Below are 57,671 nucleotides of genomic sequence, written 5' to 3' on the forward strand. Positions count from 1 at the left end.
ACTGAATCCCGTATTTTGCATTTACACAAAATATTTTATAGTGCCTTGATTTAAGGTTAAAAAGAGAAGGGGCGGACCGTGATGGTTCGCCCCTTCTGCTTTCTTCTTTATAAGCCCCGCCTTCCGGCAAATAACTCATCACTTATTACTTATAACTTTCTTATATCCATACACCGCATTGCTTCCCAGTTCTTCTTCGATGCGAAGCAGTTGGTTGTACTTTGCCATACGGTCTGAGCGGCTCAGCGAACCAGTCTTGATTTGTCCGCTGTTGGTAGCTACGGCTATGTCTGCGATAGTCGCATCTTCCGTTTCACCGGAACGATGGGAAGTTACGGTAGTATATCCGTGGCGGTGTGCCATTTCGATGGCATTCAGTGTTTCGGTCAGCGAACCTATCTGGTTTACTTTAATCAATATGGAGTTGGCACAGCCTTTTTCGATGCCCATTGCAAGGAAGTCCACATTGGTGACGAACAAATCGTCTCCTACCAACTGGCAACGGTTGCCGATACGGTCGGTCAGTTTTTTCCAGCCGTCCCAGTCGTTCTCGCTCATGCCGTCTTCGATAGAGTCGATGGGATACTTGTTGATTAACTCTTCCAGATAGTCAATCTGTTCGTCGGCAGTACGTTTCTTGCCTTTTTCACCTTCGAATTTGGTATAATCGTAGATGCCATCATGGTAGAACTCGGAAGAAGCGCAGTCCATGGCAATCATTACATCTTTGCCCGGTTCGTATCCGGCAGCCTTGATGGCGGCAATGATGGAGTTCAAGGCATCTTCTGTACCCTCCAGATTAGGAGCAAAACCTCCTTCATCGCCTACTGCTGTGCTGAGGCCACGGTCTTTCAGGACTTTCTTCAGTGCGTGGAACACTTCGGCACCCATACGCAAACCTTCGCGGAAGGAAGTGGCACCTACGGGGCGTATCATGAATTCCTGGAAAGCAATGGGAGCGTCACTATGCGAACCGCCGTTGATGATGTTCATCATCGGTACAGGCATCACATAGGTATTTGTACCACCGATATATCGGTAGAGTGGGATGTCAAGGTAAGCGGCGGCAGCCTTGGCTACAGCAAGAGATACGCCGAGGATGGCATTGGCACCCAGATTGGCTTTCGTTTTGGTTCCGTCCAGTGCAAGCATGGCATGGTCGATACCCATCTGGTTGAGGGCGGACATACCGATGAGCTTGGGAGCAATGATATTATTGATATTGTCCACGGCTTTCAGGACACCTTTGCCTCCGTAACGTTTTTTGTCACCGTCACGCAGTTCCAATGCTTCGTGTTCTCCCGTGGATGCTCCTGACGGGACAGATGCACGGCCTATGAAGCCGGATTCCAAGGTTACGTCTACTTCTACAGTTGGGTTACCTCTTGAATCGAGGATTTCACGTCCGATAATCTTCTCTATTTTCATATTCAGTCAATTTTAATTATAAACTATCTTACTAACAAATGAAAACAAGGAATTGTTTTTCGTTTTTAATCCTTTATTGTAATGCCTAAAAGAGCAGTCAGCTCCATGGCTTGGGAAGTATTGACGATGGCTCCCCGTATGTCGGGCAGGTTGAGGCGTATACCTCCTATGTGCGAGTCGCTCAAGTCGATTCCTCTTAGAGGGGTGTGTGAAAACTCGGATTCTACCAGCTCACAGTTTTCAAAGGCGATGGAGGCAAGTTTGCAGTTGTTGACGTCGCTGTTGCGCAAGTCACAAGAGGTGAAGCGGGCTTGATTGATTTTACTCATGGAAAGATTGAGGTATCTGGCATTGCAGTCCTTCATTGCCAGATGGTTCAATATTGTTTCCGGCAGATTGGTTCCCACCAGTTTGCAGGATATGAATTCCACTCTGAACAGAGAACTTTCGGCAAATGAGATGTTGGAAAGGTCGCAATGTTCAAAACGTACATCAGTGAAATGGCAGGATTTCAGTTTGCAGGCGCTGAATTGGATATGACTGAAAGTACAGTTGGTGATGCTTTTGTAGAAATACTCCATGTGTTCCTCTGTCCGCTTACCGAAGTGAAGGTCTCTGACAGTTTCTTCCGTATTCAGCCATTCTCCCAATGATTTGGAACTTTCACTTTGTCCCTCTAAGGTAGGAGGGATGATGCGTACGGGAGGCATGACAAAAGGCTTGCTGGGTTTCATAGGGGTGTTTGGGTTATATACAGCGTCCGAAGGCACCGCCGGCGAAGGCTGCCAGGACTCCTAATGTGATACTTAATAAGGTATATAAAGCAAACATTCCGTAGAATTCTTGCTTTATCAGAATCAGTCCGTCATTGCTGAAAGTGGAGAAGGTGGTGAATCCTCCGCACAGGCCGGTAGTCAGCAACAGCCGTACCTCAGTAGAAAGGTTGAAACGGGCGGATAAGGTATAGAATAGCCCGATGAGGAAACTTCCGAGGATATTGACTGTGAATGTAGCCCATGGGAAAGAGTAGGGGACTATGCGCTCGTGGAGCATCATCTGCACGCAGTAGCGCAGTACGCTGCCGGTACCGCCGCCAAGGAATATAGCTATCAGTAGTCTAGTCATAGGTTGTCTGGGGTTGGTTTTGGCTGCAAAGGTAGTGAAGACAAAGGAATTTCAGTAAATCATAGCCCGAAATTTCATAAAGCGATTCTGTACTGGAGGAAGTAGTTATTGGCGGGATGTATATAATTTTGATATTTGATATGAGTGATTGCCAATCTTGGTTCCGGATAGTTCGTGATGGGGCAGAAGCGATTTACTAAATCTTGGAGGAAGATTTAGTAAATCGTTGCCGGAGATTTAGTAAAATGTCCGGGAGATTTTAGTAAACGAGTAGAAGGGGCTTTGGAAGGATGACTGGTTTGTCTGTATTTTTGGATACGGTAATAACTTGTGAAACTTGAGCCACTCTTGAAATTGAGGTCTTAACTGTTCAAATGCCATATTGTAGAGACCTCTCTAGAACCTTGTCTTGATAATCAGCGATTTATTTTCATTGGCTGTAGAGATTGTACCCATTCCTTCTCATTCTCTTCCTGCCTTTCTTTCTTCACTTGTAGAGAAGGGTTGTTTTTAATTTGTTGTTTTTTAGAGTTTTAACGAAATTGGTTGTAGATGTCATTTCCTTGTATTCCCGTCATTCACACCCTAACTTTGCAACATCGAATTCAAGAGAATGAAAGTTTATCGTTGAGGCCTCACGATGGATCTCCACTTCTTGAAAGAGAGGAAAAGGCTTCGGCCTATTTATTACATTATTATATTAACTTTCTAAAACATTAAAAATTATGGGACTTCAGTATGTAGTGGCAAAGAGAATCTTTGGTTTTGACAAGGACAAAAATGTAAAGTATGTAGCTAAATCCGTAGGAGCGGGTGAATTGGATTTTGATAAGTTATGTGCCAAAGTGAGCCGTATTCTTGGTATTCACAGAAAGACGGTGGACTTAGTGGCTGCAGGACTGGTGGACATCATGTCGGAAGAAATAGACGATGGAAAGACTGTTCGTTTAGGTGATTTCGGATTGTTCCGCCCTTCTTTTGTAGGGAAGAGTGCTGATACGGAGGCTGGCGTTTCGGCCAGTAACATTGTCCGTAAACGTATTCTGTTTTTTCCGGGGAAAGCTTTTAGTCAAATGTTGGGCAATATGAGCGTCACCAAGATGGTGGTTCCCGATACGGACTATACGGATGGAAGTAGCAATGGTGGAGGGGATAACTCCAATCCTTCGGGAGGCAATGACGGGGACCAAGGTGAAAATCCTTTGGGATAATTCCAGTGCACGATTAAAGTTGTAAAAATATGGAGGGCGAAGTTTTCGTAGCGATACTTCTCCTTCTATTTTGTTTGTAGGCAGGATATTGTTCAAGGGAAGTTGGTTTTCATGCAAACGTTTGCCGACAAATCATCTATCATTTTAGTTTAATTGCGTCAGAGTGTATTTCTTTCCTGCCTATATTTGCATCTGGAACATAATTTTATAAATATAGCATGAGAAACATGAAAGCAATCTGTACAAAATTAGCCTGCTTCCTGCTCGTTTTGTTGGTGAGCGGCGTAGCAATGGCAGAGAGTATTACCTCTCCCAACGGACAACTTCAATTGAATTTTTCGGTAAATGCGCAAGGCGAACCCGTTTACGAACTTTCTTACAAAGGAAAGCCGGTGATTAACCCTTCCAAATTAGGACTCGAACTGAAGAACGACCCCGGTCTGATGAATGGCTTCACGATGGCGGATGCAAAGACTTCCACTTTCGACGAGACTTGGGAACCGGTATGGGGTGAAGTAAAGCAAATCCGTAACCACTACAATGAGCTGGCTGTGACGCTCAACCAAAAGGCGCAGGATAGGAACATCATTATCCGCTTCCGTTTGTTCGACGATGGTATGGGCTTCCGTTATGAGTTCCCTTTGCAGAAGAACTTGAACTATTTCGTGATTAAGGAGGAGCGTACTCAGTTTGCCATGACTGGCGACCATACAGCCTTCTGGATTCCGGGCGACTACGATACGCAGGAATATGATTACACAGAATCCAAACTTTCTGAAATCCGCGGGCTGATGAAAGGGGCCATTACGCCTAACTCTTCGCAAACCCCGTTTTCGCCCACCGGTGTTCAGACTTCTTTGCAGATGAAGACTGCTGATGGTTTGTACATCAACTTGCACGAAGCTGCTTTGGTGGATTACTCTTGCATGCACTTGAATCTGGATGATAAGAATTTTGTTTTTGAATCTTGGCTTACTCCCGATGCAGTAGGCGATAAAGGTTATCTGCAAGCTCCCTGCACGTCACCGTGGCGTACGGTTATCGTAAGCGACGATGCTCGTGACATCCTTGCCTCTAAAATCACGCTGAACTTGAACGAACCTTGTGCTTACGAGGACGTTTCCTGGATTAAGCCCGTGAAATACGTAGGTGTATGGTGGGAAATGATTGCAGGTAAGAGCACCTGGGCATATACAGACGACCTTCCCTCCATCAAACTGGGTGAAGTGGACTACTCCAAAATGAAGCCCAACGGCCGTCACGGTGCCACTAACGAAAATGTAAAAAAGTACATCGACTTCGCAGCTGAGCACGGTCTGGACCAAGTATTGGTAGAAGGCTGGAATGAAGGCTGGGAAGACTGGTTTGGCAAATCCAAGGATTATGTATTCGATTTTGTGACCCCTTATCCCGATTTCGACGTGAAGATGCTGAATGAATATGCCAAGAGCAAAGGCGTGAAGCTGATGATGCATCATGAGACATCCGGTTCGGTGCGCAACTACGAACGTCACATGGACAAGGCCTATCAGTTTATGGTGGATAATGGCTACAATGCCGTGAAGAGCGGATATGTAGGTAATATGATTCCCCGTGGTGAACATCATTATGGGCAATGGCTGAACAACCACTACCTCTATGCCGTGAAGAAGGCAGCCGACTACAAAATTTGTGTAAATGCGCACGAAGCTGTACGCCCTACCGGTTTGTGCCGTACTTATCCTAACTTGATTGGCAACGAATCTGCACGAGGAACTGAATATGAGGCATTCGGCGGTAGTAAACCGTTCCATACCACATTGCTTCCATTCAACCGCTTGATTGGCGGTCCGATGGATTATACACCGGGTGTCTTCGATACCAAACTTGACTTTATGGGCGATTTGCCCCACGGACAAGTGCAGACTACACTTGCTAAGCAACTCGCTCTGTATGTAACTTTATACAGCCCGTTGCAGATGGCTGCCGACTTGGTTGAGAACTACGAAAAGCACATGGATGCTTTCCAATTCATCAAGGATGTGGCAGTAGACTGGGACGACAGCAAGTACATTGAAGCAGAACCGGGTGATTACATTACCGTGGCCCGTAAGGCAAAAGGAACCGGCAACTGGTTTGTTGGAGGTATTACAGACGAGAATGCACGTACAGCCAACTTTACGCTCGACTTCCTTGAACCGGGCAAGCAATACGTAGCCACTCTCTATGCCGACGGTAAAGATGCTGATTACAAGGAGAACCCTACTTCTTATCAGATAAAGAAGGGTATCGTAACCAGCAAGACCAAAATGTCCGTGAAGGAAGCGCGTAGCGGTGGTTTTGCATTGAGCTTGATTGAAGCGACTCCGGCTGACAAGAAAGCTGTGAAGAAGTGGAGATAATTTAGGGTAGAAAGAGTTTTTATTAGGCATTAGTGAGGCCCCGCAGAAGTCCAATCTTTGCGGGGCTTTTTTTTGTGTTAGGGTAAGCTCATTCTTATACCGTAAAAATAGCATCAAGACCCGAGTTTTTGGTAAGTCCGTTCTTTGGGGAAACCTTTATTTTTGCACTCAGATAACAGATTGCATAATCATTAAAAATCAGAGATATGAATACGGATAAGAAAATCAGTCGTCGGGAGGCTTTAAAGCGTATGGGATTTGCCGTGATGAGCAGTGCTATCGCATCTTCCGGCCTACTCTCGTTGGCATCCTGCGAAACAAAAAGGAGTAAGCGTATCATCTTTTATTTTACCGGAACGGGTAACAGTCTTTACATCGCCCGTCAGTTGGCTGGAGAGAACGCAGAATTGTTGAGTATCCCTCAGATGGTGAAACGGGGGAAGTATGAATTTGAGGCAGATGAAATCGGCATCGTTTATCCCATCTACGGTCATATGCCTCCCTATATGGTACGGCAGTTCATTCGGAAAGCAAAACTGAAGGCAGAATACAAGTTTGCTGTCCTCACCTATGGTGCAAGGAAGTGCGATGCGGTAGAGATTTGGGACCGTATATCCCGTAAAGCCGACAATGCGTTTGACTATATCAACACTATCATCATGGTGGATAACTGGCTACCCAACTTCGACATGAACGAGCAACTCAAGATAGACAAGCACATCCCCGAGAACTTGCAGAAGATAACGGCAGATATCAACAGTCGGCAGCATTGGCACGAACCGGTGACGGAGGAGGAACGGCAACAGCACCAAGGTTTTATGCAGCGGAGTGGACTCGACCCCGAGGTGGGCTTCCTGATGAAAAGCGAGAAGTTCTTTACCGTGACCGATGTTTGTATTGACTGTGGCATTTGTACCTACGTTTGTCCGCGCGGCAACTATGAGCTGACGTCGAGAGGAGTGAAGACGTCCGGTGACTGCGAGTTCTGTTTTGCCTGCATACAGAATTGTCCGCAGAAGGCTATTCAGTTCATAAAGCAGGAAGATGGCTCTTTTCCTGACGGAACGGAGAAGAACCCCAATGCCCGCTATCGTAATGAGCATATTTCGCTAATAGATCTGAAACGGGCAAACAATCAAAAACTATAATCATTAACCTCTGTATTTTGTCGGATTTACACCCAGATGTTGTTGTACGTAACGGCTAAAATAAGCAGGAGAGGAAAAACCGAACATATCGGAAATACGGACGAACGTTAGTGATTTGTCGCGCAGCAAACGCGAGATGTCGAGTGTGGTATAACGGTTTATCCAGTAGTTTGCTGTATAACCGCTTACTTTCTTGGAAACTTCCGAAAGATATTTGGAGGTGACACATAGGCAGTCGGCATAATAGGTCACTTCACGATGCTCGCGGAAAGTTCCGTTCTCCAGCATGTTGAGGAAACGGCTCATGATGGAAGCATTTTGTACAGAGATATTGTCCTCGCCATATAGATGGGAGTGGAAATCGAAGAAGTCGAGTATCAACATCTGTGTGGAGGCGATAAGCATATCGCGATGGAAATGATGGTCTGTATTCCGGAGTCTGTATTCCACTTGTTCAAAATCCCGGAGACATAGCTCTTGCTGTTCGGTAGTCAGGGACATGATAGGATTGAGAAATAGGGAAAGTTGCCCTTTCATGCCGTAGTTGTTCTGTGGTGTACTCAGCACCACAAAGCCCGATGCGATATAGATGACCTTTACGCGAAAATCTTCTGAAGGTTGAATTTTCTCTACCAGTTTTCCTTTGCGGACAATCATCAGGTCGCCGGCACGTAGCTCGCGCTCCTCTCCATTGTACTTCAATCGGCAGATTCCTGACAGACAGAGGGCGTGTGCAAGATAGCCACTGTATGCGTCCGTCCCCAGACCTTGAAGAGTATCGGCTATTATAATATTTGCGGTTTCTCCCATTATACAGTTGTTTGGTTTCGATCACAAAAGTATATGTTTCCAATAATATAACTTCTATTGTGGGCAAGAAATATATTGCCTTTTTTATTCATTTCAAATCTGCCCGAATTTCGCAAATTCTTCATACCTTTGCATCCGTTAATTTTAGAAACCAATAACAAAACAGAACTTATGGGAGGTTTTTTCGGAACAGTCGCCAAGGCAACAAGCTGTGTGGCGGATTTGTTTTACGGCACAGATTATAATTCACATTTAGGGACAAAACGTGGTGGGTTGGCTACATACGATGCAGAAACGGAGCAGTTTACCCGTTCCATTCACAATCTGGAAAGCACTTATTTCCGCACGAAGTTTGAGGATGAACTGGATAAGTTCAAAGGAAATTCCGGAATAGGAATCATCAGTGACACAGACCCTCAACCCCTTATCCTTAACTCCCACCTCGGTCGCTTTGCCATTGTAACGGTAGCCAAAATAGTAAATCTGCAAGAACTGGAAACAAAACTGTTGGCCCAAAACATGCACTTCGCCGAACTCAGTTCGGGCAAAACCAATCAGACGGAACTTATCGCCCTCCTTATTATACAAGGAAAGACATTTGTCGAAGGAATTGAAAATGTGTATAAGCATATCAAAGGTTCCTGCTCCATGCTGTTATTGACGGAAGACGGCATCATTGCCGCTCGCGACCGCTGGGGACGTACTCCGATTGTGATTGGCAAGAAAGACGGAGCGTATGCCGCCACAAGTGAGTCGAGCAGCTTTCCGAATCTTGGTTATGAGATAGACCGTTATTTGGGACCCGGAGAGATTGTTCGCCTGCGTGCCGATGGTGTGGAACAGATGCGCAAGCCTGATGAGGGAATGCAGATTTGTTCCTTCCTATGGGTATATTACGGTTTTCCCACTTCCTGCTACGAAGGTAAGAATGTGGAGGAAGTGCGTTTTGCCTCCGGTTTCAAGATGGCACAGACAGATAAGTCAGAGGTGGATTGTGCCTGCGGCATTCCTGATTCGGGTGTAGGTATGGCGCTTGGGTATGCCGAAGGTAAAGGAGTTCCTTATCATCGTGCCATTTCCAAATATACTCCGACTTGGCCTCGTAGTTTTACTCCCAGCAAGCAAGAATTGCGTTCGCTGGTGGCAAAGATGAAGCTGATTCCCAATCGTGCCATGCTCGAGGGTAAGCGTCTGCTGTTCTGTGATGACTCTATTGTCCGGGGGACTCAGTTGCACGACAATGTGAAGGTGCTGTATGAGTATGGTGCCAAGGAGGTGCATATCCGGATTGCTTGTCCTCCATTGATATATAGCTGCCCGTTTGTAGGATTCACGGCTTCCAAAAGCGACATGGAGCTGATTACCCGTCGTGTCATCAAGGAGCTGGAGGGTGACGAGAATAAGAATCTCGATAAGTATGCCACTACTGGCTCACCCGAATACGAAAAGATGGTGGACGTTATCCGCGAGCGTTTCGGACTTTCATCCTTGAAGTTCAATACGTTGGAAACTCTGGTTGAAGCTATCGGATTGCCTAAGTGTAAGATATGTACGCATTGTTTTGATGGTAGCAGCCATTTTTGATTGACATTTTGTCCTTAAGAAATAAAAAAGGGGCGTGAATTGCTTGGCAGTTCACGCCCCTTTTTTTATCTTTACAGCACAAAATAGTGGTTAATGATTAGTGATTAATGATTAATGCCATTCGGATAATGCTTTTCGCCAATTACTAATCACTGACCATTAATCACTAACCATTAATCACTAATCATTATTCATCATGACTTTAGTAGAACGTTTTTTAAAGTACGTAAGTTTCGATACTCAGTCCAGTGAAGAGACTGAGATTACTCCGAGTACTCCGGGGCAAATGGTGTTTGCCCGGTATCTGAAAGAAGAATTGGAATCTTTGGGTCTGGAAGAAATCACGTTGGACGAAAATGGTTATCTGTTCGCCACTCTTCCTGCCAATACAGACAAGCCGTTGCCCGTCATCGGCTTTATTGCCCACATGGATACAAGCCCCGATATGAGTGGCAAGAATGTTTCTCCGCGTATCGTGCAGAATTATGACGGTAAGGACATTGTTCTTTGCGCCGAAGAGAATGTGGTTCTTTCTCCTGCCCAGTTCCCCGAACTGCTCGACCATCAAGGGGAAGATTTGATTGTGACCGACGGCAAGACCTTGCTTGGTGCCGATGATAAAGCCGGTATTGCCGAAATTGTATCGGCGGTGGTATATCTGAAGGAGCACCCCGAAATCAAGCACGGTAAAATCCGTATCGGCTTTAATCCGGATGAGGAAATCGGTCTGGGTGCCCATAAGTTCAATGTAGCGCAGTTCGGCTGCGAATGGGCCTATACCATGGATGGCGGAGAAGTGGGTGAACTTGAATTCGAGAACTTCAATGCGGCCTCTGCCAAGATAAGCTTCAAGGGACGGAATGTGCATCCGGGCTATGCCAAGAATAAGATGATTAACTCTATCCGCGTTGCCAACCGTTTCATGTCCATGCTTCCGGCTGACGAGGCTCCGGAGCATACCGAAGGTTACGAAGGTTTCTATCATCTGATAGGTATTACCGGCGAGGTGGAGCAGACAACAGTCTCTTACATTATCCGTGACCACGACCGCACCCGCTTCGAAGAGCGCAAGAAGGAGATGGAACGTCTTGTGGCAAAAATCAATGAAGAATACGGTCCGGGTACCGCTACTCTGGAACTTCGCGACCAATACTATAATATGCGCGAGCAGATTGAACCGGTGATGCATATCATCGACACCGCTTTTGCCGCCATGAAGGCGGTAGGTGTAGAGCCTCGTGTAAAAGCCATTCGCGGAGGTACGGACGGCGCCCAGCTCTCTTTCAAGGGCCTGCCTTGTCCCAATATCTTTGCCGGTGGCTTGAACTTCCACGGCCGCTATGAGTTCGTGCCTATCCAGAACATGGAGAAAGCCATGAACGTCATCGTCAAGATTGCCGAGCTCGTAGCAAGCAAATAGATAATTCATAACTCATAACTCTAATAGTTCCATGAAAACCACTCCGTTTACCGAAAAACACATCTCGCTGGGTGCCAAGATGCACGAGTTTGCGGGATATAATATGCCTATCGAGTATTCCGGCATCATTGACGAGCATCTTACAGTATGTCAGGGTGTCGGTGTATTCGACGTCTCACACATGGGAGAATTTTGGGTGAAAGGTCCCCATGCTTTGGACTTTCTGCAGAAAGTGACTTCCAATAACATAGCTGCCCTCACACCGGGGAAAGTACAGTATACCTGCTTCCCAAATGAAAATGGAGGCATTGTGGACGACCTTCTGGTCTATCATTATGAGCCGGAGAAATACCTGCTTGTCGTGAATGCGTCGAACATTGAGAAAGACTGGAACTGGTGTGTGTCTCATAACACGGAAGGCGCTGAATTGGAAAATGCTTCCGAGCACATGGCACAGCTTGCTGTGCAAGGACCGAAGGCTATTCAGGCTTTGCAGAAGCTGACTTCCATTAATCTTTCCGACCTTCCTTACTATACTTTTACCCACGGTGAGTTTGCCGGAGAAAAGGATGTCATTATCTCCAATACCGGATATACCGGCGCGGGTGGTTTTGAACTTTACTTCTATCCGGAGGCTGCCATGAAGATTTGGGATGCCGTGTTCGAGGCAGGCGCGGAGTTCGGCATTAAGCCAGTTGGTCTGGGTGCGCGCGATACGCTTCGTCTGGAAATGGGATTCTGTTTGTATGGCAATGATTTGGATGACACCACTTCGCCCATTGAAGCGGGTTTAGGATGGATTACCAAGTTTGTGGAGGGAAAGAACTTCACCAATCGCCCGATGCTGGAAAAACAGAAAGCGGAAGGCACTACCCGTAAGTTGGTGGGATTTGAGATGATAGACCGCGGTATCCCCCGTCATGGTTACGAGCTGTATAGTACAGACGGTATTGCCATCGGTGTGGTTACCTCCGGAACTATGTCGCCTACCCGTAAGATTGGTATCGGAATGGGGTATATCAGACCCGAATACAGCAAGGTCGGTACGGAAATCTGCATTGACATGCGGGGACGTAAGCTGAAAGCTGTGGTTGTGAAGCCGCCGTTCCGCAAACAGTAGTTTGAATAAATGACTGAGAATGAAGAATTTGGCTGCGCAATGATGCCGCATGACAAATTCTTCATTCTTTATTCTTAGTTATTCCTTTCTCTATATTCTGCTTATCCTGTCCAGCATTTGGTTTGCCCAACCTATCTCTTTATTGGTCCATTCCTTTTCGGTTCCTTCTATGCCCTGGCCTTCGTAGGCCGAAAGCAAGGTGATATATTCTTTCAGTATATCAGCGGCTTGGGCTTGTTTGTTCATGCGCATCAATAATAGTATTTTTTGTTTATATATGTCCAGATTGGGGCTTGTTCCTGCCATCTCCTGGGCTTTATCAAGCATGGCGAGGCAGCGGTTGTTCACTTCTTCCGTATTAGACAGTGCCATTTCCGCTTTTACCAGGATGATGTAGTCATTGTCCGTGGCTAGTCTGTTGTCAATGTTCTTGCGTATCAGCCGGGCAGTTTCCTTATAGCGCTTGTTGGCGTAGTTCATACTTGCGTTGAAAGAAACGACATCGCTGGTAGTCCGTAGGTAGGGGCGGGCACTCAAGCTATGGGATTCACCGGCCTTTTCTATACGCTTTTGCAGGTCGCCGATGCTGCCGTAGCGAGGAATATCCTTGTTGCGCTGGTGCAGGTTGTAATACCCTATAATTTTACTGAGGGCCGATGCGATTCCGTCGGGATTATAGCCCTTGAATGCCAGAAGTTGGCGCGCAAGGCGGTCTGAAGAGATTTCCTGGGAAGTTTTGTATTTCATCCCCAACCGGTCCGTTGCCGGAATGCTCAAAAGGGAAGCGATGGCTCCGATATCTGCCACCAGACTGACGGCATAAGCATCTTCATTATCGTCCCAGTAGGCCACATCGAGGGCTGCACTGGCGGTAGTGGCAAAGACATCTGCCCAAAAAGCTGCACGCTTGGCACGCCGCTCGGCACGGTAAATGTTGTTTACCTGATGGTCGAGGACGAAATGTCCCAGCTCACATGCGATGACGGCGGCCAGTTCGTCTTCGGAATCAAGAGTGCAGAGGAGGCCCGTACTGATAACCATGGAGCCGTTGGGAAGCATGAAGGCATCTGGTTCGGGCGACTGGATGATACGTATGTTCAGGCTTTCTCCACGATTGCTGTTAATGGTGGTGGCATTCAGTTTGGAGAATATTCCTTGCACGTACGAGGTTATGTAGTCGTCCTGATAGGCTATCTCGTTCAGTTTATCGAGATAGTCCAGGCATTCTTCGTCGATTTCCTGGCGCAGTTTGTGCTTGTAACCGCGGTCGTTGAAATATTCGTAAAGATGATTCTTCAGGTATATTTGCTGCCAGAATTCCCGGTCCGTTTCCGGAGCGGATATGGCAATGATACCCATCTCATCCGAAGGAATGGTTTCTTGTATGCCATTCACTTCGACGGCATAGTAAATGTTGTCGCTGTTTTCGCCGGGATTGTTCATTTTGACAACCCGTCGGATAATGACCGGGGTACCGGCGGGAGATTGCTGGTACTCTTTTGTCAATTCTCCTTTGATGGCGATGTTTCCGCTTAAGTCCTTGTGCTTGGGTTTGGCAAACCCTGCCGTTGTGACAAGGATTGTTAGGATGAATAGGGTGGCGAGTCGTTTCATGATTATGGTATGTTTTCGGTTTCGATGATACAAAAATAGGAAAGTGTTTTTCCCCTTTCTTGTTTTTTCCCCTATTCTGTGATAGGAGATTCCCTATTTATCGCTTAGCGGGAGGCGGAAACAAAAAAGGGAACCTTTCAGTAAAAGACTCCCTTTTTTCAGTTTGCTTGAAACTGATTATTTCTTACGGTTACCGTAACGGCTCATGAACTTATCAACACGACCGGCAGTGTCAACCAGCTTAGACTTACCTGTGTAGAACGGGTGAGAGGTGCTGGAGATTTCCAGCTTTACCAGCGGATAAGTTTCACCTTCGAATTCGATAGTCTCTTTCGTGTTGCAAGTGGAACGAGACAAGAATACATCACCATTTGACATATCTTTAAATACTACCGGACGGTAATTTTCAGGATGAATACCTTTTTTCATTTTGATATTTTCTTTTAAAAATTTATATTCTGTTACTATTTTGGTAATAAATAGTGTAATGGTCTTCTTTTCAGAGCGCAAAGATAGTGCAAGTTGGAGACTCTACAAAATAAATTCAGATTTATTTTTATTTAGTAGGTTTATCGCATTTTATTTCTGATTTTTGCAGGACTTAATCTTGTGAATTTATGAGGAAACTACTTGTCTTATGCTCTTTCTGGCTGTGCGTGGCAACGCTGGGGGCACAAAATGCGGAACGGAAACTGTATAGTGTTGCGTTCTACAATCTTGAGAACTTGTTTGATACGATTCATGATGCAGGTAAGAATGACTATGAGTTCCTGCCCGACGGCAGTTACCAATGGACGGCAAAGAAGTATGAGTCCAAGCTGCAGAACCTTTCCAAAGTGTTGGGTTCCCTTTCGCGTGATTTAGTGCCGGAAGGTCCGGCATTCATCGGTGTGGCAGAGGCGGAGAACAGCCGGGTGCTGGAAGACCTCGTGAAGCAGCCGGCCATTTCCAATTATGAGTTCGTGCATTATGAAGGACCGGACAGACGGGGCATCGACTGTGCCTTGCTGTACGACCCGAAGCAGTTCAGCGTTACCCACTCAAAGTTGGTGCTTTCTACTCCTTTTGAGGGGGATACGGTGCACTTGACGCGCGGCTTCCTGATTGTGGACGGACAACTGGCGGGAGAGCGTGTCTGCGTGATAGTGAACCACTGGCCCTCCCGTGGGGCAAAGTCACCGGTGCGTGTGCATGCAGCCAGGCAGGTAAAGGCCTTGAAGGACTCTCTGATGCGTAGCGACAAGAAGCTGAAACTCATCGTGATGGGGGATATGAATGACGACCCGATGGATGAAAGCATGGAGGTGCTGGGTGCACGCAAATATCCGAAGCAGGTGAAGAAAGGCGAATTCTACAATCCCTGGTGGGAGACACTGGAAGACAAGGGAGTGGGGACATTGCTCTATCGGGGCAAGTGGAACTTGTTTGACCAGATTGTCATTTCGAAACCGTTGCTGAAGGCTAAGAAAGGGTTGCGCTATGATCACAATGAAGTTTTCATCCGCGATTATCTGATTCAGCAGGATGGCAAATACAAAGGTTCCCCCTTGCGTACGCATGGGGGCAGGACTTGGCTGAACGGTTACAGTGACCATTTGCCGACCATCATCTATCTGAAAAATTAGTATTACATAATAATGTGTAAACAGATGCCGGAGAGCAAACATGTTCTCCGGCTTTTTTGTTGATAGAAGTATAGATGGCAAAAGTATGGTTGGCAGAGATAAATGCAAAGAGTTTGTAATATAGAGATTACAATAATCTGTTAAATGAAGCCAATAGCTTTAAAATAGAATGGATTTGGTAGGATGAGCCGGATATTTTATTCCTCTCAAGTTCTTTACTTTAAAGGATAATGATTACTTTTGCGTAGAATTTTAATTCACTAACAATAAAATTTAAACAAAATGGTTAATTACAAAGATTTAGGACTGGTAAACACAAGAGAGATGTTTGCTAAGGCTATCAAAGGTGGATATGCTATTCCGGCATTCAACTTCAACAATATGGAACAGATGCAGGCTATCATCAAGGCTGCAGTTGAAACAAAGTCTCCGGTTATTCTTCAGGTATCTAAGGGTGCCCGTCAGTATGCCAACGCTACGCTGTTGCGTTACATGGCTCAGGGTGCTGTTGAGTACGCTAAGGAATTGGGTTGCAAACATCCTGAAATTGTTCTTCACCTTGACCACGGAGATACATTCGAAACTTGCAAGAGCTGTATCGACTCCGGTTTCTCTTCAGTAATGATTGACGGTTCACACCTTCCGTACGAAGAAAACGTTGCACTGACTAAGAAGGTAGTTGACTATGCCCATCAGTTCGACGTAACTGTAGAAGGCGAACTCGGTGTATTGGCCGGTGTAGAAGATGAAGTTTCTGCAGAACACCATACATATACTAATCCTGAAGAAGTTATTGACTTCGCTACCCGTACAGGTTGCGATTCACTGGCTATCTCAATCGGTACTTCTCACGGTGCATACAAGTTCAAACCCGAACAATGCCACGTTGACCCTGCTACCGGTCGTCTGGTTCCTCCTCCTTTGGAATTTGCCGTTCTGGATGCTGTAATGGAGAAACTTCCGGGATTCCCCATCGTTCTTCACGGTTCTTCTTCAGTTCCTCAGGAAGAAGTTGATACTATCAACAAGTATGGTGGTAAGCTGGAAGCTGCTATCGGTATCCCCGAAGAGCAGTTGCGTAAGGCTGCCAAGTCTGCTGTTTGCAAAATCAACATCGACTCTGACTCACGTCTGGCTATGACAGCTGCTATCCGCAAGACATTTGCTGAAAAACCGGCAGAATTCGACCCGCGTAAGTATCTGGGTCCGGCTCGTGACAATATGGAAAAACTGTACAAGCATAAAATCATCAACGTGCTTGGTTCAGAGAACAAATTGGCTCAACTGGACTAATCGAAAGATAATCCGAATATAGCGTCAGCCCTTGCAACATCAATATTGCAAGGGCTGACTTGTTGTATATAGGCCGGTGTTGTGGGATGGTTAAGTTCGCCGCTTATTTCAGAAGCGGATGTTTCAACGTGTACAACAGTCTGTTTCCTTTAACAAAACAGTCTGTTTCCCTTAACTGAACAGTTTGTTTCAATAAAGAGAACACTTCGTTCCAATATGCAAAAACACTTCGTTCCAATACGTAAGAACACTTTGTTTCTACATATCCGAACACTTTGTTTCTCTATACTGGAACAAAGTGTTCACCGTTATGAACTAACAGATTAGCTATATTTGAGACCGGTGAAAAGCATATCCCCGTGACACCTATTCCATACTAAAAATCCCTTGCAGATGGCTGGCAGGAGAAGTGTCTGCCAGCTATCTGCAAGGGAGATTTGCAAGAATGAGCTCTCTGTGTGGAGTACGCGTTATAATTCTATCACTAATGATTCTCTGGGGCCCATCTTCAGCTCTTCACCGAAGGTGATGGCCTTGCCGCTAAGAATATCTTTTCCCTGCTTGCTGTTTTTCAGGATTTCCTTGTAGAATTTCAAAGGAACGGTGGTCTCTGCATCTGTACCGTTCAGCATCACGAATATCGTCTTGCCTTCGTACTGGCGTGCGTAGGCATAAACACCATTCTGTACCATGAACTGCACCATGCTGCCTTTGGCAATCACATCGTTTCCTTTGCGCCAGTTCAGGATGGTCTTGTAGAAGTCGTAGCACTCGTTCTGTATTTTGGTACGTCCGGCTGGGGTCAGTGCGTTTGTTGCGTCACCGGTCCATCCACCGGGGAAGTCCTTGCGGACATAGCCGTCGCTCTTGCTCTTCACGCCATTCATCATAACTTCCGTTCCGTAGTAGAGTTGCGGAATGCGGCGGGTGGTAAGCAGCAGGGTAGAGGCTTGCTTCAGCATCGGAAGGTTGTCGCCTTCGCCCAGGAAGCGGTCGGTGTCGTGGTTTTCGATGAATGCCAGTACGGAAGCGGGGTTGGGGTAGAGGAAGTCGTATACGAAGTTATTGTATATGCGGTCCAGTCCCTTGAACCAAGTTTCGGTCTGTTCATTCTTGGCGGTATTTATCTTGTCGAAGAAGCTGAAGTCCATAACGGTCTTGAGGTTACTGTTCTTGGGGGCTGATAGCTTGGAATCCTTCTGCCACCAGGCGGTGTAGGCGGGTTCGGTAACCCAGGTCTCGCCCACGGTGTTGTAGTTGGGATATTCTTCGTTGAGCTCTTTCATCCAGTTGCTCATGGCATCATAGTCGGCATACGGGTAAGTGTCCATGCGGATGCCGTCGATGTTGGCGAATTCAATCCACCAGAAACTGTTCTGTACCAGGTAGCGGTAAACGTGAGGGTTCTTCTGGTTGAGGTCGGGCATGGAAGGTACGAACCAGCCGTTGTTCATCTGGTCGGCATCGTACTGGGAAGTATAAGGGTCTACGTGCGGGGTCAGTTTGAAGGAAGTCTGCACGAAGTTGTTTTCGTGGTCGGGGTTGTTGAACCAGTCTTTGGAGGGCATGTCCTTAATCCATACATGCTCTACACCGCAGTGGTTGAAAATCATGTCCATTACGATTTTGATGCCGCGTGCATGGGCTTTTTCAATCAGCTGCTTGTATTCTTCGTTGGTACCGAAGCGCGGGTCCACCTTGTAGTAGTCTGTGGTGGCATAGCCGTGATAGGAACCACCGGTCATGTTGTTTTCCAGGACTGGAGTAAACCAGAGGGCTGTGACGCCGAGGTCGGAGAAGTAGTCCAGATGTTGTTCGATGCCGGCAAGGTCACCGCCGTGGCGTGCATTGGGGTCATTGCGGTCTACCTTGTAATCGGCCATGCCCGCAATCTGGTCATTGTCCGGGTTGCCATTGGCAAAGCGGTCGGGCATCAGCAGGTACAGTGCGTCGGAGGCGTCGAAACCTTTATGTTCGCAACCTTTCTTGTTGCGTGCCTTCAGTTCATATTCCTTTACGAGTTTCTTTTTTCCTTCAGTGAAGGTGAGGTTGAATTTGCCGGGTTTTACATCCTTGTCCAGTTTCAGATAGACCAGGAGGTAGTTGTTGCTTTCCAGCTTGACGGTGCTGCTCAATGAGACGCCAGGATAATTGACGGATACTGCCGCGTTGCCGATGCCTTCGCCATAGACCATCAGCTGGAGTTCCGGGTTCTGCATGCCGGTGTACCAAAACGGAGGGTCGATTTTGTTCACATTCATAGCTGCATACGTACTGAGGGAGAGTAAGAGTGTTCCCAAGATTAAGAATACTTTTTTCATGATAGTAACTTTACGGTTAATTTTTGCGCTAATTTAAAACAAATAACGGAGAAAGTTAATCTTTCTCCGTTACTGTACCTTATTATATTATGCAAACGTTTTCATTGGGCTATTTGATGGGGGTTACGCTGGCGGTATCGACCTTTCCCTTGAAGAAGTCCTCTTTCTTGCGCTTTTCCCTGATGTCCTTCAGCCAGTTTTCGGCGGCATTGTATCGGTTGTCTTCTCCGATGATGGGAACTCCGTCCGCATCTACTTCCTGCACTTTGTCCTTGCTGTTTTTCGGACGGGTTTTCAGGTATGCCGTCAGATATCTCTCTGCTTTGGACACATCTTTCAGATAGTAATAATAGATAAAGGCTGCGTCGTAGAGCAGTTTGTGTTTCTGCCGGTCGTATTTTTCGTATTGCGTCAGAAGGGTATTCGCCTGGTCGGTGTATTGAAATGCCATCTTGTAGCAGTCCGCAAGCCCCACATATAGGCGGGACATGACACTGTCGCTGGGCATGGCGAGGCTTACGGCAGTTTCCAGATAAGTCACTCCATCCTCTTTCCATGATGTCTTGGAGCAGGCGCGTCCCAGATAATAGAGAACGTTGATGTTGGTATTGTCATCTTTAAGAGCCCTTTCCAGCAGGTCGTGTGCTGGGTAGAAGTCTTCGAGGGCATAATAGCTGATTCCGGCGTAGAAGCAGGTTTGGAAAGAACTGTCTTTTTCCTGTAACAGTTGTTCATATCTTTCTATTGCTTTGGGGTAATCTTTGTTCAGGCAATAGGCTTGGGCATTGATGCGGTTCACAAGGACGTTGGTGGAGTCTATGGAACGGTATTTCTCCGTTATGCTTATGGCGTCTTCATACTGGTGGCCTGCTACATAGATGTTGCCGAGTTTGGCAGCAGACAGGTAATCATTGGGATATCTTTTCTGTATGTCCAGATAGGCATCTATCACATGCATGATTTCTGTGTTGTCATAGACTTGCCCCATACTTTCGGCTCTAAGGTGTAGTACATAGGCGGAACTGTCCCTTTCTGCCAGCAGGTTACTTTCCTTTAGAGACTCACGGTATCTCTTCATGTTCATCAGCAGACTGATATACTGGATGCGTGCGTATTTATTGTCCGGATTTATGTGGAGCGCATTTTGGTAGTAATCCAGTGCCTCGCTATATTTGGCAAGTGATTTGCAGCATTCGGCAGCTTCAATGTATGCCCGGGGATTGAGAGAATCCCGAGCTACGACTTCCTGAAATACGCTCAGAGCTTCAAGGTTATTGCCCAGCCCTTTCAGCGCTTTCCCTTTTTGGTAGAGTAGGGGGACGGTCGGGGTTTCTTGATCGATCAGCATCAAGGCTGTTTCATAATCGTAGTTGGCCATCGCCTCTTGAATGGGATTTGTGGTCTGTGCCGCCAGAAGCGAACAGCATGCACTGAAACATAAGGAGATAAAAAGCTTTCGCATACAGTATATCATTTATATGAGGTTAAACTGACTGCAAGTTACTAAAAAGAATGTATTTACGAAATAATCGTAATCTGTTTTAGATAGATTAACGAAAAAGCCCCTCCAAAAATGAAGGGGCTCTAAAATAGTTCAGAATTCAAGCCGGATAACGGAATGAATAAATGTATTACATTAAGAATCCCAGCAGGATACCTGCTGCTACAGCGGAACCGATTACACCGGCAACGTTCGGGCCCATGGCATGCATCAGCAGATAGTTGGTAGGATCGTATTCCAGACCTACTACTTGGGAGATACGTGCAGAGTCGGGTACGGCAGATACACCGGCATTACCGATCAACGGATTAATCTTGTTGCCTTTCTTCAGGAAGAGGTTGAAAATCTTCACGAAGATGACACCGGATGCTGTGGCAATGACAAATGATAAGGCGCCCAGACCGAATATCTTGATTGAATCAAGGGTTAAGAACTCGGATGCTTGCGTAGAAGCACCTACTGTCAAACCAAGCAGAATAGTAATGGTATCAATCAGCGGACCACTGGCTGTGTTTGCCAGACGACGTGTGACTCCACTTTCTTTCAGTAAATTACCGAAGAACAGCATACCCAGCAAAGGCAGACCGGATGGTACAAGGAATGTGGTCAGTAACAAACCGATAATCGGGAACATTACTTTTTCCGTATGTGAAACCACACGGGGAGGTTTCATACGGATAAGACGTTCATTTTTACTGGTCAGCCAACGCATAATAGGCGGCTGTATCACCGGTACTAATGCCATATATGAATAGGCTGATACCGCAATGGCACCCATTAAGTTAGGAGCCAGTTTAGAAGAGAGGAAGATGGCAGTCGGACCATCGGCACCACCAATGATACCGATTGCACCAGCCTGCATCGGGTCAAATCCTATGGCAAGGGCAATCATATAAGCACCGAATATACCGAATTGGGCTGCTGCACCAACCAACATTAATTTGGGGTTCGATATCAAAGCAGAGAAATCCGTCATGGCACCGATACCCAGGAATATGAGTGGCGGGTACCAACCGGAGGTTACTCCCTGGTACAGAATATTAAGTACGGAACCTTCTTCATAGATACCAACTTTCAATCCGGCTTCCATATTGAAAGGTATATTACCAATCAGCATACCGAAACCGATAGGAATTAATAGCATCGGCTCAAATTCCTTGGCTACAGCCAAGTATATGAAAAACAAACCTACCAGAAGCATTACCACATGTCCTACCGTTGCATTGGCAAAACCTGTATAAGTCCAGAAGTCGGCAAGGTTGTTTCCTAAAAATGTGATAAATTCTCCCATATTATTCAATAATTACGAGGTCAGTACCTTCGAGAACAGAGTCCCCTTTGTTTACATTGATGGCTGTAATCTTACCGTCTTTATCAGCATTGATATTGTTTTCCATCTTCATGGCTTCCAAAATGATGATAACTTGTCCCTTCTTTACTGTATCGCCGACATTTACTTTGATATCGAGGATTACACCGGGAAGCGGAGATTTTACACCTGACTTGCCGGTAGAAGCAGCGGCCGGTTTTACTACCGGAGTAGCAGGAGCAGCAGGAGCGGATGTGGCTGCCGGACGTGCTACCGGTTTAACGACTACCTTCGGTGCTTTTTCCATTTCAACTTTGTAGGGAGTACCGTTCACTTCTACATGAGCGATGTTGTCTTCAATATCTCCAATGGCAACTTTATATACGTTACCGTTAATTTTATATTTATATTCTTTCATCGTTTTATTTTATTATGGGTGACTTACTTTTTGTGAGGAGTCTCACGCAACGTATAAATCTTTGAACTCCACGGTGAGTAACTGCGTTTTACACGGGTAATGGTAAGTATCGTGTCTTCCACATCGTGTACATCGCTTTGGAATTCGTGCATGGCCATTGAAATGGCAGCAAAAACTTCTCCCGGAGCCTGCCCCAGTTGTTTCTCTTTTGCTTCTTGTTTATCAGTAATACCTTTAGCTTTCATGGCATTGCGTTTGCTGAGGTTAACTGATATTTTACCTATAATCTTGAAGGAGATGTAGAGTAATATCAGCCCGCAGAATACAACGCTCATGGCAGAAATAGCCATACCGATACCTACGCTGTCATGCTCTTCGAATTTTTCCATTTTGGCATTGCTGTCGATAGTCTTGTTGTTGGTACTCGGAGTGACATATTTATCTTCGCTTCCACCCTTTACTTCCCATTGGTCGGCTGCATCACTGACACGGGCATAGGATTGGTTGGCTTTTAAAGTACCGGCAGGCACTATGACTTGATCAAGCAATTTCTTGCCGGAATCATACAACCCAATCCAGTTGGCATTTGTGGCATCCAGTTTGAAGTTCGTATGAAATGTACCGCGTCTTGGTTCTCCATCAGCCCAGAAAAGTGCATGCTGACGTGGTTTTATGAGTGTCAGAACGTCACCTTTGGGAATGAAATAACTGGCAGTATCACCCGGCTGGCTGCTGAATTTCAGATAGCAACCTGCAAGGTCGGCGCTGCCGTATGATCTGTTGAATATTTCAATCCATGCGCTGTGCACACCGTAGTCATCCTGATAGTTGCTTTCGTTGTTGACCAGCACTTCATTCAGCAGCAGTTTGTTGTTCGATTTCTGTTCTTTGCAAGAAGAGCAAAAGCCTAACACCAGCATCAATGAAAGGAATATTCCGATTTTTGTTTTATTCATAATCGTTCTTGTTTTAGTGTGAAAAGCTTGATTACAAGGGAATATTACCATGCTTCTTAGCCGGGTTAGTCAATTTCTTGGTTTGCAACTGTTGCAGGGCACGAATGATGCGGAAACGTGTGTTACGCGGTTCGATAACATCATCAATGTAGCCATATTTAGCTGCATTATAAGGATTGGCAAACAACTTGGTGTATTCAGCCTCTTTTTCAGCCAGGAATTGAGCCGGATTTTCCTGCTCTTTGGCTTCGCGGGCATATAATACTTCTACAGCACCTGCACCACCCATTACAGCGATTTCAGCAGTAGGCCAAGCATAATTCATGTCGCCACGCAGCTGCTTACAGCTCATCACGATGTGCGAACCACCGTAGGATTTACGCAGTGTGATGGTAACCTTGGGTACAGTAGCTTCACCGTATGCATACAGCAGTTTGGCACCGTGCAGGATGACGCCGTTGTACTCCTGGCCGGTTCCCGGAAGGAATCCCGGTACGTCTACCAATGATACGATAGGAATATTGAAGGCGTCGCAGAAACGGACGAAGCGTGCGCCCTTGCGGGATGCGTTGCTGTCGAGCACACCTGCCAGATACTTCGGCTGGTTGGCAACAATACCTACGGACTGTCCGTTGAAACGTGCGAAACCAATAATGATATTCTTTGAATAATCTTTTTGGATTTCGAGGAACTCACCATTATCTATGATAGCACCAATTACCTCGTACATATCGTACGGCTTGTTCGGGTTATCAGGAATGATGTCGTTCAGGGAATCTTCCAGACGGTCGATAGGGTCTGTACAGTCTACATAGGGAGCTTCTTCCAGGTTGTTCTGGGGAATGTAGCTCAACAGTTTGCGGATAAGAGCCAAACCTTCTTCTTCTGTCTGTGCAGTAAAATGAGTAACACCAGATTTGGTGGAGTGAACGCTCGCACCACCCAGGTTTTCCTGGCTTACGTCTTCTCCGGTTACAGTCTTTACTACCTTCGGACCGGTAAGGAACATGTAGGATGTACCTTCCATCATCAAAGTAAAGTCTGTCAAGGCAGGAGAGTAAACGGCGCCACCGGCACAAGGACCGAAAATACCGGAAATCTGCGGAATGACACCCGAAGCAAGTATGTTACGTTGGAAGATTTCAGCGTAGCCAGCCAAGGCATTAATACCTTCCTGAATACGTGCACCGCCCGAGTCGTTGATACCGATACACGGAGCACCCATTTTCATGGCTTGGTCCATAATCTTACAGATTTTCAGAGACATGGTTTCGGACAGTGAACCGGCAGAAACTGTGAAGTCCTGTGCGAAGATATAAACCAGACGGCCTTCGATTGTACCGCAACCGGTTACTACACCGTCACCGGGGTAGTGTTTCTTTTCCATGCCGAAGTTGGTGCATCTATGTTCTACGAACATGTCCATTTCTTCGAAACTGCCTTCGTCGAGAAGCATGGCTATGCGCTCGCGAGCTGTATATTTACCCTTCTCGTGTTGCTTTGCAATCGCTTTTTCACCACCACCGAGACGTGCTGCAGCGCGGCGGTCTATAAGCTCTTTAATCTTTTCAAGTTGATTACTCATGAATTTATATTCTTTAAGTGTTTATACAATTTATGATTTGATGATTTTACAGTCTTGCTTATTCCGGTTTCTCGCAAAGCTCGGTCAGGACACCGAGAGTTGACTTCGGATGCAGGAATGCAATGTTCAGACCTTCTGCACCTTTGCGGGGAGCTTTGTCTATAAGGCGGATACCTTTTTCTTCGACTTCGGCAAGCGCACCGGCCACTCCGTCTTCAACGGCGAATGCGAGATGATGCATGCCACCGTTACCGTTGTTCTTTTCGATGAACTTGGCAATTGTGCTTTCGGGAGAAGTAGGTTCCAACAATTCGATCTTTACATCGCCCACTTTCAGGAAAGCGGTTCTAACTTTCTGATCTTCCACGGTTTCGATGTTGTAGCATTTCAAACCTAAAACGTTTTCGTAGTACGGAAGGGCTTCTTCAATGCTCTTAACGGCAATGCCCAGATGCTCAATGTGTGAAATCTTCATAACTATATAAATTAATGTTAGTATTGTATCCTTTTTAATAAAGGTATAAAGCAGCACAAAGAAAGAGAATTCTTCCTTAATAAAGAAATTTTTCATCAATTAATTAATGGTTAATTGAACTTTAGAAGGATTTTTTCAGACTTTAGATAGAGACCGGTTGTTTTCTTGATATCGTCCGCTAACGGACATCCCCACTGTCCGAAAATGAACACTTACCCCTCTATGAAACCTTTCCGGCCACTTGGCACACTCTTTGCTTTTCTGTTTGCGACAATTTTAAAGATTGAACATGAAAAAGAATATTTTACTTGCAGTTTGTTTTTTGATGCCGTTGGCAACCATGGCGCAGAATGATACTTTGGGACATGAACGCAATATTACGCTGTCGGAGGCCATTGTACTGGCCCGTACGCAGTCTGTGGATGCTGCTGTGGCATTGAATGAATTGAAAACCGCGTATTGGGAATACCGTACATTCCGTGCGGACTTGTTGCCGGAAGTGAATTTCACCGGTACACTACCCAACTATAACAAGTCCTACAGTACCTACCAGAATTCCGACGGCTCCTATAGCTTTGTTCGCAACAATACACTGGGGCTGTCCGGACAGCTTTCGGTAGACCAGAACATTTGGTTTACGGGGGGTAAGCTGTCACTGACTTCTTCGCTGGATTATCTCAAACAACTGGGTTCCGGAGGAGCGAAGCAGTTCATGTCAGTCCCCGTGAGTCTGGAGTTGACGCAACCGGTCTTCGGAGTGAATACCTTGAAGTGGAACCGCCGTATAGAGCCCGTACGCTATGCCGAGGCAAAGGCCGAGTTCATTTCAGCTACGGAAGAGGTGACGATGAAAACCATCACTTATTTCTTTGAGTTGCTGCTGGCCAAAGAATCGCTCGCTACCGCCATGCAGAACAAGACGAATGCCGACCGCCTTTATGAAGTGGCCATAGCCAAACGTAAAATGGGACAGATATCCGAGAATGATTTGTTGCAGCTTAAACTGAATTCATTGCAGGGCAAGGCCGACGTGACTGAGGCAGAGAGCAACCTGAATGCAAAAATGTTCCAGCTCCGTTCTTTCCTCGGGGTGTCCGAGCAGGAAAGCCTGAATCCGGTGTTGCCCGCCACTGTTCCCGATATAAAGATGGAGTATGACCGTGTGCTGAACAAGGCACTGGAACGCAACTCCTTTGCACAGAACATTCGCCGCCGCCAGCTCGAAGCTGATTATGAAGTGGCAACGGCACGCGGAAACTTGCGCAGCATCGACCTCTTTGCCAGTGTGGGCTATACGGGGCAGAACCATGAATTCTCTTCAGCCTACCGGGACTTGCTTGATAATCAGATTGTGCAGGTAGGCGTCAAGATTCCTATCCTTGACTGGGGCAAGCGCCGCGGCAAGGTAAGGGTGGCAAAGAGCAACCGTGAAGTGGTCTTGTCCAGAATCCGTCAGGAACAGATGGACTTTAACCAGGACATCTTTTTGCTGGTGGCTAACTTCAACAACCAGGCGCAACAGCTGGACATAGCCGAAGAGGCGGATGTCATTGCTGAGAAGCGTTACAAGACCAGTGTAGAGACCTTTATGATAGGTAAAATCAGCACCCTGGACCTGAACGATGCACAGAACTCTAAAGACGAAGCCCGTCAAAAGCATATTTCAGAGCTGTACTACTATTGGTATTACTTCTATCAGCTCCGCAGCTTGACCCTTTGGGATTTTGAACGCGATACGGAATTGGAAGCTGATTTTGAAGAGGTGGTAAGAGGATAAGTCGACGGGTTGCAAGTGATAAGTTATGAATTATTTGCCGGTAAAAGTACCGTATATGCGATATTATAGGTAAATAACTTATAACTTATCATTCATAACTCTGCTTTTTTACTTATTTTTGCGGGAAACAAACTACAATTTTTATGATACTGATAATAGACGACGATAGTGCTGTGCGCTCTTCCCTCAGCTTTATGCTGAAGCGTGCCGGATATGAGGTGAAAACGGCTCCGGGTCCTCGCGAAGCTATGGATATAGTTAGGGCCGAAGCTCCCGCTTTGATTTTGATGGATATGAACTTCACTCTTTCCACTACCGGAGAAGAGGGACTTACCTTATTGAAGCAGGTAAAGGTGTTCCGTCCCGATGTGCCCGTTATTTTGATGACGGCATGGGGAAGTATCCAGCTTGCCGTGCAGGGTATGCAGGCCGGCGCATTCGATTTCATAACCAAGCCTTGGAACAATGCTGCTCTTTTGCAGCGCATCGAGACGGCCCTTGAACTTACGGCCGCCCCGAAAGAGGTGCCGGAAGAGCAGACTACCGCATTGAATCGCAGCCATATTATAGGTAAGTCCAAAGGGCTGATGGAAGTGCTGAACACAGTGGCTCGCATAGCCCGTACCAATGCTTCGGTGCTGATTACGGGCGAAAGCGGAACGGGCAAGGAGCTGATTGCCGAAGCCATCCATATCAACAGCCAACGCGTGAAGCAGCCCTTTGTCAAGGTGAACCTTGGTGGCATCTCGCAGAGCTTGTTCGAGAGCGAGATGTTCGGCCATAAGAAAGGGGCGTTTACCGATGCCAGTGCCGACCGTATAGGGCGTTTTGAAATGGCAAACAAAGGTACCATCTTCCTCGACGAGATTGGTGACCTCGACCCTTCCTGCCAGGTGAAACTGCTGCGCGTGCTTCAGGACCAGACATTCGAAGTGCTGGGCGATAGCCGTCCCCGCAAAGTCGATGTACGCGTTGTGTCCGCCACTAATGCAGACCTCCGCAAGATGGTGTCCGAACGTACTTTCCGTGAAGACCTTTTTTACCGTATCAACCTGATTACCGTAAAACTGCCCTCCTTGCGGGAGCGCCGTGAAGATATTCCTTTGCTGGCACGTCACTTTGCCGACCGTCAGGCAGAGGTGAACGGCTTGCCGCGTACGGATTTCTCGGCCGACGCTCTGAATTTCCTTTCCCGCCTGCCTTATCCGGGCAACATTCGTGAGTTGAAGAATCTGGTGGAGCGTACCATTCTGGTCAGCGGCAAGCCGGTGCTGGATGCCACGGATTTTGATGCCCAATATCTGCGTCACGACGAACCGGCCAAAGCTGCCGAAGGTACTTCTTTTGCAGGTATGACCTTGGATGAAATAGAGCGGCAGACTATCTTGCAGGCGTTGGAACAGCATAAAGGGAATCTCAGTCAAGTGGCAGTGTCATTAGGCATCAGCCGCGCTGCGCTTTACAGACGTTTGGAAAAATATAATATTCAAGTCCCGTGCGCATAAAATTCTTTTTCTTCATACTTGTCCTTTTTCTGCTCGGTCTGGGTGGAATGCTGGTATATCTGCTGAGTGGAAAGCCTTCTTTGTATCTGTACGTGTTGGAGGGGCTCATCGGGTTTATCCTTATCTATCTGATAGTATTCTATAATAAGATAGTGAAGCCGATGAATACCATCGGCAGCGGTATGGAGTTGCTGCGCGAGCAGGATTTCAGTAGCCGTCTCAGTCGGGTAGGGCAGTACGAGGCAGACCGCATTGTGAATATCTTTAACCGAATGATGGAGCAGCTCAAGAATGAACGGTTGCGCATGCGCGAGCAGAATCACTTCTTGGATTTGCTGATTCAGGCATCTCCAATGGGGGTTATTATCCTGACAATGGACGATGAAGTGTCGCAACTGAATCCGATGGCGGTAAAGATGCTCGGTGTCCGTATGGAGGAGGCGATGGCAAAGCGGCTGGACCAGATGGACTCCCCGTTGGCTGCCGAACTTTCGTCTATTCCCAAAGACGAGACGGCAGTGGTCCGTCTCAATGATGCGAATATTTATAAATGCACCCATTCTTCTTTTATTGACAGAGGGTTCAAACATCCTTTTTTCTTGATAGAGCGTATGACGGAAGAAGTGATGCGTGCCGAGAAACGTGCCTATGAAAAGGTAATCCGCATGATAGCTCATGAAGTGAACAATACCACTGCGGGCATCACTTCCACACTCGATACAGTGGAGCAGGCACTTTCTACAGAAGATGATATGGAGGACATCTGCGACGTGATGCGCGTCTGTACGGAGCGTTGTTTCTCGATGAGCCGTTTCATTACCCGTTTTGCAGATGTGGTAAAGATACCTGAACCTACCCTGGTGCCCGTCCAGCTGAATGAGTTGGTGTCCATGTGCAAGCGTTTCATGGAAGGAATGTGCAATGACCGCAATATAGAGCTACGTCTGGAATGCGACCCGGAGGTGGGAATGGTGCGTATGGATGCTTCTCTTTTTGAGCAGGTGCTTGTGAATATCATCAAGAATGCCGCCGAAAGTATAGAGGGGGACGCCGGAGAAAACGGACAGCAAGGTGAGATAATAGTAAGGACCACTGCCCCCGCTTCTGTCGAAGTCGTTGACAATGGTCCGGGGATAAGTAAAGAGACCGAAGCTAAACTCTTCAGCCCCTTCTTTTCCACCAAGCCGAACGGGCAGGGAATTGGCCTGGTGTTTATCCGGGAAGTTTTGAGCCGTCATGGTTGCACGTTCTCCTTACGTACCTACAACGATGGATTGACCCGCTTCCGTATACTATTTAATTGAAATTTGAAAGTTTTACCTTTCACCTTTCAATTTTCAATTTTTACCTTTCGCCTTTCCATTTTTAAAGAATTCTTTTGCATACTCCTCCAGTATCTTTTTAATGCCTTGGCCGATGGTTGCATAGTCTTTCTCGTCCAGATTGGCGAGTGAGGCGCGTACGCTCCATTCGGGGCCGTCAAAACCACCGCCGTTCAGCAGCACCAGAGAGGTTTCTTTGGCAAGGCGGAAGACTACGTTCAGCGGGCTGTAGGTACGTTTCAGATATTCTACAAAGTCGTCCCCATAGAACTTCTTTGCCCAAACCAGCATGTCGATTTCTGTATAATAACCTACGCGCAACGGGTCTTCCGTCAGCGTGAAACCGGTATTTTCCCAAAGGGCATGCAATCGGCGGCGGATAATCTCCTGCATCTTTTGCTTGTATTTGTTTTCCTTGTCCAGCAGGGCAAAGGCGGCGAAAAGGCCCATCTGCATCTGTTGTGGCAATGACAGTCCGGCGGTATGGTTCAGTGCCACCTGACGGCTGTCGGCAACCATACGGTCGATAAACTTCAGTTTTTCAGGTTCCAGAGTGAGGGTGGAGTAGCGGTGGTGCAGAATCTCCCGTTTCTCTTTCGGCAGTTTGGCTATCAGCTTGTCGAACAGATTGAATTCGTGCAGGGCGATGACCGCATTGCGCCATCCGGTGGCACCGAAGTATTTGGAGAATGAATAGACGCAAAGCGTATTGTAGGGAATTTCTGCCATGAACGAACGGAAGTGCGGACTGAATGTACCGTATACGTCGTCTGTAATAATCATCAGATTAGGGTTGTCATTTCTGACGATACTCACGATGCGCGCCATTGTATCCGGACTGAGTGTGTAGCTGGGCGGATTACTGGGATTGGTGACAAAGAGGGCCTTGATTTTAGGGCTTTTCAAGCGGTCTATGTCTTCGTCGCTGTACTGCCAGAGGTGCATCCCTTCGTTATTCATGCGGTTGGCATGTATTTTGGTCACTCGAAACTGGTAGCGGCTGAGTTGTGGGATTTCAATATAGGGGGTAAAGGCAGGAACCATGAGGACGATGCCGTCCCCTTTGTTCAGCAGGAAGTTTTCCTGCAGGGAGTCGAAGATGTAGCACATGGCGGCTGTTCCACCTTCGGTGGCAAACAGGTCATAGGCACCCCGGGGAGGACGGTTGTCGCACATCTCTTGCGAAAGGTAATCTTGCACAAGGATTTCCGTAAAATGAAGGATGCGGTCGGGCACGGGATACTGGTCGCCTACAATGCTTTCGGCCCATTCGTGTACAAGGCTGTCGGGGTCGGCGGCATGCTGCATCAGCAGGTAGTTGTAGGTTTGTTCCAGCAATTTGGCGCCCGGTACGTTATTGTTCTTTTTCAGGAAGGCTTCGAAGCGAGAGGCAATGCCTTTTTTTTCGGGGATGCCTGCAATTCCCTCGGGCAAATCCATGATGCGGCGGCACTCTTCCAGGCCGAAGCTTCCCAACAGGAAGAAGGCTTCGCGTGGAGCGGTTGCAATCCAGTTGGGGTTGCCGCGCCCTGCGTTCAGCATGGTACGGGCGGTTTTCTTCAGACTCTCGTCTGCCATGTCTATCAGGCGGTTCTTCAGTTCGAAAGGACTGATAGATTCCATTTTCTTTTCTAAAAGTTTTGTATCCATAAGCTCAAGTTTAGGTTCGTTATTTATTGTTTTCAGTCATTCGGCGAATAATCTCTGTTCATGCGGTATACTATTTCTTTCCTTGCTTGAAATTAATCGTCCGATATATGTTTCCTTTTCGTCCGACAGTTGTTGAATCATCGTCCGACAACTGTTGAATTATCGTCCGACAGCTGTCGGACGAATAGCTATTAGTGAATGGGTATATAGTCGCTTGCATTTCCGGCAATAATTCTTTGAATGCTCCGGATTAGTAAGCATTGGTACAGAATCGTCTTATATTAGCAAAACGATGACTACACCCCATATTATTAATAAGGTATTGCCCACGGCATAGGTCACGGTGTATCCCAGAGCAGGTGTCTCACTCTCAACGGCATCCTGCACCGCGCCTAAAGCGGCCGTAGTGGTACGTGCCCCCGCGCAGACGCCCAAAGCCAGTGCCGGATGGAACTTGAAAACATACCTTGCCAGCAGCAAGCCGATAATCAGCGGCAGGGCGGTGGCGGCTGCTCCCACCAGAAACAGACTGATACCTACGTCGTGGAAGCCCTGCACGAAACTGGGACCTGCCGAAATGCCCACTACCGCAATGAACATGTTCAGACCGACATTGTTCAACACCCATTGCGAAGGTTCGGGAATGCGCCCGAAGGTGGGGTGCTTACTGCGGAGCCAGCCGAAGAACAAGCCCGCAATCAATGCGCCGCCGCTTGTGCTCAAGCTGATGGGGATGCCGCCGATATGGACGGAAAGTGCTCCGAACAAACCTCCGACAAGGATACCAAGGCCTACGAATATCATATCCGTCTGGTTGGTAGGGCGGTCTATATACCCCAGACGTTTGGCTGCTGCTTCCACTTCCTGCCTGGTACCTACCACTTCGATGACGTCGCCGGCATCTACTACCGTTTGTGCCAGCACGGGAATGGATATTCCGGCGCGCTTGATACTCCGGATACTGACACCGTGCATGAACTTTTCCCTTCGGATAGCTGCAACCGTCTTGCCGGCAACCGTCTTGCGTGTGATTGTAACCGGTAACTTTTCGGCAGGAAAATCCAGGAGCTGGGCATCTTGTACTTCCGGCCCTATCCAGCTTTCTTCGCCTATGATGTATTCGCGGCGTCCGCTTAGCACTACTTCGTCTCCCGGCTCTATCTGTATGTTCATGCTGACTTCCACCACAACTCCGGATTTGCGGAGGCGTTCCACAAATAGACGTTTGTCGTGCTGCCGGAAGTAGACTTCCAGGTCAATCACCCGCTTTCCATTCTTGAACCATTCGTTTTCGACCCGGTAGGCACGGAAAGTGACGGGGCGTGCCGCCGGCATGAATCCCGGTTCGTCAGCCAGAGAGCTGCCCATCTTCGCCTCCAGTTCCTTGCAGGCGGCTTTCACCTTTTCCAGCCCGCCTAGCATCTTGGGACCAATGGATGATAGGACCCATGCCGAGCCTGCCGTACCGAAAATGTAGGTGACGGCGTAGGATACGGGAATGATGTTGACGTAACTTTGTCGTTGGGCCTCGTCCAGTCCCATATTGGCCATGGTGTCTTCTGCCACTCCGATGACGGCGGAGATGGTTTGCGAACCGGCCAGCAGTCCGGCAGCTTCACCGGCATTGTAGCCCATCATCAGGGCCAGCAGCCAGGTCACTAACAGTACGGATACACACATCAGTACGGCAAAGCCTACTTGGGGTAATCCGTCCTTTTTCAGTCCGCGGAAGAACTGGGGACCCACTTTATAGCCCACGGCAAAAAGGAAAAGTAGAAAAAATACCGACTTTATCGGACCCGGTACGGCTATATTCAGTTGCCCTACCAGTACGCCTACAAGCAGTACACTGGTCACTGTGCCCAGCGTAAACTTACCGATACGCAGTTTCCCCAGCCAGAATCCCAGGAATATAGTGAGGAAAATGGCAAGTTCGGGGCGTTCCCTGAGCTGGTTGAAAATCCATTCCATAATCAAGTTGTTTAGGTTATATATTGGTTGTTCCGATGCTTTCTGGAGCGTCGTTTCGCTATACAACGGCTTTTAACGGGAAGTGTTTTGTACAAAAGGAGTTTTTTAGAACATTTATTCCGTAAAACCGAACTTTAAGAAAAAGTTTTCTTCCGTACCTTTGCCATCCAAATTAGGTAAAACAAGGTATGAAGTTGTTTTTTAGGGTATTTCTGCTTATCCAGCTGGTTACTCTTCCATTGAGAGCACAATATATGGTGCAAGGCGTTGTCACCGATTCGTTGACGAAGGAGCCATTGCCTTATACGTCAGTTTATCTGAAAGGAACTACGGAGGGAGGGATGACGGACAATAACGGCCGTTTTTCCTTCAAGACCTATCGCCCGGAGGCCACGCTGGTCATTTCGGCCGTGGGATATAATGAATATGTCCGGCTGATTCATCCTGCAAAGTCTTCTAAGTTCAATATTGCCCTTTCGCCAGCCACTTATGCACTGGATGAGGTGGTGGTGAAGCCGAAACGTGAACGGTATAAGAAAAAGGATAATCCCACAGTGGAGTTTGTACGCAAGATGATAGAGCATCGGGATGACTACTCGCCCGACGAACGCGACTTTTGGAAACGTGATCGCTACGAAAAAATGACTTTTGCCATCAATAACTTCGACAGCTTGAAGCAACAGAAGTGGCTTTACCGTAAGTTCAAGTTCCTGACGGATTATGTCGATACCTCTGCCGTTACCGGCAGGCCGGTACTGGCCATCTCCAACCGTGAGTTACTTGCCACAGACTATTACCGCAAGTCTCCGCATAGCCGGAAACAGTGGGTCACCGCCCGCAGGCAGGCAGGAGTGGACGAAATGCTTTCCCAGCAGGGTATGGAGCAGGCTATCAGTGTCACCATGACCGATGTAGACCTTTATGAGAACAACATCACCTTGTTCACCAATAAGTTTGTCAGTCCGCTTTCCTCCCTTGGGCCGTCTTTCTACAAATATTATCTGATGGATACGCTTACCGTTGCCGGAAAGCCTTGTGTTGACTTGACATTTGTCCCTTTCAACTCCGAGTCGTTCGGTTTTACGGGACATTTATACGTCATGCTGGACAGTACCTATTTTGTAAAGCGTGCCGTCATGAACTTTCCTCAGAAAATAAATCTGAACTTTGTGGACTACATGAAGATTGAACAGAATTTTGACCGCGCGGAGGACGGTACGAGGCAGTTGCTCAATGAGAGTATCACTACGGAGTTCAAGTTGGTGGACAATAGTGACGGTATTTATGCCAAGCGGGATGTGTATTACAGAAATTATCAGTATGAACCGGATGACAAGGCTCTGCAGGCTTTCCGAAAAGCGGAAAAGGTGATTGAAGAGACATCGGCTTCCGGCTATTCGGAAGCATATTGGGATGCCAACCGCCAGGTGGAGGTCAGCAAGAAAGAGACTTCGGTGGACAAGATGATGGCCCAGTTGCGCAGCTATCCCGTTTATTTCTGGACGGAGAAAGTGTTGAAGGTGCTGTTCACGGGGTATATTCCCGCTCCGAAGGAAAAAGAACCTTTGTTCTATATCGGTATGATGAATACCACTATCAGCGGAAATACACTGGAAGGGGTGCGCTTGCGTGCCGGCGGTATGACGACGGCATGGCTCAATCCGCATCTGTTCGGTAGGGGGTATATGGCATACGGTTTTCGCGACCATCGTGTAAAAGGACTTGCCGAACTGGAATATTCTTTTCATAAGAAGAAGGAATATGCCAATGAATTTCCTATACATTCGTTGAAGCTCCGTTACTTGTCAGATGTCAATCAATATGGACAACACTATCTTTATACCAGTCAGGACAATGTTTTTCTTGCTTTGAAACGTCAGAAGGATGACCGTATCGGTTATCAGCGGAAGGCGGAACTGACCTATACCAATGAGTTCCATTCCGGCTTTTCCGTACAGATGACGGCGCGCCTGCGTAAAGATGAATCATCCCATCTGATTCCTTTCGTCAAGCAGGATGACCGTAATACGTATGTAAAAAGTATTTCGACCAGTGAGCTGGAATTGAAGCTGCGCTATGCTCCCAACGAGAAATTCTTCCAGACCCAATGGAACCGTTTCCCCGTTTCGCTGGATGCTCCGGTCTTTTCGCTTACACATACCATGGCTGCCAAAGGGGTACTGGGAGGAGACTATACCTATCACTATACGGAAGCGGGTTTTCAAAAGCGTTTCTGGTTCTCGGCATTCGGTTATACGGACGTTATCCTGAAAGCCGGAAAAGTCTGGAATAAGGTTCCTTTCCCTTTGCTCGTCATTCCCAACGCGAACTTGTCCTATACCATACAGCCCGAGTCCTATTCACTGATGAATGCCATGGAATTCATGAACGATGAATACGCTTCCTGGGATGTGACCTATTACTTGAACGGCTGGCTCTTCAACCGTATTCCTTTGTTGAAAAAGTTGAAATGGCGTGAAGTGCTTTCCTGTCGCGGCTTGTATGGGAATTTGAGTGATAAGAATAATCCGGCTTTTCAGCAGGATTTGTTCCGTTTTCCTGCCGGCAGCACTACAATGGGGCATACGCCATACGTAGAGGCAGGTGTAGGTGTTGAAAATATTTTCAAAGTATTGCGTGTCGATTATGTATGGCGTTTGACTTACCGAAATTTACCAAATATCGACAAATCCGGGCTCAGAATCAGTCTACACATGACATTTTAACTTAAATCTTACTAATAGGACATTAAATCGGATAAAATGACTAATCCCAATTGAGTAAAATACCCTAAATTTGAGCAATTTTTTAAACTCTAAATAATACAATGGCAATGAAAGAAAACATTAAGCCGGCAACCGGACGCCTGGGCGTGCTGGTAGTCGGAGTAGGTGGTGCGGTTGCAACCACCATGATTACCGGTACATTAGCTGCTCGCAAGGGCTTGGCAAAAGCTATAGGCTCAATCACACAAATGGCTGCTATGCGCATGCAGGATGGCAAGGAAAAACTTATCAAAGACATAGTGCCTTTGGCTGATTTGAATGATATCGTTTTCGGCGGTTGGGACATTTTCCCGGACAACGCCTACGAAGCTGCTATGTATGCCGAGGTTTTGAAAGAGAAAGACTTGAATTTGGTAAAAGACGAACTGCAAGCCATCAAGCCGATGCCTGCTGCATTCGACCACAATTTTGCAAAACGTTTGAACGGTACGCATATTAAGAAGGCTGCTACTCGCTGGGAAATGACAGAGCAGTTGCGTGAGGATATCCGTAACTTCAAGGCAGCCAATAACTGCGAGCGTATTGCTGTGCTGTGGGCTGCAAGTACCGAAATATATATTCCTCTGTCCAAGGAGCACGAATCTCTCGCTGCTTTGGAACAGGCAATGAAGGAAAACAATACTGAAGTCATCTCTCCGAGTATGTGCTATGCATACGCTGCCATTGCAGAAGGCGCTCCGTTTATTATGGGTGCTCCTAATCTGTGTGTGGATACTCCAGCCATGTGGGAATTCTCCAAGAAAATGAATGTGCCCATTTCCGGTAAGGACTTCAAGAGTGGCCAGACTTTGATGAAGACGGTGCTTGCTCCGATGTTCAAGACCCGTATGTTGGGTGTAAGCGGCTGGTTCTCTACGAATATTCTGGGTAACCGTGACGGCGAGGTACTCGACCAACCGGAGAACTTCAAGACAAAAGAGGTCAGCAAGCTGTCTGTTATCGACAATATCTTCGAACCGGAGAAATATCCTGACTTGTACGGTGATGTTTATCATAAGGTACGCATCAACTACTATCCTCCTCGTAAGGATAACAAGGAAGCATGGGACAACATCGATATTTTCGGCTGGATGGGCTATCCGATGGAAATCAAGGTTAACTTCCTGTGTCGCGACTCCATTCTTGCTGCTCCCATCGCGCTCGACTTGGTTATTTTCAGTGATTTGGCATTGCGTGCAGGCATGTGCGGCATCCAGACGTGGCTGTCCTTCTTCTGCAAGAGCCCGATGCACGATTTCGAGCATGAGCCGGTACACGATTTGTTCCAGCAATGGCGCATGGTGAAAGAGACTCTCCGCAACATGGTGGGTGAAACTGCACCAAGTTATCTGGATTAAAAAAACAGTGATAAGGTGATAGAAATAAGGTGGTAAGGTGATAGAGTGATAGCACTTTACCACTTTATCACTTTTATTACTTTATTGCATTTATCACTTTACCGTTTTTATCGCATTTATCACCTCATTACTTTTTTGATGAAGAAACCCTCCCTCCTCCCAGTCATTATCGGTACGGGCTTTGGCTCGGGCTTTTCTCCTTTTGCACCCGGCACTGCGGGAGCTTTGCTGGCTACGCTTATCTGGTTCGGGTTGTCTTATCTGGTTTCAAGTGTCTGCCTTTTGTGGCTGACAGTAGCATTGATTTTGGTATTTACACTTGCCGGTATCTGGGCTGCCAACCGCCTGGAGGTATCTTGGGGCGAAGACCCTTCGCGCGTGGTGGTCGATGAAATGGTCGGTGTGTGGATTGCTTTGCTTGCAGCGCCTGCCGGACACGTATGGTATGCGTTGGGAGCGTTTGTCTTGTTCCGCTTGTTTGATATATTCAAGCCCTTGGGCATTCGCCGTATGGAAAGTCTGCCGGGTGGAATCGGGGTAATGATGGACGATATTCTGTCCGGAGTCTACGGATTTATAATTTTGATTGTGGCAAGATGGATAATCAGTTGAAATCAAATGGCAAAGGTGTGTCGTGGCGCCATTCTGTCTGGATCTTCTTCAAGGCCCAGATTTCTGCGCAATTCGCAAGCTTTGTCGATTTTCTGGTGACTATCCTTCTGGTAAAGGCTTTTGCTGTTTTTTATCTTTATGCCACATTCACGGGTTCCGTGGTAGGAGGCATTGTAAACTGTGCCATTAATTACGGATGGGTGTTCCATGCCGAAGACTGTAAGAAAACGCATGTTGCCGTGAAATATCTCTTTGTCTGGGGAGGCAGCATTATACTGAATACCTGGGGCACTTTTGCACTGACCGAGTGGCTTACGGGCATGACATGGGTCAATGGGCTGTTGGGATATTATATAGACAATGTATTTATTCTGTCAAAGATAATAGTAGCAGTGCTGGTAGCTTTTTTTTGGAACTACCATCTGCAACGTTTTTTCGTTTATCGTAATCACAATATAAAAGGCTTTCTGAAACATTATTTAGAGAACAAAAAAGACGAATATGAATTATAGAGATTGGTTGCAGCAGGTGATATACAAGATTATCAATCCTGTGGTGCATGGTATGATTAGAATTGGCATTACGCCTAACTTTATTACGACTACGGGGCTGGTGCTGAATATCGTGGCGGCTGCCTTGTTTGTGTATGCCGGGGTGTACAAGAGTGGTGAACTGGCCTATGTAGGCTGGGGAGGCGGTATTGTGCTCTTTGCCGGGTTGTTTGACATGATGGACGGACGTGTGGCACGCGTGGGTAAAATGAGTTCTACTTTCGGTGCGCTCTACGACTCCGTACTCGACCGTTACAGCGAGCTCGTGACATTGTTCGGCATCTTCTATTACCTGATGCTGCAAGGCTATTTGTGGGGCTCCATCATTACATTCATTGCGCTGATAGGTTCGCTGATGGTGAGTTACGTGCGTGCCCGTGCCGAAGGTTTGGGGCTGGAGTGTAAAGTCGGTTTCATGCAGCGTCCCGAACGCGTTGTGCTGACTGCCCTCGGTGCCATGTTCTGCGGTATCTTTGGTGATTGTACCTTGTTCGACCCGATGCTGATACTGATTGTGCCTATGGCGGTGATTGCCATATTGGCGAATTTGACGGCATTTGCCCGCTTGGCGCATTGCTATAAACTACTGAAAGACAAGGAATGAAAAATAGTTTGTTTCCCTCTGTGAGAGAGGCGGTGCTGGTGATTGTCATCACAGCGTTTTTCCTGATTCTGACAGCGGTCTGTATCGGGCTTCGTCCGGAACATTTCCTGATGGCGGGTGTATTTTTGGTATTGTTCTTTGCCGGACAGACAACCCGTAAGTTGGCAGTGGCGCTGTTGCCGTTTTTCATATTCGGCATTTCGTATGACTGGATGCGCGTATATCCCAATTACCAGGTGAATCCCATTGATGTAAAAGGACTTTATGAGGCAGAAAAATCCCTTTTTGGCTTGTCTGTAGACGGTGCTGTCCTTATCCCTTGTGAGTATTTTGCTTTGAACCATTGTCCTGTTGCCGATTTCTTTGCCGGGATATTCTATCTCTGTTGGGTACCGGTTCCCATTGCATTCGGGTTGTGGCTCTATCTGAAGGGTGACCGTAAGGTATATCTTCGTTTTGCGATGGTGTTCCTGCTGGTTAATCTCATCGGTTTTGCCGGCTATTACATCCATCCCGCTGCTCCGCCCTGGTATGCCATGAATTATGGTTTCGAGCCGATACTCGACACTCCGGGCAATGTGGCAGGCTTAGGGCGCTTTGACGAATTGCTGGGATGCTCCATCTTCAACTCCATTTACGGAAGGAATGCCAATGTATTTGCGGCAGTGCCCTCGCTCCATGCCGCCTATATGGTGGTGGCTTTGGCTTACGCGGTTATGGACCGCAGCAAAAAGTGGTTGATAGCGTTGTTTGCGGTGATTATGGTCGGTATCTGGTGGACGGCTGTCTATTCGGGACACCATTATCTGATTGATGTGATGCTGGGCATCTCTTGTGCATTGCTGGGTATTTTTGTTTTTGAGAAAGGACTGATGAAGTGGGGAGCGTTCGGACGCTTCTTTGAAAGATACAGTCGATACATTAAATAAGGTATACAATGAATAATTTTGTTTTTTATAGTCCTACAGAGTTTGTCTTTGGCAAGAATACTGAAGTGCAAGTCGGTGCATTGGCGCGTAAGTATGGTGCACAAAAAGTGATGATAGTATATGGAGGCGGTTCTGTTGTACGGAGTGGTCTGCTGGATAGAGTGAAGCAATACTTGCAGGAAGCCGGTGTGGCTTATTGCGAAATGGGAGGTGTCCAGCCCAATCCCATTGACGGTAAGGTGTACGAAGGTATTCAGCTTTGCCGTCGTGAGCAGGTGGATATGATGCTTCCTGTGGGAGGTGGTTCGGTCATAGATACGGCAAAGGCCATTGCTGCCGGAGCCCTCTATGATGGGGACTTCTGGGATTTCTTTATCGGTCGTGCCAAGGTGGAGAAAGCGTTGAAAGTAGCCGTGGTGCTGACTATCCCGGCTGCCGGAAGCGAGGGTTCGGGCAATACGGTAATTACCAAGACAGAGACACTCCAAAAACTGGGTCTCTGTGCCCCCGAGCATTTGCGTCCCGTATTTTCCATCATGAATCCTGAACTGACCTACACCCTCCCGGCTTATCAGACGGCTTGTGGCATTGCCGACATGATGGCCCACATCATGGAGCGTTACTTCACGAATACACCGGATGTGGAAATCAGCGACCGGCTTTGTGAAGGCACCTTGACAGCTATCATTAAAGAAGCTTACCGGGTGAAACAGCAACCGGACAACTATGCCGCGCGTGCCAACATTATGTGGTGCGGCACTGTGGCGCATAACGGAACTTGTGGGGTAGGGCGTGAGGAAGACTGGGCATCCCATGCACTGGAACATGAAATCAGTGCTATCTATAATGTAGCCCACGGTGCCGGCTTGGCTGTAATCTTCCCTGCCTGGATGGCTTTTATGGCAGAACATAATCCGGCAAAGATAGCCCAGTTTGCCCATCGTGTTTTTGATATACCCAAGTCCGAAGATTTGGAAGAGATGGCTTTGGCAGGTACTGCCCGACTGAAACACTTTTTCCGTTACATGGGCTTGCCGGTTAGCTTTAAGGAGTTGGGTATCGAGCATCCCGATATAGACCGTATGCTCGTCAGTCTGCGGCGCAATAAAGGCGAACTGCTTGGCAACTACGTGAAGCTGACCATGACTGATTGCAGGGAAATCTATCGTTTGGCTTTATAACGAAAGGCATGTTTGGGGAGAGCTCCCCCAAAGCAAGAGCTAAAAAAGACGGCGAAGATAAATACCCTTCGCCGTCTTTTTTATTTGATTTCGATTTCTTCCTTCATGTCTATCTCTTCCCCTTGCAGGTCGTAGAATACATATTCCAGGAATGCTAATTTCTGGTTTGGAATAATCTTGATACCGAATCCGTACTTCATCTGCCACTTCCGTTTCAAGGAGACGAGTCCCTGATTGACGTAGGCTGCGATGTACGGGTGGATGTGTAACGAGAATTTCTTTATCTTCAATTTGTTGACCAGGTAGTCAATCTTACTCTCTAAGGTGTCCGTAAAGAGGATGGACGATTTGATGGTGCCTTTACCGAAGCAGGTGGGGCAGGTTTCCGTCGTATTTACATCCATAGCCGGGCGTACACGCTGGCGTGTAATCTGCATCAGTCCGAATTTACTGAGCGGCAGGATGTTGTGACGTGCTCTGTCTTTCTGCATGTTGGCACACATACGTTCGTAAAGCTTCTGTCGGTTTTCGGCTTCATTCATGTCGATGAAGTCCACCACGATGATACCACCCATATCCCTTAGTCTGAGCTGGCGTGCCAGTTCGTCGGCTGCACCCAGATTCACTTCCAGTGCGTTGGCCTCCTGCCCGTTGGCATTCTTGGTGCGGTTACCGCTGTTCACGTCTACTACGTGAAGCGCCTCAGTATGCTCAATAATCAGGTAGGCACCACTTTTGTATGAAATGGTCTTGCCGAATGACGACTTGATTTGTTTGGTGATACCAAAATTGTCGTAAATGGGGAGTTGACCTTTGTACAGCTTCACAATTCCTGCCCGTTCAGGGGCGATGAGGGTTACGTAATCCTTGATTTCGTGGTACACAGCCTCGTTGTTCACGTGGATGTTTTCGAAGGAAGGATTGAACAAGTCGCGCAACAGTCCTACGGCACGGCTGGTTTCTTCGTAAATCAGTGTCGGAAATTTGGTGGCCTTCTGTACTTTTGTAATGGCATCTTCCCAATGTTTCAGTAATACTTTAAGCTCTCCGTCGAGCTCGGCAACACGTTTTCCTTCGGCCACGGTGCGGACGATGACGCCGAAGTTTTTCGGCTTGATACTCATCAACAGTTGCTTGAGGCGTGCGCGCTCTTCGCTCGATTTAATTTTTTGTGATACGGAAACCTTGTCATTGAAGGGAATCAGCACGAGGTATCTTCCGGCAAAGGAAAGTTCGGAAGTCAGTCGCGGCCCTTTGGTAGAGATAGGTTCCTTGACAATTTGCACCACTACTTCTTGTCCCACCTTGAGTGTGTTGGAAACCGTTCCGTCCTTTTCAAGGTCGGGAAGTATGGTTGCTTTGGTAATGGGATTCAGCTTCTTCTTGTCGCTTAAAGTTTGCTTTACGTACTTCTCTAACGAGTTAAATTGAGGACCTAGGTCCAGATAATGAAGAAAAGCGTCTTTCTCGTAACCCACGTCCACGAAGCAGGCATTCAGGCCGGGCATCAATTTCTTGACGCGTCCCAAATACATGTTGCCCACCGAAAAGGAGATGTTTCTTCCTTCGCTCTGGAGTTCCACCAGCTGCTTGTCTTCAAGCAGTGCAATGGATACCTCTTTGGGCTGTACGTCTACAACGAGTTCGCTTGTCACAATAATTGGCTTTTAAATGATTCAATTTACTACTTAAACAAAGAACAAACCCGCGAGACATTTTGCTTCACAAGTTTGTTCTTTATTTTGTCCTTCAGACTAAAAATTACTTTTTGCTTTTATGTCTGTTCTTTCTTAGTCTTTTTTTACGCTTGTGCGTAGACATTTTATGTCTTTTTTTCTTCTTTCCGCTTGGCATAGCTTCAAAATTTTTATGGGTTAATACTATTGTTTATTATTTCTTCACTGAGAGGGTGAACGTTTTTGCAGGCTTAAATGCCGGAATGTTATGTTCCGGAATGATTATTGTAGTGTTCTTGGAGATGTTGCGAGCAGTTTTCTGAGCTCTTTTCTTCACTACAAAACTACCAAACCCGCGGAGGTAAACATTTTCATCTTTGGATAAAGATGCCTTTACTGCGTCCATGAATGCTTCAACGGTTGTAAGTACGGTTGTCTTATCAATTCCGGTGTTCTTTGTAATTTCGTTTACAATATCAGCTTTAGTCATTTTTCTTTAAAAAAAATATTATTACTATAGTTTTCCTAATTTTTTGGACTGCAAATATATAGCTTTTCCGTGGCTCTAAAAAATATATTTCGGACAATTTTCTAAAAAAGTCTTGGCATTAAGCTTTGTTAGGCTGAAAATGAAGTATTTTTGCAGCATGAATATTTTTAGCGGAACATTGTTGGACTGGTATGCGGAGAACAAACGCGACCTTCCGTGGCGAAATACCACGGACCCTTATCTGATATGGATTTCTGAAATCATCTTACAACAGACAAGAGTGGCGCAGGGGTATGAGTATTTTCTGCGTTTCATAAAACGCTTCCCGGATGTGGTGTCGCTGGCTGCTGCGTCCGAGGACGAAGTGATGAAATATTGGCAGGGCCTGGGGTACTATTCGCGTGCCCGCAACCTGCATGCCGCAGCCAAAAGCATGAAGGGGACATTTCCGAAAACCTATGCAGAGGTACGTGCTTTGAAGGGAGTGGGGGATTATACGGCAGCGGCCATCTGCTCCTTTGCCTATGACATGCCTTATGCGGCGGTCGACGGGAATGTGTATCGGGTGCTTTCCCGCTATTTCGGCATTGATGTTCCCATTGATTCTACTGAAGGGAAAAAGACTTTTACCGCTTTGGCGGGTGAGGTGCTCGATAAATCCAGGCCGGCAGATTATAACCAGGCAATTATGGACTTCGGAGCCGTGCAGTGTACGCCGCAGTCGCCCAACTGTCTGTTTTGTCCTTTGTCCGGCAGCTGCCGGGCATTGTCTGAAGGAAAAGTGCAGCAACTGCCCGTGAAGCAGCACAGAACCAAGACCACCAACCGCTATTTTAATTATATATATGTACGCATGGGCGCGCATACCTTGATACATAAGAGGACGGAGGACGATATCTGGAAAAATCTCTTTGAATTGCCTCTGGTTGAAACGGAAAAAGATTTATCCGAAGAGGAATTTCTGGCATGTCCGCAGTTTCATGCGCTGTTTGCAGAGGGAGAGGTACGGATGGTCCGTATACTGCTTCGGGGGGTGAAGCACGTATTGTCCCACAGAGTGATTTACACCAACTTCTACGAGGTTACTCTGCCCGATAATTCGAGCTCCTTCTCAAGTTACCAACGGGTTGCAGTCGAAGATTTGGACCGTTATGCGGTACCCCGGCTGATACATGCTTTCTTGGAGAAATATGTATAAAAGTTGTTTGTATTCTTGCATGGTGTGAATATTCTCGTTAATTTTGGCAGCAAATTAATAAAATAGAAGCTTATGTCAGTAAATAAAGTGATATTGATAGGAAATGTGGGACAAGACCCTAAAATAACCTATTATGAAGGTGGAAACTGTGTTGCCCAGCTTTCTTTGGCCACTACGGAGAAAGGATACACTTTGCAGAATGGTACGCAGATTCCGGACCGTACCGAATGGCATAACCTGATATTCCGTGGCCGTTTAGGCGAAATCGTTGAGAAATATGTGCATAAAGGCGATAAGCTTTACGTGGAAGGTAAGATACGTACCCGTTCTTACGATGACCAGGGAGGCATCAAGCGTTATGTGACTGAGATATTTGTCGACAATATGGAGATGCTGACTCCGAGAACGGCAACTCCCGGTGCTGGTCCTTATGCGCCGCAGGCGGGAGCCGCCCCCCAGCCACAACAACCAGTACAACCGCAGGCTGCCCCTGCACAAGATAACCCGACGGACGACTTGCCGTTCTAATTGTTTAACTAAAACCAAAATCTTTGGACCCAGACGCTTATTTATGCCAGTTGGCAGATGTTTTTAACGGTATATCCGTACAGACTCCTTCTATTTCGGCCGTTGTAGCCATTGTGTTGGCAGGTTTGCTTTTGCTTGTTTCCGGTTTTGCATCAGCTTCCGAAATAGCCTTTTTCTCTCTTTCTCCGTCAGACCTGAATGCAATAGCGGAGAGAAAGCATCCTTCGGATGAGAAAATCAGTAATCTGCTGGACAACAGCGAACGTTTGTTGGCAACGATTCTGATTACGAACAACTTCGTGAATGTAACCATAATCATGCTCTGCAACTTCTTCTTTATGAATGTGTTCCAATTTCATTCTCCCATTGCAGAGTTCCTCATTCTGACAGTAGTCCTTACATTTTTGCTGTTGCTTTTCGGTGAAATCATGCCTAAGATATATTCGGCTCAGAAGACGCTGGCTTTCTGCCGTTTTGCCGCTCCCGGCATCACGTTTTGCCGTTCCGTATTCTATCCGATGGCATCTATGCTGGTACGTTCCACCTCTTTCCTGAACAAACATATGGTCCGCAAGAACCATAACATATCGGTCGATGAACTCTCGCATGCGTTGGAGCTGACCGACAAGGCTGAGCTTTCGGAGGAGAATAATATTTTGGAAGGTATCATCCGCTTTGGCGGGGAAACGGCCAAGGAGGTCATGACCTCTCGCCTTGATGTGGTGGACCTGGATATCCGTACCCCTTTCAAAGATGTGGTGAAGTGCATCGTAGAGAATGTCTACTCCCGTATTCCCATCTATGCGGATAGCCGTGACAATATCAAGGGGGTGCTTTATATCAAGGACTTGCTTCCCCATCTGAACAAAGGGGATAATTTCCGCTGGCAGTCGCTTATCCGGCCCGCCTATTTTGTGCCCGAAACCAAGATGATTGATGATTTGCTGCGCGATTTCCAGGCAAACAAGATTCATATAGCCATTGTGGTCGATGAGTTCGGTGGTACGTCGGGCATTGTCACCATGGAGGACATTATTGAGGAGATTGTGGGCGAAATTCATGACGAATACGATGATGAAGAACGTACATATGCCGTACTGAATGACCACACTTGGGTATTTGAAGCCAAGACCCAGCTGACTGATTTCTATAAAATAACGAAGATAGACGAGGAAACGTTCGATGAGGTGGCAGGGGATGCCGATACGCTTGCCGGACTTCTGCTGGAACTGAAGGGGGAATTTCCTGCTCTCCATGAAAAGGTGACCTACGGCCGTTATGAGTTTGAGGTGTTGGAGATGGACAACCGCCGTATCCTGAAAGTGAAGTTCACAGTAAATGCCCCGGCAGAACCCAACTCTTCTTCCCTTTAATTTTTAATTATTAATTTTTAAATTGTTCCGTGCCCCTCTTCTTGCAACATACCGCTCTTCCCTGCCGATGGGGAATTTGGAAAACGGAGGAATCTCCGGAGGAATTGCTGGCCATGCTTCCTCATCAGGAAGTATACCGGGAAGGTATGCGGCGTTTCACCGCAGCACACCGCCGTTTGGAGTGGCTGGCTGTCCGTGTATTGCTTTACACGCTGTCGGGAGAAGAGAAAGAGATTGCCTATCATCCCAGTGGGAAACCTTATCTGGCGGATGACTCCGCCTCTCTCAGTATTTCGCATACGAAAGGTTATGTGGCTGTTGTCTTGGGATTGCCGGGTCGGGAAGTGGGTGTTGACATCGAGCAGTATGGTGAGCGGGTAAGGAAGGTGGCACATAAATTCATGCGCGAAGATGAACAGCCATCCGTGTTTCGCGGAACCGACACTTGGTCACTGTTGCTGCACTGGTCGGCTAAGGAGACCATGTTCAAATGCCTGAATGCTTCCGAGGTTGATTTTCGCGGGCACATGCGCATTCTGCCTTTTGCTGTAAATGAAAGCGGCGTATTCTCCGCCGAAGAATATCGTACGGTGGAGAAACGCCGGTTCACTATTCATTATTATTTGTTTCCGGATTTTGTCTTGACATTGAGTCTGTAAATCTCTTACAGCCTTTCCAGTTGTACCGTGAAGTGTCTCATCAACGGAGCTTCCCAGGTGATGCGCACTCCGCGGGTAATACTTTCCCGTTTGTCATATACATTTTTCAAAGCGGCTGCCACCACATCCATGTGGTTGTTGGTATACACGCGGCGGGGGATGGCAAGCCGAAGCAAGTCCAGGCCGTTGAAGCGGTTTTCGCGGGTCACCGGGTCGCGGTCTGCCAGCAGATACCCGATTTCGCAGCCGCGTATGCCTGCTTCCAGATAGAGCTCAGCGGTCAGTGTTTGTGCCGGGAATTCTTCTTTGGGCACATGTGTCAGCACTTTGGGGGCATCCACAAATATGGCATGGCCGCCTGCGGGACGTTGGTAGGGTATCCCGTACTCATCCAGTTTCATGGCTAGATAGCCCACCTGGTGAATGCGGGTTTCCAGATTGTCAAATTCAGTATTTTCATCCAGGCCGATGGCAAGGGCGTTCATGTCACGACCGTTCATGCCTCCGTAAGTAAGGTAGCCTTCGAACTGCACGCAGAAGCCTTTGGCACCTTCATACCAGTCTTTCCGGCGGGTGGCTATGAATCCGCCCATGTTGACAATACCGTCTTTTTTGGCACTCATCGTCATACCGTCGGCAAGGTCAAACATCTCGCGGGTAATTTCCTTTATGCTCTTGTTGCGGTAACCTTCTTCTCTCATTTTGATGAAGTAGGCATTTTCCGCAAAGCGTGCCGAGTCAAAGAGAACGGGCTTGCCGTACTTGTCGGCAATGGCGCGGACTTCGCGCAGGTTCTGCATGGAAACCGGCTGGCCGCCTGCAGTGTTGTTGGTTATGGTGACGATGACGAACGGTATCCGTTCGCTATGTTCCTGTAATGCTTTTTCCAGTTTTTTAGGGTCTACATTGCCTTTGAAGGGAATTTCCAGCTGTGTCTGTTTGGCTTCGTCTATGGTGCAGTCCAGAGCCAATGCCCGGCGTCCCTCGATATGTCCTTTGGTGGTGTCGAAATGGGAGTTTCCCGGCACAATGTCGCCCTCGTGCACCAAGTAGGAGAAGAGTACATTTTCGGCAGCGCGTCCCTGGTGGGTGGGAATGATGTATTCAAATCCGGTGAGGCGGGTGATGACTTCCTTCAGTTTGAAGAATGAGGTGGCTCCGGCATAGCTTTCGTCACCCAGCATCATGCCTGCCCATTGGCGGTCGCTCATGGCTCCGGTGCCCGAGTCGGTGATGAGGTCGATATAAACTTGTTCCGATTTGAGTTGGAATACGTTGTAGTGGGCCTCTTTCAGCCATTGTTCGCGTTCCTGGCGGGTACTTTTGCGGATAGGTTCCACCATTTTGATTTTCCATGCTTCGGCAAATGGTAATTCCATAGACTCTGTATCTTTAATAATTTGACAATAGGTTAACGGATAAACCGATTATTGCGGTTTAATGTGCCGAATTTAGACAAAATCTATGTAATAACCAATTTAAATATGACTTTTTGTAATGTAAATGTCCGGACGAAATCACTTCGGCCGGACATCATCAAATAAACTTGGCAGAGTTTATTACCTTCTTTACTTTCTCTGAATTAGGTTTGATGAATGAAATGATGGACGGTTTGTCCGGCTCATTAGACTCAACGCTTTTTCCTCGAAAGCAATGATAAAGTATGCATGGCAGGTCTTCTGACTTGTTTCTGTTGCAGGCGCCTTCCCGGAAGAATATTCCAGTGGCATAGAGTAATTGTCTGCAACGTTGCACGAAACTTACAGCAGCGGGACTGTCCAGGATTTACACCTGATTCCCTTTTAATCGCTTTCCCAGAAGAGGGGGAGCGAACCAATGCATGACAAAGATACGGATTCTTTTTGAGAAAACAATTCTATGAGTGATAAATTTTCTTCCCCTCTCTCTTTCTTTTTGCCGACAAATTGGCAAGGTTTTGCCACCCTCTTGGCAAGACTTTGTCACCGCGTTGGCAAAACTTTGCCATAGGTATGGCAAAAGTTTGCCAAAAGCATGGCAATAGGTTGGCAAAATTACTCTCTGATTGATAGTGGCTTAAGGCGATTTAAGCAATCCGTCATGTCGGTAAGGTGAAAAGATACCAATACAAGCCACACTTGCCACAAGAACCTTCTCCAGAGGTATGCAAAGCATTTTGTTTGGTGTGGTAAAACGGGCTGTTATCTCTCTTTTGCCAGTGTGAATACAAACTCCAGTCCTCCGCCTTGGTTGTTTTTGGCAGAGATGGTGCCTCCGTGAATAAGGACTGCATTCTTCACTATGGCGAGCCCCAAGCCGGTGCCGCCCAACTTGCGCGAGCGTCCTTTGTCTACACGGTAGAAGCGTTCGAACAAACGGTTCAGATGTTCGGGAGAAACGCCGATGCCGGTATCGGCAAAACTGAAATAGTAGTAATTCTCGTCTTCGCGGAAACAACTGATGTTGATGTGTATGTTGGTGCCGGCATAAGCGATGGCGTTGTCCATGAGATTGCGGAAGATGGAGTAGAGTAGAGAGTAGTTGCCCCGCAACTGTATCTTCGGTTTTAGGGAATTGACAACGGTGATTTGCTTCTGTTCCAGTTCCAGGGACACTTCGTTGACGATGTTTGAAACCAGCATGCTGATGTCCACCTTTTCCATATCAATCATGTTGGCGGCTTCGTCCATGCGGGTCAGTACGGATATGTCGCGCAGCAGGCGGCTCAGGCGGTTGCTTTGCGCGTAGCAGCGTTCCAGGAAGACCTGCATCTTTTCGGGTGCAATGTTTTCGTTGTTCACGATGGTTTCCAGATAACCTTGTATGCTGCTTACGGGGGTTTTCAGCTCGTGGGCGATGTTCTGGGTCAACTGACGTTTCAGCCGTACTTGCTCTTCTTCCTGGGTGATGTCGTTGATGGAAATTTCAAAGCTGAGGTCTTGGAAGATGATGCACTCCACGATGAAGGTGCGTCCGTTCTTGTTGATGTGTACGGACATCCTTCGTTCTTCGTTGTAGGAGGGGCGCTTCTGCGCCTTGTTGATGAAATCCGTTATCTTCTGGAATTCGCAGATGGAGAATATCTCTTCGGTAGCCTGCAGGTTGGAGTCTGAAATCAGATTGCCGTATTGGGTGAACAGATTGTTTACCAATATCTCCTTTTTGTCTCTGTTGAATACGCCCAGTCCTTCGCGGGAGGTTTGCAAATGGGTGATAAGCTTTTCGCGCTCAATGTAAAGCGCCTCTTTGGTTTCGCGCAGGCGCTTGTATATCTGTATGATATGCTGCGAAATCTCTCCAAGCTCATTGTGCGGAAAGGCGGCTTGTATGTCCATGTCTATAGGTTCGTTCTTGTCGGCTCTTTTGGCAAACTCGCGCAGGTGGTTGATGGCGCTGCCCAGTTTGGAGGTGAATTTGTAGAAGACGGATATCAGCAGCAGTGATACAATGACCGTGAACCAGATGTAGTGTGGGTCGGCAGCCAGATTGTTCATCAGGTTGACGTTGTAGGGGAGGGCTGAGCGGATGATGCAGCCTTCGTAGGCGGTGGCAGAATAGAAATAGGTCTTGCCGGTGGTTTCGGAGATGCGCCGTAGGTCGTAGCCCTTGCCGTCTTTCAGCGCTTTCTGCACTTCGGGGCGTTTGATGTGGTTGTCCAGTTCATGGCTGTCGTTCTGGGAGCTGTCGAACAATACGTTGCCATGAAGGTCTACCACAGTGACGCGCAATTCCTTGTTCACATGCTTGGAGATGTAGCTGTCCAGCATGGAAGTCCATAGGCTGTCGGGGAGGTAGCGAAGCTCCTGGTGCAGTCTGTCGTTATAATCTTGCAGCTGCATGTCCAGCAGCTCCACTTTGTATTCCTTTTCCCGCTGATACTGGTAGGCGATGAAGCAGGCGGCGAATACGAGGAACAGCGAGATGACCGAAAGGAAAAGTTTCCGGCTGAAGGACAGAAAGTGTCTGTCGTTATTCGGCTTCGAAACAATAACCATATCCCAAGCGTGTTACGATACATTTGCCATAAACTCCGATTTTCTTGCGCAGGCGTGTGATGTTCACGTCGATGGTGCGGTCCAGCACATATACTTCGTCGCTCCAGATGCGGTTTAGTATATCCTCGCGCGAGAATACGCGTCCTTTATTCTGCAAAAGCAGCAATAAGATTTCAAATTCTTTTTTGGTGAGCGGTGCCTCTTCGCCGTCAATGCAGACTTTCTTCTTGATGATGTCCAGTACCAGCGTCTTGTAGACAATCTGTTCCGGTGCATGTTCCGTTTCTCCTTGTCGGGTGCGTCTAAGTACGGCTTTGACACGTGCCGCCACTTCGCGCAGCGAGAAGGGTTTGGATATGTAGTCGTCCGCTCCCAGGTTGAAACCGGTCACGGTGTCATTTTCCGTATCTTTGGCGGTAATGAAGATGATGGGTATCTGGGCTGTCTTCTTGTCCTTCTTCAGCATGCTCGCCATTTTGAAGCCGGAAATTTCTCCCATCATCACGTCCAGCAGTAGCAGGCTGTAGCTGCCAATGTCCATTCTCAGAGCTTCTTCAGCGGAGTTTGCCGTATCCACTTCGTAGCCTTCGTTTTCGAGGTTGAACTTCAGAATTTCACATAAGTCTTCTTCATCGTCCACTACTAAAATCCGGTAATCGTTCATTGCTTTGTTGTTTATGTATGACAAGGATAAAACAATTCTCTTGTCACAAAGTTAAACTTTATTTCTTTTTATCGGCAAAAATAGTGCAAACCGAATGCAGAATTTTCATGTTTGCATGAAAACTTGTGCTGAGATGCAGGCCATTTCTACTTTCTGGGTACAAAAGTGAGGCTAATTTGTTACGGAATGATGAAACAAGTGTTACATTTGGGTTACATTAAATTCTCGTTTATCTAAAAGCCCTGTCACATATAAAATATTATCTTTGCTTCGTAAATATTGAATTGTATGAAAGAACTTATGTATATCAGGAGTTTCTCTAAAAGGCGTTTGCCGGTTATTGTGGGAACTCTGCTTTTAGTGATAATCGGCTCTGTCTGGCTGAATACGGCTCCTTTCCGTTCGGGCTTTGATATCGCGGATGAGCTGGGCGGTAATATATTCCCTTCCAGTATCCTTTCAGTGGCTACCACCGATGCTCAGGTCATAGTGCCGGTAGACTCCATGTATGTAGGTAATCCGAAGTCGTGCATCGCTGTCCGTGTCCGTTCGAGGAATGCTTATAGCCGGGTGCGGGTAGAAGTTGCGGAGACTCCGTTCTTTTCCCGTTCAGTGTCGGAGTTTGTGTTGGCAAAACCGCGTACGGAGTATATTATCTATCCTGATATCATATGGAATTATGAGGCTCTGAAGAATAACAACCAGGCGGAACCCATTAGTGTGGCCGTTATGGTAGAGATGAACGGTAAGGATTTGGGGCAGAGGGTGCGTACTTTTTCCGTTCGCAGCATTAATGAATGTCTGTTGGGGTATGTCACGAATGGTACAAAATTCCATGATACCGGCATCTTTTTTGCAGCATATGTAAATGAGGAGAATCCTATGATTGACAAGCTGTTGCGTGAAGCGCTGGATACGCGTATCGTCAACCGTTTTTTAGGCTATCAGGGAGGTGCCGAAGTGGTGGACAGGCAGGTTTATGCCTTGTGGAATGTACTGCAGAAGCGTAAGTTCCGTTATAGCTCGGTCTCCAATACGAGCCTTTCCAGCAATGTGGTCTTTTCACAGCGTGTGCGCACGTTCGATGACGCCTTGGAGTCCTCGCAAATCAACTGTGTGGATGGAAGTGTGCTTTTTGCTTCTCTGCTCCGTGCCATCAACATAGAACCTATATTGGTGCGCACCCCGGGGCATATGTTTGTAGGATACTACACGGATTCCAGTCATAAAGACATGAATTTCCTTGAAACGACCATGATTGGTGATGTGGATTTGGATGATTTCTTTCCGGACGAACAGTTGGATTCGACGATGGTGGGAAAGTCGCAGAACCAGATGTCGCGCATCACCTTTGACAAGTCCAAGGAGTATGCCAATAAGAAGTATGCCCAGAATAAGGAAGGTATTCATTCCGGCAAACTGAACTATATGTTTCTGGAAATATCCAAAGAGGTGAGAAGGAGAATACAGCCGATAGGGAAATGAGGCGTAGAATGCAAACAGCCGATTTTCACGAACCGGCCGTTCCAATCATCATCTATGAATGAAGACCGTTGAGAGGCTTCAATGAATTAAAACTGAACACTAGTGATTTCTATTATAAAATTTATCAGCGCTGAAAGTATATGTAGCAGGTGTATATGTCTCTTTACCCTCAGTGTCTGTTTCGTTAACAATTGCCCTTTTGATTGTTGGATTTTCACGGTTTGCATTTCTCACACTCATGCTACGTGCTGTCATGAAATAATCTGTACCATTATATATGTCACCACTGATATGGAAATTCCACAACATGGAAAGAGACCAGTTTTTATAAGTGAAACTTGTATATATTAGTATTATGCTGAAAAATAAAATGTTAATGTAGATTATATGTGGAATTTATTATTGTTAATAGTCTAACACTATTTTTTGATGAACTTATGAATCATTTTAACTAATTTGCTTTTTAGAATCCTTATCCATACCAATATCCCCACGTAATCAAGTTCTTTTTATATAAAAAGATTTATGAATATGCTTTAATGCGTAAATCAAATAGTTCAAAACATTGCTATATATAAATGATAAATGTGATGTGTTTTTCGTTTTTTCGCATCATTGAGATATATTATATACAAGTACGGCATTAATATGATTAAGAGTTAATGCTTTGAATAATTACTAAATAGATATTTAAAACTTTGCAAAAATATAAATGCAAATGTTTTAATATTTATTTAGTAATTTTTAATTCGATTGATGATAGAATTTCTAAATTAATTCATATGTTTGCAAACAAATCCAAATAATAGAGCTTATGAAAAGAAATTATTGCTTATCATTAGTGTTGCTTGCATTGTTTGGGGTGTCTGCACCTTTTGCTGCTAATGCAGCTGTTGAAAGTGTGCTAAGTTCCCAAAGTACTCAGCAAGCCAAGAAAATCACAGGTAAAGTTTTAGATGCGGCAGGCGAACCCATCATCGGCGCCAGCGTGTTAGTAAAAGGTTCTGGTACCGGCGCTGTGACGGATATTGATGGAAATTTTTCTGTAGAGGCGCCGGTGGGTAGCACATTGGAGGTATCTTTCATTGGCTACAAAACAGTGACATTGAAGGTGACGAACGCCACTACTTATACTGTGAGTTTGCAAGATGACTCGCAAGCGCTGGACGAAGTGGTTGTGACGGCAATGGGTATCAAGAAAGAGCGCAAGGCTTTGGGATATTCAATGGAGGATGTGAAGTCGGATGAATTGATGAAGATGAAAACTGCCAATCCTATTTCATCCCTTTCGGGGAAAGTGGCCGGTGTGAATGTTACTCAGTCATCCGGTGCCGCTGGTGCGGGCGCTCAGATTATATTGCGTGGAGGAACGTCGGGTGCTGAAGGCAAAGACAATCAGCCGCTCTTTGTGGTGGATGGTGTTATTTTTGATAACTCTTCATCAGTGGTGGGCAATTCGGCTTTCGATGGTTCCATGCGTTCTGCCTCTACTACTTCCAATCGTTTGATGGATATAAATCCCGAAGATATAGAAAGTATGTCGGTGCTCAAAGGCCCTGCAGCTGCCGCTTTATACGGTTCACGTGCAGCCAACGGAGTTATTCTTATCACTACCAAGAAAGGTAAAGAGGGCGTGGTTGAAGTGAATATCAATTCTAAGTTTACTGCTTCATGGGTAAAGAGCCTGCCGCAAACGCAACGCCAATATGCCCGTGGATATATGGAAGACCAATATGATTCAAAGAAGAACTATACTGGTACTGTGTTTAATGACTTTGCTTATACTTCGTGGGGAGAGAAGTCGAACGCAGCTACTTATGATAACATAGGTGATTTCTTTCAAGGCGGAAACATTTTCGATGAAAGTGCCAGCGTAGCCGGGGGTACCAAGAATAGTAAATTCTATCTTTCAGGGTCTTACTATGATCAGGTAGGTGTTGTGCCCGAGACCGGATACAAGAAATATGCTTTCCGTTTCAATGGTGAGCAGAAGGTGGGGATTTTTACCTTTAACGCCAGTGCCGCATATAGCGATGCTCATACGGACCGTACTTTGACGGGTGCCGGACTTTATAATTCGAGTGGTAATGGTGCTCTTTATGGTGTGTACAACTGGTCTCCTTTCGACCGAATGACCCACTATCAGAACGAGGATGGTACCCGTTATCGTTTGTTTGGCGATCGTCTTGATCCATGGGACGAACGCGACAACCCCTATTGGATTGTCAATCGTAACCACATGTATGACGACATCGACCGTTTCAATGGGATGCTCAGTATAAAAGCCGATATTGCCAAATGGTGGTTTGTTTCTTATAAAATAGGTATTGACCGTTATACCCAAACTGCTTCCAACCGTTTGGCTGCCAATGGCGTGCTTAAACAAGTGTGGCAAAAAGGTATGATGAGTGACAACACCCAGCAGTTCCGCTATATGAGCCATGACTTTATGTCGAACATGAGCCATAAGTTCGGTGATTTCGATTTGAATCTTTTGTTGGGTGCCACAATGGACGAAACCAAGACAGACCGTAGCTCGATGATGGCTTGGAACTTTTCCGTTCCTGATTTCTTCTCATACGCCAATGCCAGTAAAGACAATAAGCAATTCACACATGCAGCTACTAAGAAACGTTTGGTAGGAGCTTTTGGAGAATTCCGTGCATCATGGAAAAATATGCTCTATCTCACTGTGAGCGGTCGTAATGACTGGACTTCTACTCTTCCTCTTGAAAACCGTTCGTACTTCTATCCTTCGGTAAGCGGTTCATTCGTATTTACTGAAGCCTTGCAGCGACTCGGTTGGCTGGATGACAGTGTGCTCAACTTTGGTAAATTGCGTGCATCGTGGGCCAAGGTAGGTAAAGATACCGGTGTGTACGAATTGGAAACTGCCTTATGGCCTACGGGTACCTATCTTGACGGTACGGTAGGTGTGGGAAATACTTGGACACGCGGTAATGACAAACTGAAACCGGAAATGACCAAGTCTACCGAAATAGGCGTGGAATTGAGTTTCTTCAAAAACCGCCTGCACATAGACTATGCTTACTATACCAACGATTCATATAATCAGATTCTTGCTCCTCGCGGTCCGCAATCTACCGGTTACATCTTTTGGAGTATCAATGCGGGCAATGTGTATAACAAAGGTATGGAACTCTCTATTTCGGGAACTCCCATACAGACTAAGGACTGGACATGGGACATTGGCTTGAACATGGCAGGTAATCGTGGTACTTTGGACGGGCTTCCCGAAGGTATGGGCGTGATGTATGTTACCGATGTGCAATATGCCGGTATGCAGGCAGCCTCGTTCAGCGGTGGAGATTTTATGGGTATTGCCGGTACCAAATGGAAACGTAATGACGCCGGTGAGGTGATACTCGACAAAAACGGTATGCCTACTTATGACAAAACCCTTGTAGCAGTAGGTAATCGTGAGTCATCGTTTACCGGTGGATTGAACAATACCCTTACTTGGAAGAATTTTACTTTCAATATGCTATGGGAATTCCGTGTAGGTGGCGATGTGGTCAACGGTACTCAATATGCTATGGATAACAGCGGTGTGAGCCAGTTCTCTGCCGATGTACGCAATCGTTCTCTCACTGTAACGGGTGTCAATGCCAATGGTGACCCAGTGACCAATACTTGGGAAGCCGATAAAACCTATACTTTTAATGGAGTACAAATGAGTGGCTACAACATCATTAAGGATTACTATCAGAACTATTACTCCAAGGAGTCAGCCAACTATATTACCGATGTCAACTCTTTGCGTTTGCGTTCTGTTTCATTGAGCTATGAGTTTCCTAAAACGTGGCTTTCCAAGATTGGATTTGTAAAGCGTGCTTCGGTATCGGTAGCTGCTACCAATCTATTGCTCATCACCAATTACGACGGTGACCCTGAAGTGGCTGCCGCCGGTGCAGGTGTAGGTGGCTCATCATCAGTAGGATTTGACTACTGCGGTGTACCTGCCACTTCTACCATGTCGTTTGGCTTGAATCTTACTTTCTAACTCTTAAAAAACAGAAGCAATATGAAATTATTCAAATCTATGATATTATGT

General features: G+C 46.8%; 45 protein-coding genes and 1 riboswitch (1 of these 46 running past the window's edge). Of the genes, 25 read left to right on the plus strand and 20 right to left on the minus strand.

All coding sequences use genetic code 11. The annotated features are described in order from the left end of the window. Positions 1–138: 138 nt before the first annotated feature. The 3 genes from eno to crcB all read right to left on the minus strand — a co-directional run bounded on the left by eno (position 139) and on the right by crcB (position 2,553). On the minus strand, positions 139–1,428 hold the full coding sequence (eno, locus tag DW896_RS06230; protein WP_005826824.1) for a phosphopyruvate hydratase: 1,290 nt from the start codon (positions 1,426–1,428) through the stop codon (positions 139–141). A 65-nt stretch (positions 1,429–1,493) separates the two neighbouring features. Beyond that, a complete protein-coding gene (locus DW896_RS06235; protein WP_009036784.1) occupies positions 1,494–2,162 on the minus strand; it encodes a pentapeptide repeat-containing protein in 669 nt (222 codons plus the stop codon). A 13-nt stretch (positions 2,163–2,175) separates the two neighbouring features. Further along, positions 2,176–2,553: a fluoride efflux transporter CrcB gene (gene crcB / locus DW896_RS06240; RefSeq protein ID WP_005826820.1), complete on the minus strand. Its 378-nt coding sequence runs from the start codon at positions 2,551–2,553 to the stop codon at positions 2,176–2,178. Positions 2,554–3,278: 725 nt separating this feature from the next. Here crcB and DW896_RS06245 point away from each other — a divergent pair. The 3 genes from DW896_RS06245 (at position 3,279) to DW896_RS06255 (ending at position 7,293) form a co-directional block, all read left to right on the plus strand. After that, positions 3,279–3,764 carry a DsbA family protein gene (locus DW896_RS06245; RefSeq protein ID WP_005835937.1) on the plus strand — a complete coding sequence of 162 codons (486 nt, stop codon included), beginning with the start codon at positions 3,279–3,281 and terminating at the stop codon, positions 3,762–3,764. A gap of 218 nt (positions 3,765–3,982) precedes the next feature. Then, the gene (locus DW896_RS06250) at positions 3,983–6,145 is read left to right on the plus strand and encodes a glycoside hydrolase family 97 protein (RefSeq protein WP_119993045.1); all 2,163 of its coding nucleotides are present in this window, start codon (positions 3,983–3,985) and stop codon (positions 6,143–6,145) included. Positions 6,146–6,351: 206 nt separating this feature from the next. After that, entirely contained in the window at positions 6,352–7,293 is a 942-nt protein-coding gene (locus tag DW896_RS06255) for an EFR1 family ferrodoxin (protein ID WP_005826810.1), read from the plus strand. A gap of 3 nt (positions 7,294–7,296) precedes the next feature. Here the strand turns inward: DW896_RS06255 and DW896_RS06260 are convergent, their stop codons facing one another. Beyond that, positions 7,297–8,103, minus strand: coding sequence for a helix-turn-helix domain-containing protein (locus tag DW896_RS06260; protein ID WP_005826809.1), 807 nt, complete (start codon positions 8,101–8,103; stop codon positions 7,297–7,299). A 171-nt stretch (positions 8,104–8,274) separates the two neighbouring features. Here DW896_RS06260 and DW896_RS06265 point away from each other — a divergent pair, with 171 nt between their 5' ends. The 3 genes from DW896_RS06265 to gcvT all read left to right on the plus strand — a co-directional run bounded on the left by DW896_RS06265 (position 8,275) and on the right by gcvT (position 12,227). Then, positions 8,275–9,687 (plus strand): amidophosphoribosyltransferase, encoded by a 1,413-nt coding sequence (locus DW896_RS06265; RefSeq protein ID WP_005826808.1) that lies wholly within the window; start codon positions 8,275–8,277, stop codon positions 9,685–9,687. 196 nt (positions 9,688–9,883) lie between these two features. Then, positions 9,884–11,107, plus strand: coding sequence for a peptidase T (pepT, locus tag DW896_RS06270; protein WP_005835942.1), 1,224 nt, complete (start codon positions 9,884–9,886; stop codon positions 11,105–11,107). 31 nt (positions 11,108–11,138) lie between these two features. After that, positions 11,139–12,227 carry a glycine cleavage system aminomethyltransferase GcvT gene (gene gcvT, locus DW896_RS06275; protein WP_005826806.1) on the plus strand — a complete coding sequence of 363 codons (1,089 nt, stop codon included), beginning with the start codon at positions 11,139–11,141 and terminating at the stop codon, positions 12,225–12,227. Between the two features lie 90 nt (positions 12,228–12,317). Here gcvT and DW896_RS06280 read toward each other — a convergent pair whose 3' ends face one another. Together DW896_RS06280 and DW896_RS06285 are read right to left on the minus strand one after the other, a co-directional pair. Next, entirely contained in the window at positions 12,318–13,841 is a 1,524-nt protein-coding gene (locus DW896_RS06280; RefSeq protein WP_119993048.1) for a M48 family metallopeptidase, read from the minus strand. A 177-nt stretch (positions 13,842–14,018) separates the two neighbouring features. Continuing rightward, on the minus strand, positions 14,019–14,270 hold the full coding sequence (locus tag DW896_RS06285; protein WP_005835945.1) for a type B 50S ribosomal protein L31: 252 nt from the start codon (positions 14,268–14,270) through the stop codon (positions 14,019–14,021). A gap of 188 nt (positions 14,271–14,458) precedes the next feature. Between DW896_RS06285 and DW896_RS06290 the strand changes: the two genes are divergently transcribed. Together DW896_RS06290 and DW896_RS06295 are read left to right on the plus strand one after the other, a co-directional pair. Continuing rightward, complete coding sequence (locus DW896_RS06290; RefSeq protein ID WP_005835947.1) at positions 14,459–15,466, plus strand: endonuclease; 1,008 nt, start codon at positions 14,459–14,461, stop codon at positions 15,464–15,466. A gap of 282 nt (positions 15,467–15,748) precedes the next feature. Next, positions 15,749–16,759 carry a class II fructose-bisphosphate aldolase gene (locus DW896_RS06295; protein ID WP_005826798.1) on the plus strand — a complete coding sequence of 337 codons (1,011 nt, stop codon included), beginning with the start codon at positions 15,749–15,751 and terminating at the stop codon, positions 16,757–16,759. Between the two features lie 470 nt (positions 16,760–17,229). Here DW896_RS06295 and DW896_RS06300 read toward each other — a convergent pair whose 3' ends face one another. The 7 genes from DW896_RS06300 to mce form a co-directional block, all read right to left on the minus strand. Continuing rightward, positions 17,230–19,080 (minus strand): glycoside hydrolase family 13 protein, encoded by a 1,851-nt coding sequence (locus DW896_RS06300; RefSeq protein ID WP_009036788.1) that lies wholly within the window; start codon positions 19,078–19,080, stop codon positions 17,230–17,232. 109 nt (positions 19,081–19,189) lie between these two features. Continuing rightward, complete coding sequence (locus DW896_RS06305; RefSeq protein WP_034528951.1) at positions 19,190–20,542, minus strand: lipopolysaccharide assembly protein LapB; 1,353 nt, start codon at positions 20,540–20,542, stop codon at positions 19,190–19,192. Between the two features lie 169 nt (positions 20,543–20,711). Then, on the minus strand, positions 20,712–21,872 hold the full coding sequence (locus DW896_RS06310; protein WP_005826789.1) for a sodium ion-translocating decarboxylase subunit beta: 1,161 nt from the start codon (positions 21,870–21,872) through the stop codon (positions 20,712–20,714). A 1-nt stretch (position 21,873) separates the two neighbouring features. After that, positions 21,874–22,308: a biotin/lipoyl-containing protein gene (locus tag DW896_RS06315; protein WP_005826788.1), complete on the minus strand. Its 435-nt coding sequence runs from the start codon at positions 22,306–22,308 to the stop codon at positions 21,874–21,876. A gap of 23 nt (positions 22,309–22,331) precedes the next feature. Then, positions 22,332–23,264, minus strand: coding sequence for an OadG family transporter subunit (locus DW896_RS06320; RefSeq protein ID WP_008663742.1), 933 nt, complete (start codon positions 23,262–23,264; stop codon positions 22,332–22,334). 31 nt (positions 23,265–23,295) lie between these two features. Beyond that, positions 23,296–24,849 (minus strand): acyl-CoA carboxylase subunit beta, encoded by a 1,554-nt coding sequence (locus DW896_RS06325; protein ID WP_005826784.1) that lies wholly within the window; start codon positions 24,847–24,849, stop codon positions 23,296–23,298. Positions 24,850–24,907: 58 nt separating this feature from the next. Beyond that, complete coding sequence (gene mce, locus DW896_RS06330; protein WP_009036790.1) at positions 24,908–25,324, minus strand: methylmalonyl-CoA epimerase; 417 nt, start codon at positions 25,322–25,324, stop codon at positions 24,908–24,910. A 289-nt stretch (positions 25,325–25,613) separates the two neighbouring features. Here mce and DW896_RS06335 point away from each other — a divergent pair, with 289 nt between their 5' ends. The 3 genes from DW896_RS06335 to DW896_RS06345 all read left to right on the plus strand — a co-directional run bounded on the left by DW896_RS06335 (position 25,614) and on the right by DW896_RS06345 (position 29,910). After that, the gene (locus DW896_RS06335) at positions 25,614–27,101 is read left to right on the plus strand and encodes a TolC family protein (RefSeq protein ID WP_005826781.1); all 1,488 of its coding nucleotides are present in this window, start codon (positions 25,614–25,616) and stop codon (positions 27,099–27,101) included. Between the two features lie 143 nt (positions 27,102–27,244). Continuing rightward, positions 27,245–28,606 carry a sigma-54 dependent transcriptional regulator gene (locus DW896_RS06340; protein WP_005835956.1) on the plus strand — a complete coding sequence of 454 codons (1,362 nt, stop codon included), beginning with the start codon at positions 27,245–27,247 and terminating at the stop codon, positions 28,604–28,606. Continuing rightward, on the plus strand, positions 28,597–29,910 hold the full coding sequence (locus DW896_RS06345; protein ID WP_009036792.1) for a PAS domain-containing sensor histidine kinase: 1,314 nt from the start codon (positions 28,597–28,599) through the stop codon (positions 29,908–29,910). The genes DW896_RS06340 and DW896_RS06345 overlap by 10 nt, the downstream gene beginning before the upstream one ends. A gap of 33 nt (positions 29,911–29,943) precedes the next feature. Here DW896_RS06345 and aspD read toward each other — a convergent pair whose 3' ends face one another. Next, on the minus strand, positions 29,944–31,578 hold the full coding sequence (aspD, locus tag DW896_RS06350) for an aspartate 4-decarboxylase (protein WP_117962587.1): 1,635 nt from the start codon (positions 31,576–31,578) through the stop codon (positions 29,944–29,946). Positions 31,579–31,854: 276 nt separating this feature from the next. Further along, the gene (aspT, locus tag DW896_RS06355) at positions 31,855–33,549 is read right to left on the minus strand and encodes an aspartate-alanine antiporter (RefSeq protein WP_119993050.1); all 1,695 of its coding nucleotides are present in this window, start codon (positions 33,547–33,549) and stop codon (positions 31,855–31,857) included. Positions 33,550–33,737: 188 nt separating this feature from the next. Between aspT and DW896_RS06360 the strand changes: the two genes are divergently transcribed. The 7 genes from DW896_RS06360 to DW896_RS06390 all read left to right on the plus strand — a co-directional run bounded on the left by DW896_RS06360 (position 33,738) and on the right by DW896_RS06390 (position 41,549). Further along, complete coding sequence (locus DW896_RS06360) at positions 33,738–36,275, plus strand: DUF5686 and carboxypeptidase-like regulatory domain-containing protein (RefSeq protein ID WP_119993052.1); 2,538 nt, start codon at positions 33,738–33,740, stop codon at positions 36,273–36,275. A 107-nt stretch (positions 36,276–36,382) separates the two neighbouring features. After that, positions 36,383–37,672 carry an inositol-3-phosphate synthase gene (locus tag DW896_RS06365; RefSeq protein ID WP_005835961.1) on the plus strand — a complete coding sequence of 430 codons (1,290 nt, stop codon included), beginning with the start codon at positions 36,383–36,385 and terminating at the stop codon, positions 37,670–37,672. 138 nt (positions 37,673–37,810) lie between these two features. Then, positions 37,811–38,284, plus strand: a complete 474-nt coding sequence (locus DW896_RS06370) for a phosphatidylglycerophosphatase A (protein ID WP_034523126.1) — start codon at positions 37,811–37,813, stop codon at positions 38,282–38,284. Continuing rightward, positions 38,269–38,796, plus strand: coding sequence for a GtrA family protein (locus DW896_RS06375; RefSeq protein WP_005826761.1), 528 nt, complete (start codon positions 38,269–38,271; stop codon positions 38,794–38,796). Before DW896_RS06370 ends, DW896_RS06375 begins: the two co-directional genes overlap by 16 nt. Beyond that, positions 38,786–39,439: a CDP-alcohol phosphatidyltransferase family protein gene (locus DW896_RS06380; RefSeq protein WP_005826758.1), complete on the plus strand. Its 654-nt coding sequence runs from the start codon at positions 38,786–38,788 to the stop codon at positions 39,437–39,439. The genes DW896_RS06375 and DW896_RS06380 overlap by 11 nt, the downstream gene beginning before the upstream one ends. Then, positions 39,436–40,368 (plus strand): phosphatase PAP2 family protein, encoded by a 933-nt coding sequence (locus tag DW896_RS06385; RefSeq protein WP_008663722.1) that lies wholly within the window; start codon positions 39,436–39,438, stop codon positions 40,366–40,368. Before DW896_RS06380 ends, DW896_RS06385 begins: the two co-directional genes overlap by 4 nt. 8 nt (positions 40,369–40,376) lie before the next feature. Further along, on the plus strand, positions 40,377–41,549 hold the full coding sequence (locus DW896_RS06390; protein WP_005826754.1) for an iron-containing alcohol dehydrogenase: 1,173 nt from the start codon (positions 40,377–40,379) through the stop codon (positions 41,547–41,549). A gap of 80 nt (positions 41,550–41,629) precedes the next feature. Here the strand turns inward: DW896_RS06390 and DW896_RS06395 are convergent, their stop codons facing one another. Continuing rightward, positions 41,630–43,204, minus strand: coding sequence for an Rne/Rng family ribonuclease (locus DW896_RS06395; RefSeq protein WP_005826752.1), 1,575 nt, complete (start codon positions 43,202–43,204; stop codon positions 41,630–41,632). 235 nt (positions 43,205–43,439) lie between these two features. Next, the gene (locus tag DW896_RS06400) at positions 43,440–43,715 is read right to left on the minus strand and encodes an HU family DNA-binding protein (RefSeq protein ID WP_005826750.1); all 276 of its coding nucleotides are present in this window, start codon (positions 43,713–43,715) and stop codon (positions 43,440–43,442) included. A gap of 157 nt (positions 43,716–43,872) precedes the next feature. On the opposite strand from DW896_RS06400, the gene mutY reads away from it, so the two are divergent. From mutY to DW896_RS06420, 4 genes are all read left to right on the plus strand, one after another. Then, complete coding sequence (gene mutY / locus DW896_RS06405) at positions 43,873–44,913, plus strand: A/G-specific adenine glycosylase (protein WP_119993058.1); 1,041 nt, start codon at positions 43,873–43,875, stop codon at positions 44,911–44,913. A 72-nt stretch (positions 44,914–44,985) separates the two neighbouring features. Beyond that, positions 44,986–45,441 (plus strand): single-stranded DNA-binding protein, encoded by a 456-nt coding sequence (locus DW896_RS06410; protein ID WP_005826745.1) that lies wholly within the window; start codon positions 44,986–44,988, stop codon positions 45,439–45,441. 23 nt (positions 45,442–45,464) lie between these two features. Next, on the plus strand, positions 45,465–46,814 hold the full coding sequence (gene gldE / locus DW896_RS06415) for a gliding motility-associated protein GldE (protein ID WP_005826743.1): 1,350 nt from the start codon (positions 45,465–45,467) through the stop codon (positions 46,812–46,814). 29 nt (positions 46,815–46,843) lie between these two features. Further along, positions 46,844–47,473, plus strand: a complete 630-nt coding sequence (locus DW896_RS06420) for a 4'-phosphopantetheinyl transferase superfamily protein (RefSeq protein WP_005826741.1) — start codon at positions 46,844–46,846, stop codon at positions 47,471–47,473. 5 nt (positions 47,474–47,478) lie between these two features. Here the strand turns inward: DW896_RS06420 and DW896_RS06425 are convergent, their stop codons facing one another. The 3 genes from DW896_RS06425 to DW896_RS06435 form a co-directional block, all read right to left on the minus strand. Next, complete coding sequence (locus DW896_RS06425; RefSeq protein ID WP_005826739.1) at positions 47,479–48,852, minus strand: tryptophanase; 1,374 nt, start codon at positions 48,850–48,852, stop codon at positions 47,479–47,481. A gap of 272 nt (positions 48,853–49,124) precedes the next feature. After that, a riboswitch (cobalamin riboswitch) is annotated at positions 49,125–49,326 on the minus strand. Positions 49,327–49,653: 327 nt separating this feature from the next. Next, complete coding sequence (locus DW896_RS06430; RefSeq protein ID WP_005835971.1) at positions 49,654–51,447, minus strand: ATP-binding protein; 1,794 nt, start codon at positions 51,445–51,447, stop codon at positions 49,654–49,656. Further along, positions 51,422–52,111: a response regulator transcription factor gene (locus DW896_RS06435; protein WP_005835972.1), complete on the minus strand. Its 690-nt coding sequence runs from the start codon at positions 52,109–52,111 to the stop codon at positions 51,422–51,424. Before DW896_RS06435 ends, DW896_RS06430 begins: the two co-directional genes overlap by 26 nt. Positions 52,112–52,399: 288 nt before the next feature. On the opposite strand from DW896_RS06435, the gene DW896_RS06440 reads away from it, so the two are divergent. The 3 genes from DW896_RS06440 to DW896_RS06455 form a co-directional block, all read left to right on the plus strand. Next, positions 52,400–53,596 (plus strand): hypothetical protein, encoded by a 1,197-nt coding sequence (locus DW896_RS06440; protein ID WP_005835974.1) that lies wholly within the window; start codon positions 52,400–52,402, stop codon positions 53,594–53,596. An 814-nt stretch (positions 53,597–54,410) separates the two neighbouring features. Then, positions 54,411–57,620: a SusC/RagA family TonB-linked outer membrane protein gene (locus DW896_RS06450; RefSeq protein ID WP_005826721.1), complete on the plus strand. Its 3,210-nt coding sequence runs from the start codon at positions 54,411–54,413 to the stop codon at positions 57,618–57,620. A 21-nt stretch (positions 57,621–57,641) separates the two neighbouring features. Then, positions 57,642–57,671, plus strand: the 5' end (the start) of a protein-coding gene (locus tag DW896_RS06455) for a SusD/RagB family nutrient-binding outer membrane lipoprotein (RefSeq protein WP_055288657.1). 1,818 nt of this gene lie beyond the right edge of the window; the window shows 30 of its 1,848 coding nt (coding positions 1–30); its start codon is at positions 57,642–57,644; its stop codon lies beyond the right edge, outside the window.

Source organism: Bacteroides sp. AM41-16 (assembly GCF_003603495.1).
Lineage (GTDB): Bacteria > Bacteroidota > Bacteroidia > Bacteroidales > Bacteroidaceae > Bacteroides > Bacteroides uniformis.

Bases quoted from the DNA above. Each gene is read 5' to 3' on its own strand.
- eno (WP_005826824.1), bottom strand. From the start codon at position 1,428: ATGAAAATAGAGAAGATTATCGGACGTGAAATCCTCGATTCAAGAGGT.
- DW896_RS06235 (WP_009036784.1), bottom strand. From the start codon at position 2,162: ATGAAACCCAGCAAGCCTTTTGTCATGCCTCCCGTACGCATCATCCCT.
- crcB (WP_005826820.1), bottom strand. From the start codon at position 2,553: ATGACTAGACTACTGATAGCTATATTCCTTGGCGGCGGTACCGGCAGC.
- DW896_RS06245 (WP_005835937.1), top strand. From the start codon at position 3,279: ATGGGACTTCAGTATGTAGTGGCAAAGAGAATCTTTGGTTTTGACAAG.
- DW896_RS06250 (WP_119993045.1), top strand. From the start codon at position 3,983: ATGAGAAACATGAAAGCAATCTGTACAAAATTAGCCTGCTTCCTGCTC.
- DW896_RS06255 (WP_005826810.1), top strand. From the start codon at position 6,352: ATGAATACGGATAAGAAAATCAGTCGTCGGGAGGCTTTAAAGCGTATG.
- DW896_RS06260 (WP_005826809.1), bottom strand. From the start codon at position 8,103: ATGGGAGAAACCGCAAATATTATAATAGCCGATACTCTTCAAGGTCTG.
- DW896_RS06265 (WP_005826808.1), top strand. From the start codon at position 8,275: ATGGGAGGTTTTTTCGGAACAGTCGCCAAGGCAACAAGCTGTGTGGCG.
- pepT (WP_005835942.1), top strand. From the start codon at position 9,884: ATGACTTTAGTAGAACGTTTTTTAAAGTACGTAAGTTTCGATACTCAG.
- gcvT (WP_005826806.1), top strand. From the start codon at position 11,139: ATGAAAACCACTCCGTTTACCGAAAAACACATCTCGCTGGGTGCCAAG.
- DW896_RS06280 (WP_119993048.1), bottom strand. From the start codon at position 13,841: ATGAAACGACTCGCCACCCTATTCATCCTAACAATCCTTGTCACAACG.
- DW896_RS06285 (WP_005835945.1), bottom strand. From the start codon at position 14,270: ATGAAAAAAGGTATTCATCCTGAAAATTACCGTCCGGTAGTATTTAAA.
- DW896_RS06290 (WP_005835947.1), top strand. From the start codon at position 14,459: ATGAGGAAACTACTTGTCTTATGCTCTTTCTGGCTGTGCGTGGCAACG.
- DW896_RS06295 (WP_005826798.1), top strand. From the start codon at position 15,749: ATGGTTAATTACAAAGATTTAGGACTGGTAAACACAAGAGAGATGTTT.
- DW896_RS06300 (WP_009036788.1), bottom strand. From the start codon at position 19,080: ATGAAAAAAGTATTCTTAATCTTGGGAACACTCTTACTCTCCCTCAGT.
- DW896_RS06305 (WP_034528951.1), bottom strand. From the start codon at position 20,542: ATGCGAAAGCTTTTTATCTCCTTATGTTTCAGTGCATGCTGTTCGCTT.
- DW896_RS06310 (WP_005826789.1), bottom strand. From the start codon at position 21,872: ATGGGAGAATTTATCACATTTTTAGGAAACAACCTTGCCGACTTCTGG.
- DW896_RS06315 (WP_005826788.1), bottom strand. From the start codon at position 22,308: ATGAAAGAATATAAATATAAAATTAACGGTAACGTATATAAAGTTGCC.
- DW896_RS06320 (WP_008663742.1), bottom strand. From the start codon at position 23,264: ATGAATAAAACAAAAATCGGAATATTCCTTTCATTGATGCTGGTGTTA.
- DW896_RS06325 (WP_005826784.1), bottom strand. From the start codon at position 24,849: ATGAGTAATCAACTTGAAAAGATTAAAGAGCTTATAGACCGCCGCGCT.
- mce (WP_009036790.1), bottom strand. From the start codon at position 25,324: ATGAAGATTTCACACATTGAGCATCTGGGCATTGCCGTTAAGAGCATT.
- DW896_RS06335 (WP_005826781.1), top strand. From the start codon at position 25,614: ATGAAAAAGAATATTTTACTTGCAGTTTGTTTTTTGATGCCGTTGGCA.
- DW896_RS06340 (WP_005835956.1), top strand. From the start codon at position 27,245: ATGATACTGATAATAGACGACGATAGTGCTGTGCGCTCTTCCCTCAGC.
- aspD (WP_117962587.1), bottom strand. From the start codon at position 31,578: ATGGATACAAAACTTTTAGAAAAGAAAATGGAATCTATCAGTCCTTTC.
- aspT (WP_119993050.1), bottom strand. From the start codon at position 33,549: ATGGAATGGATTTTCAACCAGCTCAGGGAACGCCCCGAACTTGCCATT.
- DW896_RS06360 (WP_119993052.1), top strand. From the start codon at position 33,738: ATGAAGTTGTTTTTTAGGGTATTTCTGCTTATCCAGCTGGTTACTCTT.
- DW896_RS06365 (WP_005835961.1), top strand. From the start codon at position 36,383: ATGAAAGAAAACATTAAGCCGGCAACCGGACGCCTGGGCGTGCTGGTA.
- DW896_RS06370 (WP_034523126.1), top strand. From the start codon at position 37,811: ATGAAGAAACCCTCCCTCCTCCCAGTCATTATCGGTACGGGCTTTGGC.
- DW896_RS06375 (WP_005826761.1), top strand. From the start codon at position 38,269: ATGGATAATCAGTTGAAATCAAATGGCAAAGGTGTGTCGTGGCGCCAT.
- DW896_RS06380 (WP_005826758.1), top strand. From the start codon at position 38,786: ATGAATTATAGAGATTGGTTGCAGCAGGTGATATACAAGATTATCAAT.
- DW896_RS06385 (WP_008663722.1), top strand. From the start codon at position 39,436: ATGAAAAATAGTTTGTTTCCCTCTGTGAGAGAGGCGGTGCTGGTGATT.
- DW896_RS06390 (WP_005826754.1), top strand. From the start codon at position 40,377: ATGAATAATTTTGTTTTTTATAGTCCTACAGAGTTTGTCTTTGGCAAG.
- DW896_RS06400 (WP_005826750.1), bottom strand. From the start codon at position 43,715: ATGACTAAAGCTGATATTGTAAACGAAATTACAAAGAACACCGGAATT.
- mutY (WP_119993058.1), top strand. From the start codon at position 43,873: ATGAATATTTTTAGCGGAACATTGTTGGACTGGTATGCGGAGAACAAA.
- DW896_RS06410 (WP_005826745.1), top strand. From the start codon at position 44,986: ATGTCAGTAAATAAAGTGATATTGATAGGAAATGTGGGACAAGACCCT.
- DW896_RS06425 (WP_005826739.1), bottom strand. From the start codon at position 48,852: ATGGAATTACCATTTGCCGAAGCATGGAAAATCAAAATGGTGGAACCT.
- DW896_RS06430 (WP_005835971.1), bottom strand. From the start codon at position 51,447: ATGGTTATTGTTTCGAAGCCGAATAACGACAGACACTTTCTGTCCTTC.
- DW896_RS06435 (WP_005835972.1), bottom strand. From the start codon at position 52,111: ATGAACGATTACCGGATTTTAGTAGTGGACGATGAAGAAGACTTATGT.
- DW896_RS06440 (WP_005835974.1), top strand. From the start codon at position 52,400: ATGAAAGAACTTATGTATATCAGGAGTTTCTCTAAAAGGCGTTTGCCG.
- DW896_RS06450 (WP_005826721.1), top strand. From the start codon at position 54,411: ATGAAAAGAAATTATTGCTTATCATTAGTGTTGCTTGCATTGTTTGGG.